The organism is Candidatus Tectomicrobia bacterium, from assembly GCA_016192135.1.
GTDB lineage: Bacteria > UBA8248 > UBA8248 > UBA8248 > UBA8248 > 2-12-FULL-69-37.
Window position 1 is genome coordinate 1 of sequence record JACPUR010000015.1, and the last position, 54,669, is coordinate 54,669.

At 70.4% G+C, this 54,669-nt stretch carries 55 protein-coding genes and 1 pseudogene (1 of these 56 only partly in view); 23 read left to right on the forward strand and 33 right to left on the reverse strand.

Features of this window, described 5'->3' with window-relative positions; all coding sequences use genetic code 11:
- From HYZ11_05710 to HYZ11_05720, 3 genes are all read right to left on the reverse strand, one after another.
- Positions 1–138: hypothetical protein (locus HYZ11_05710; protein ID MBI3127079.1), on the reverse strand; the 138-nt coding region annotated here is incomplete at its 3' end.
- A 205-nt stretch (positions 139–343) separates the two neighbouring features.
- Entirely contained in the window at positions 344–1,852 is a 1,509-nt protein-coding gene (tcuA, locus tag HYZ11_05715) for an FAD-dependent tricarballylate dehydrogenase TcuA (GenBank protein ID MBI3127080.1), read from the reverse strand.
- Positions 1,853–1,966: 114 nt separating this feature from the next.
- Positions 1,967–3,079, reverse strand: coding sequence for a cation:proton antiporter (locus HYZ11_05720; protein ID MBI3127081.1), 1,113 nt, complete (start codon positions 3,077–3,079; stop codon positions 1,967–1,969).
- 446 nt (positions 3,080–3,525) lie between these two features.
- Between HYZ11_05720 and HYZ11_05725 the strand changes: the two genes are divergently transcribed.
- A complete protein-coding gene (locus tag HYZ11_05725) occupies positions 3,526–4,305 on the forward strand; it encodes a glucose 1-dehydrogenase (GenBank protein MBI3127082.1) in 780 nt (259 codons plus the stop codon).
- Between the two features lie 10 nt (positions 4,306–4,315).
- On the opposite strand, the gene HYZ11_05730 is transcribed toward HYZ11_05725, so the two are convergent.
- Positions 4,316–4,597 carry a hypothetical protein gene (locus HYZ11_05730; protein MBI3127083.1) on the reverse strand — a complete coding sequence of 94 codons (282 nt, stop codon included), beginning with the start codon at positions 4,595–4,597 and terminating at the stop codon, positions 4,316–4,318.
- Positions 4,598–4,709: 112 nt separating this feature from the next.
- Here HYZ11_05730 and HYZ11_05735 point away from each other — a divergent pair, with 112 nt between their 5' ends.
- Positions 4,710–5,972: an ATP-grasp domain-containing protein gene (locus HYZ11_05735; protein ID MBI3127084.1), complete on the forward strand. Its 1,263-nt coding sequence runs from the start codon at positions 4,710–4,712 to the stop codon at positions 5,970–5,972.
- Positions 5,973–6,197: 225 nt separating this feature from the next.
- Here the strand turns inward: HYZ11_05735 and HYZ11_05740 are convergent, their stop codons facing one another.
- The 3 genes from HYZ11_05740 to HYZ11_05750 form a co-directional block, all read right to left on the reverse strand.
- Positions 6,198–6,746 (reverse strand): NifU family protein, encoded by a 549-nt coding sequence (locus tag HYZ11_05740; protein ID MBI3127085.1) that lies wholly within the window; start codon positions 6,744–6,746, stop codon positions 6,198–6,200.
- Between the two features lie 105 nt (positions 6,747–6,851).
- Positions 6,852–7,682 (reverse strand): hypothetical protein, encoded by an 831-nt coding sequence (locus tag HYZ11_05745; GenBank protein ID MBI3127086.1) that lies wholly within the window; start codon positions 7,680–7,682, stop codon positions 6,852–6,854.
- Positions 7,679–8,131 carry a DUF3568 family protein gene (locus HYZ11_05750; GenBank protein MBI3127087.1) on the reverse strand — a complete coding sequence of 151 codons (453 nt, stop codon included), beginning with the start codon at positions 8,129–8,131 and terminating at the stop codon, positions 7,679–7,681. The genes HYZ11_05745 and HYZ11_05750 overlap by 4 nt, the downstream gene beginning before the upstream one ends.
- A 464-nt stretch (positions 8,132–8,595) precedes the next feature.
- Here HYZ11_05750 and HYZ11_05755 point away from each other — a divergent pair, with 464 nt between their 5' ends.
- Positions 8,596–9,090, forward strand: coding sequence for a cyclic nucleotide-binding domain-containing protein (locus HYZ11_05755; GenBank protein MBI3127088.1), 495 nt, complete (start codon positions 8,596–8,598; stop codon positions 9,088–9,090).
- Between the two features lie 134 nt (positions 9,091–9,224).
- Here HYZ11_05755 and HYZ11_05760 read toward each other — a convergent pair whose 3' ends face one another.
- The 13 genes from HYZ11_05760 to HYZ11_05820 all read right to left on the reverse strand — a co-directional run bounded on the left by HYZ11_05760 (position 9,225) and on the right by HYZ11_05820 (position 23,117).
- On the reverse strand, positions 9,225–9,809 hold the full coding sequence (locus HYZ11_05760) for a hypothetical protein (protein MBI3127089.1): 585 nt from the start codon (positions 9,807–9,809) through the stop codon (positions 9,225–9,227).
- Between the two features lie 11 nt (positions 9,810–9,820).
- Positions 9,821–10,879, reverse strand: a complete 1,059-nt coding sequence (locus tag HYZ11_05765) for a zinc-binding dehydrogenase (protein MBI3127090.1) — start codon at positions 10,877–10,879, stop codon at positions 9,821–9,823.
- Positions 10,876–12,000 (reverse strand): hypothetical protein, encoded by a 1,125-nt coding sequence (locus tag HYZ11_05770; protein MBI3127091.1) that lies wholly within the window; start codon positions 11,998–12,000, stop codon positions 10,876–10,878. The genes HYZ11_05765 and HYZ11_05770 overlap by 4 nt, the downstream gene beginning before the upstream one ends.
- Positions 12,001–12,036: 36 nt before the next feature.
- Positions 12,037–12,894 (reverse strand): cupin domain-containing protein, encoded by an 858-nt coding sequence (locus HYZ11_05775; GenBank protein MBI3127092.1) that lies wholly within the window; start codon positions 12,892–12,894, stop codon positions 12,037–12,039.
- A 120-nt stretch (positions 12,895–13,014) separates the two neighbouring features.
- Complete coding sequence (locus tag HYZ11_05780) at positions 13,015–13,875, reverse strand: cupin domain-containing protein (GenBank protein ID MBI3127093.1); 861 nt, start codon at positions 13,873–13,875, stop codon at positions 13,015–13,017.
- Positions 13,876–13,965: 90 nt separating this feature from the next.
- Positions 13,966–14,766 carry a cupin domain-containing protein gene (locus HYZ11_05785; GenBank protein ID MBI3127094.1) on the reverse strand — a complete coding sequence of 267 codons (801 nt, stop codon included), beginning with the start codon at positions 14,764–14,766 and terminating at the stop codon, positions 13,966–13,968.
- Positions 14,767–14,810: 44 nt separating this feature from the next.
- Entirely contained in the window at positions 14,811–15,839 is a 1,029-nt protein-coding gene (locus tag HYZ11_05790; protein MBI3127095.1) for an alcohol dehydrogenase catalytic domain-containing protein, read from the reverse strand.
- A gap of 141 nt (positions 15,840–15,980) precedes the next feature.
- Positions 15,981–17,159 (reverse strand): acyl-CoA dehydrogenase family protein, encoded by a 1,179-nt coding sequence (locus HYZ11_05795; GenBank protein ID MBI3127096.1) that lies wholly within the window; start codon positions 17,157–17,159, stop codon positions 15,981–15,983.
- A 43-nt stretch (positions 17,160–17,202) separates the two neighbouring features.
- Positions 17,203–18,435 (reverse strand): acyl-CoA/acyl-ACP dehydrogenase, encoded by a 1,233-nt coding sequence (locus HYZ11_05800; protein MBI3127097.1) that lies wholly within the window; start codon positions 18,433–18,435, stop codon positions 17,203–17,205.
- Positions 18,436–18,510: 75 nt separating this feature from the next.
- Entirely contained in the window at positions 18,511–19,299 is a 789-nt protein-coding gene (locus tag HYZ11_05805) for a GntR family transcriptional regulator (protein ID MBI3127098.1), read from the reverse strand.
- 298 nt (positions 19,300–19,597) lie between these two features.
- Entirely contained in the window at positions 19,598–20,821 is a 1,224-nt protein-coding gene (locus HYZ11_05810; protein ID MBI3127099.1) for a pyruvate carboxyltransferase, read from the reverse strand.
- 79 nt (positions 20,822–20,900) lie between these two features.
- Positions 20,901–22,220: an aminopeptidase P family protein gene (locus HYZ11_05815; GenBank protein ID MBI3127100.1), complete on the reverse strand. Its 1,320-nt coding sequence runs from the start codon at positions 22,218–22,220 to the stop codon at positions 20,901–20,903.
- Between the two features lie 105 nt (positions 22,221–22,325).
- A complete protein-coding gene (locus HYZ11_05820; GenBank protein MBI3127101.1) occupies positions 22,326–23,117 on the reverse strand; it encodes a FadR family transcriptional regulator in 792 nt (263 codons plus the stop codon).
- A 287-nt stretch (positions 23,118–23,404) separates the two neighbouring features.
- Between HYZ11_05820 and HYZ11_05825 the strand changes: the two genes are divergently transcribed.
- Positions 23,405–25,720: a molybdopterin guanine dinucleotide-containing S/N-oxide reductase gene (locus tag HYZ11_05825; GenBank protein ID MBI3127102.1), complete on the forward strand. Its 2,316-nt coding sequence runs from the start codon at positions 23,405–23,407 to the stop codon at positions 25,718–25,720.
- 192 nt (positions 25,721–25,912) lie between these two features.
- Here the strand turns inward: HYZ11_05825 and HYZ11_05830 are convergent, their stop codons facing one another.
- From HYZ11_05830 to HYZ11_05840, 3 genes are all read right to left on the reverse strand, one after another.
- Complete coding sequence (locus HYZ11_05830) at positions 25,913–26,281, reverse strand: DUF5615 family PIN-like protein (GenBank protein MBI3127103.1); 369 nt, start codon at positions 26,279–26,281, stop codon at positions 25,913–25,915.
- Complete coding sequence (locus HYZ11_05835; GenBank protein ID MBI3127104.1) at positions 26,278–26,508, reverse strand: DUF433 domain-containing protein; 231 nt, start codon at positions 26,506–26,508, stop codon at positions 26,278–26,280. The genes HYZ11_05830 and HYZ11_05835 overlap by 4 nt, the downstream gene beginning before the upstream one ends.
- 169 nt (positions 26,509–26,677) lie before the next feature.
- Positions 26,678–27,607, reverse strand: a complete 930-nt coding sequence (locus HYZ11_05840; GenBank protein MBI3127105.1) for a hypothetical protein — start codon at positions 27,605–27,607, stop codon at positions 26,678–26,680.
- 331 nt (positions 27,608–27,938) lie between these two features.
- Between HYZ11_05840 and HYZ11_05845 the strand changes: the two genes are divergently transcribed.
- From HYZ11_05845 to HYZ11_05880, 8 genes are all read left to right on the forward strand, one after another.
- On the forward strand, positions 27,939–28,772 hold the full coding sequence (locus HYZ11_05845) for a sugar phosphate isomerase/epimerase (protein ID MBI3127106.1): 834 nt from the start codon (positions 27,939–27,941) through the stop codon (positions 28,770–28,772).
- Positions 28,769–29,821 carry a phosphotransferase gene (locus tag HYZ11_05850; GenBank protein MBI3127107.1) on the forward strand — a complete coding sequence of 351 codons (1,053 nt, stop codon included), beginning with the start codon at positions 28,769–28,771 and terminating at the stop codon, positions 29,819–29,821. Before HYZ11_05845 ends, HYZ11_05850 begins: the two co-directional genes overlap by 4 nt.
- Positions 29,818–30,411: a GNAT family N-acetyltransferase gene (locus tag HYZ11_05855; GenBank protein MBI3127108.1), complete on the forward strand. Its 594-nt coding sequence runs from the start codon at positions 29,818–29,820 to the stop codon at positions 30,409–30,411. The genes HYZ11_05850 and HYZ11_05855 overlap by 4 nt, the downstream gene beginning before the upstream one ends.
- Before the next feature lie 71 nt (positions 30,412–30,482).
- Positions 30,483–31,538, forward strand: a complete 1,056-nt coding sequence (locus HYZ11_05860; GenBank protein ID MBI3127109.1) for a GNAT family N-acetyltransferase — start codon at positions 30,483–30,485, stop codon at positions 31,536–31,538.
- Positions 31,535–32,938 (forward strand): glycosyltransferase, encoded by a 1,404-nt coding sequence (locus HYZ11_05865; GenBank protein ID MBI3127110.1) that lies wholly within the window; start codon positions 31,535–31,537, stop codon positions 32,936–32,938. Before HYZ11_05860 ends, HYZ11_05865 begins: the two co-directional genes overlap by 4 nt.
- Positions 32,935–33,621, forward strand: coding sequence for a PIG-L family deacetylase (locus HYZ11_05870; GenBank protein ID MBI3127111.1), 687 nt, complete (start codon positions 32,935–32,937; stop codon positions 33,619–33,621). The genes HYZ11_05865 and HYZ11_05870 overlap by 4 nt, the downstream gene beginning before the upstream one ends.
- Before the next feature lie 5 nt (positions 33,622–33,626).
- Positions 33,627–34,751: a beta-N-acetylhexosaminidase gene (gene nagZ, locus HYZ11_05875; GenBank protein MBI3127112.1), complete on the forward strand. Its 1,125-nt coding sequence runs from the start codon at positions 33,627–33,629 to the stop codon at positions 34,749–34,751.
- Between the two features lie 225 nt (positions 34,752–34,976).
- The gene (locus HYZ11_05880) at positions 34,977–35,363 is read left to right on the forward strand and encodes a response regulator (protein ID MBI3127113.1); all 387 of its coding nucleotides are present in this window, start codon (positions 34,977–34,979) and stop codon (positions 35,361–35,363) included.
- On the opposite strand, the gene ychF is transcribed toward HYZ11_05880, so the two are convergent.
- Positions 35,364–36,431, reverse strand: a complete 1,068-nt coding sequence (ychF, locus tag HYZ11_05885; protein MBI3127114.1) for a redox-regulated ATPase YchF — start codon at positions 36,429–36,431, stop codon at positions 35,364–35,366.
- Between the two features lie 100 nt (positions 36,432–36,531).
- The gene (locus HYZ11_05890; protein ID MBI3127115.1) at positions 36,532–37,314 is read right to left on the reverse strand and encodes a gamma-glutamyl-gamma-aminobutyrate hydrolase family protein; all 783 of its coding nucleotides are present in this window, start codon (positions 37,312–37,314) and stop codon (positions 36,532–36,534) included.
- 176 nt (positions 37,315–37,490) lie between these two features.
- Here HYZ11_05890 and HYZ11_05895 point away from each other — a divergent pair, with 176 nt between their 5' ends.
- Entirely contained in the window at positions 37,491–37,778 is a 288-nt protein-coding gene (locus HYZ11_05895) for a hypothetical protein (GenBank protein MBI3127116.1), read from the forward strand.
- 367 nt (positions 37,779–38,145) lie between these two features.
- Here the strand turns inward: HYZ11_05895 and arfB are convergent, their stop codons facing one another.
- The 6 genes and pseudogenes from arfB to HYZ11_05925 all read right to left on the reverse strand — a co-directional run bounded on the left by arfB (position 38,146) and on the right by HYZ11_05925 (position 42,510).
- Positions 38,146–38,601 (reverse strand): aminoacyl-tRNA hydrolase, encoded by a 456-nt coding sequence (gene arfB / locus HYZ11_05900; GenBank protein MBI3127117.1) that lies wholly within the window; start codon positions 38,599–38,601, stop codon positions 38,146–38,148.
- A pseudogene (locus HYZ11_05905) lies at positions 38,588–39,149 on the reverse strand (hypothetical protein). The gene arfB and the pseudogene HYZ11_05905 overlap by 14 nt, the downstream one beginning before the upstream one ends.
- A gap of 270 nt (positions 39,150–39,419) precedes the next feature.
- Positions 39,420–40,589 (reverse strand): CoA transferase, encoded by a 1,170-nt coding sequence (locus HYZ11_05910; protein ID MBI3127118.1) that lies wholly within the window; start codon positions 40,587–40,589, stop codon positions 39,420–39,422.
- 24 nt (positions 40,590–40,613) lie between these two features.
- Positions 40,614–41,489 (reverse strand): hypothetical protein, encoded by an 876-nt coding sequence (locus HYZ11_05915; protein MBI3127119.1) that lies wholly within the window; start codon positions 41,487–41,489, stop codon positions 40,614–40,616.
- Between the two features lie 194 nt (positions 41,490–41,683).
- A complete protein-coding gene (locus HYZ11_05920) occupies positions 41,684–41,866 on the reverse strand; it encodes a hypothetical protein (GenBank protein MBI3127120.1) in 183 nt (60 codons plus the stop codon).
- Entirely contained in the window at positions 41,863–42,510 is a 648-nt protein-coding gene (locus tag HYZ11_05925; protein MBI3127121.1) for a hypothetical protein, read from the reverse strand. The genes HYZ11_05920 and HYZ11_05925 overlap by 4 nt, the downstream gene beginning before the upstream one ends.
- A 161-nt stretch (positions 42,511–42,671) precedes the next feature.
- On the opposite strand from HYZ11_05925, the gene HYZ11_05930 reads away from it, so the two are divergent.
- Genes HYZ11_05930 through HYZ11_05945 form a run of 4 tightly spaced genes read left to right on the forward strand, consistent with a single transcriptional unit; the run spans position 42,672 to position 48,114 of the window.
- The gene (locus HYZ11_05930; protein ID MBI3127122.1) at positions 42,672–44,111 is read left to right on the forward strand and encodes an L-seryl-tRNA(Sec) selenium transferase; all 1,440 of its coding nucleotides are present in this window, start codon (positions 42,672–42,674) and stop codon (positions 44,109–44,111) included.
- A gap of 56 nt (positions 44,112–44,167) precedes the next feature.
- A complete protein-coding gene (locus HYZ11_05935; protein ID MBI3127123.1) occupies positions 44,168–44,998 on the forward strand; it encodes an alpha/beta fold hydrolase in 831 nt (276 codons plus the stop codon).
- Complete coding sequence (selB, locus tag HYZ11_05940; protein ID MBI3127124.1) at positions 44,995–46,899, forward strand: selenocysteine-specific translation elongation factor; 1,905 nt, start codon at positions 44,995–44,997, stop codon at positions 46,897–46,899. Before HYZ11_05935 ends, selB begins: the two co-directional genes overlap by 4 nt.
- 24 nt (positions 46,900–46,923) lie before the next feature.
- The gene (locus HYZ11_05945; GenBank protein ID MBI3127125.1) at positions 46,924–48,114 is read left to right on the forward strand and encodes an aminotransferase class V-fold PLP-dependent enzyme; all 1,191 of its coding nucleotides are present in this window, start codon (positions 46,924–46,926) and stop codon (positions 48,112–48,114) included.
- An 82-nt stretch (positions 48,115–48,196) separates the two neighbouring features.
- Here the strand turns inward: HYZ11_05945 and HYZ11_05950 are convergent, their stop codons facing one another.
- Complete coding sequence (locus HYZ11_05950) at positions 48,197–48,937, reverse strand: hypothetical protein (GenBank protein MBI3127126.1); 741 nt, start codon at positions 48,935–48,937, stop codon at positions 48,197–48,199.
- A gap of 316 nt (positions 48,938–49,253) precedes the next feature.
- Between HYZ11_05950 and HYZ11_05955 the strand changes: the two genes are divergently transcribed.
- The 3 genes from HYZ11_05955 (at position 49,254) to HYZ11_05965 (ending at position 51,979) form a co-directional block, all read left to right on the forward strand.
- The gene (locus tag HYZ11_05955; protein ID MBI3127127.1) at positions 49,254–50,114 is read left to right on the forward strand and encodes a cytochrome c; all 861 of its coding nucleotides are present in this window, start codon (positions 49,254–49,256) and stop codon (positions 50,112–50,114) included.
- A 206-nt stretch (positions 50,115–50,320) separates the two neighbouring features.
- Positions 50,321–51,133, forward strand: a complete 813-nt coding sequence (locus HYZ11_05960; protein ID MBI3127128.1) for a heme-dependent peroxidase — start codon at positions 50,321–50,323, stop codon at positions 51,131–51,133.
- Between the two features lie 6 nt (positions 51,134–51,139).
- Complete coding sequence (locus HYZ11_05965) at positions 51,140–51,979, forward strand: SDR family oxidoreductase (GenBank protein ID MBI3127129.1); 840 nt, start codon at positions 51,140–51,142, stop codon at positions 51,977–51,979.
- 7 nt (positions 51,980–51,986) lie between these two features.
- On the opposite strand, the gene HYZ11_05970 is transcribed toward HYZ11_05965, so the two are convergent.
- Positions 51,987–52,679, reverse strand: a complete 693-nt coding sequence (locus HYZ11_05970; protein ID MBI3127130.1) for an SCO family protein — start codon at positions 52,677–52,679, stop codon at positions 51,987–51,989.
- Between the two features lie 194 nt (positions 52,680–52,873).
- Between HYZ11_05970 and HYZ11_05975 the strand changes: the two genes are divergently transcribed.
- The 3 genes from HYZ11_05975 to HYZ11_05985 all read left to right on the forward strand — a co-directional run.
- Positions 52,874–53,845 carry a YeeE/YedE family protein gene (locus HYZ11_05975; protein MBI3127131.1) on the forward strand — a complete coding sequence of 324 codons (972 nt, stop codon included), beginning with the start codon at positions 52,874–52,876 and terminating at the stop codon, positions 53,843–53,845.
- Positions 53,846–53,847: 2 nt separating this feature from the next.
- Positions 53,848–54,072, forward strand: a complete 225-nt coding sequence (locus HYZ11_05980) for a sulfurtransferase TusA family protein (protein MBI3127132.1) — start codon at positions 53,848–53,850, stop codon at positions 54,070–54,072.
- A gap of 86 nt (positions 54,073–54,158) precedes the next feature.
- Positions 54,159–54,669: the 5' portion of an amidohydrolase family protein gene (locus tag HYZ11_05985; GenBank protein ID MBI3127133.1), read on the forward strand. Its footprint extends 929 nt past the window's final position; the window shows 511 of its 1,440 coding nt (coding positions 1–511); its start codon is at positions 54,159–54,161; the stop codon falls past the right edge of the window.

Consider the following 54,669-nt stretch of genomic DNA (forward strand, 5'->3'; position numbering starts at 1 on the left):
AATGTTGGTGACGAAGCGGTGGGGGAGGCCGCGCGCCTCCAGGGCGCCGAGGAGCTCCCGCGCGCCGGGCAGCACCTCCTCCCCGGCGTAGAGCACGCCCTCGAGGTCCATGACCACGGCTTTCAGGTCGCGGAACATGGCGTTCACCCCCCCAAGCCCCCCCTTGCCAAGGGGGGGCTTGGGGGGGTGCAGGCGCGGACATTCCCGAGACGCTCGATCATCCGCCACCCCGCAAGGCTAGACCCCCCGCGCGACTTGAGCCGGGCGATCTCGCCGGGCCCCCTCGCGGAGGACCGTTTCGGCGGGCTCGCCCGCCCGAGGGGCAGGGCGCCCCCCTCCCCGCTCATCCGGCCCGGAGCTTGGCCGCGCGCCGGGCCGCCGACGCCCCGGCCAGCCGGCCGTAGACCGCCCCAAGGGTGAGGCCCGCCCCGCCCGGGTAGTTGAAGTAGTAGACGCCCCCCACCAGCTCGCCCGCCGCGAAGAGGCCCGGGATGACCGCGTTCTCGGTGTTCAGCACCTCGGCCTTGGTGTTCACGCGCACGCCGCCGAAGGTGAAGGTGATCCCGGTCGTGACGCCGTAGGCGACGTAAGGGGGCGCGTCGAGGGGCAGCGCCCAGTTCGACTTCGGGGGGTCGATGCCCACGGTGCACTTGCCGTCCTTGATCGTCGGGTCGTACTCGACGTCCTTCCGGATCGAGGCGTTGTACTCCTTCACCGTCTTGACGAAGCCCCCGACGTCGATCTCCATCCCCTCGGCGAGCTTCTCCAGGGTGCCCGCCTCGACCTTCGTCACCTCGCGGATGCGGTACTCGGCGCGGAGCATGTGGACGACCTTCTGGTCGAACACCTGCCAGGCCGTGCGCCGCGGCTGCTTGAGGACGACGTGCCCGTACTTCGCGTAGGTGTAGTTGCGGAAGTCGGCCCCCTCGTCCAGGAAGCGCCTGCCCTCGACGTTCACCAGGATGCCGAAGGGGTAGGAGTGCTTCTGGTAGGACTCGCCCACGGTCAGGCTCCCGTACGGGGGCGAGTTGAGGTCCCACTGGACGGCGTGGCAGCCGCTCCAGTGGCCGTAGGACTGCGCGCCGATCTCGAGCGCCATGCGGATGCCGTCGCCCGTGTTGTAGGGCGTGCCCCGGACCCGGGCCAGCTCCCAGCCGGGGCCGAGGTAGCGGCAGCGCATCTCGGCGTTCGCCTCGAAGCCGCCCGAGGCCAGCACCACCGAGGGGGCGTGGACCTCGTAGGGCCCCTCCGGGCCCCGCGCCTCGGCGCCCGTGACGGCGCCGCTCTGGTGGTCGGTGAGCAGCCTCGCCGCCTTCGTCTCGAAGCGGATCTCGATGTCTGTCTTCTTCACGGCGTCGAGGAGCGAGTCGATGAGGCCCCGGCCCCCGCCCACGATCTCGAGGACCAGGCCGCCCCAGAAGCGCAGCTTGCCGCCGACCTTGAAGGCCTGCCGCCCGGCGGCGGGGACGAGCCGGAGGCCCTTCGTCCGCATCCACTTCAGGGTCGGGAGGGATTCGCCGATGAGGGTCGAGGCCAGGTCGCCGTCGGTCTCGTACTCGGTCAGGCGGGCCAGGTCGTCGAAAAACTGCTCGCTCGTGTAGGCCGGGATCTCGTACGTGGCCTTCTCCTCGTCGGAGAGATCCGGCACGAGTTCATAGATGTCCTCGACGCCCTTGAAGGCGAAGCGGAAGAGCCCGCCCGAGAACGCCGAGTTCCCGCCCCGCCACGCCTCGGGCGCCTTCTCCAGCACCAGCACCCTGGCGCCCCCGTCGTGGGCCGAGAGCGCCGCGCACAGCGCCGCGTTCCCGCAGCCGACCACCACCACGTCGAACCGCTCGCTTGCCTTGGCCATGCCTCGAGACCCCCTTGCTCCCGTGAAACCGGCCTCCTGTCCGTCCACGAACGGTGATCCGGCCCATCGTAGCACGATTCATTTTCCCGGCCCCGCGGCCCTCCGCCTCCCGGCTCACCGGTCCACTTCCGCCTGCACCTCCTGGAGGAGGTACATGGAGAGGACGATGCTGGCCACCACCCCCATCAGGATGACGGAGTAGAGCTTCTGGTCGAGGAAGCCCTCCTGCAGGCCCACGCTCGCGGCGATGATCCCGAAGGTGAGCTGGTAGTTCAGCAGGACGCCCGCGAAGTGGCCGTTCAGGCTCGTGAGCAGCCGGGTGGCCACCCGGGCGGCCAGGTATTTCAGCCCGTACACCACCGCGAACAGAAGGGCGGCGACCCCCGCCACTTTAAGATCGATGACGCGGAGGTTCATCTGCGCGCCCGCGTGGAGGAAGAAGATCGGCGCCAGCAGGCTGAAGACGATTCCGCGGAGCTTCACCTCGAGCTCCTCGTGGTCCACGGCCAGCTCGCCCAGCACCAGCCCCACCGTGAAGGCGACGATGGCGGGATGGATGCCGGCGTGCCCCGACAGGAACCCGAGGCCCAGGAGGACCATCAGGAGGAAGCGCATCTCGAACTCGACCGCGTTCCCCCGGTAGCGCCGCAGGACCCACCGGCTCAGGCGGGGAAGCCCGATGAGGGTCGGGATGACGAACGCCAGGAAGACGGCCGTCCCCCACCCCACGTTCCCCAGGGTGGCCGCGAGGAGGACCATGCTCAGCACGTCCACCACCGAGGCCGCCCCCATCAAGGTGGCGCCGCTCTGCTGGCCGAGAAGGTTCCGGTCCTTGAGGGACTGGTAGGTCAAGGCCAGCGAAGTCGTGGAGAGCCCCACCCCCATGAGCAGCGAAACCTTGGGGGGCAGGGAGAGCAGATAGTGGCAGACCGCGAAGAGCCCGGCGACGGGGACCAGGAGGGAGGCCATGCCGATGCCCACGCTCGCCTTCCAGGTGGCGCGGATTCGGTTGACGTCCACCTCGAAGCCCGCCATGAACATCAGCGCGAGGATGCCGAAATGCGCCAGGAAGTTGAACCATTCGACGGCGATCAGCCCCTGGACGAAGAAGCCGAGCAGCATCCCCGCGAAGATCTCGGTCACGGCGCCGGAGATGCGGAACTCCAGCGCCAGCACCCCCGCCGCGATGAGGACAACGGCCACCGAGAGCGACGGATCCAGGCTCAATGGGAGCGCCTTCTCGTCGGGACAATGAAGCCGGCCCGGGACGGATGAGCCGGATTGGCAAACGGTCGTTCATCCTAGCATTTTCGCGCCGCCCCCGCCCCCGGGGCTCCGCGTTGGTGGTGTCCTGATTCGGCCGTACTCTTGTCATTCCGAGCGCAGCGAGGAATCTGCTTTTGCTGGAGAAGCAGATTCCTCGGTCGCTCCGCTCCCTCGGAATGACAAGGCAGGCCCGCTGCAAAGTAGGACACCACCTCCGCGTCGGGTGGTGGCCTGTCTGCTGTTGTCATTCCGAACCCGGCATTCCCTCTCCCTCTGGGAGAGGGCCGGGGTGAGGGGATATTGGCGGCGGAGGCCTCTCACGCAAACTGGTTCAGTATCCCGCGTTGACCCGCCCCCGGCCGGGGGGGAGAATCCCCCCGCGTCTTTCCCCAGCGAGGAGGCATCCCATGCCGCATCCCCTGTTCGACCTCTCCGGCCGCAAGGCGCTCGTCACCGGCGCGGGGCGGGGCATCGGGCGCACCCTGGCGGTGGGCCTCGCCCAGGCCGGGGCGGACGTGGCCCTGGCCGACATCGACCTCTCCCAGGCCGGGGAGGCCAAGGCCCAGATCGAGGCCCTCGGCCGCCGCTGCGCCCTCATCCGGGCGGACGTGACCGACATGGCCTCGGCCGAGCGCATGGTGGCCGAGGCGGCGGACGCCCTGGGCGGGCTGACCATCCTGGTGAACAACGCGGGCACGAACGTGCGCAAGACGCTGGACGAGGTGACCGAGGCCGACTGGGACAAGGTCCTCGACCTCAACCTCAAGAGCTACTTCTTCATCACCCGGCGGGCGGGGCAGGAGATGCGGAAGGCGGGGGGCGGAAAGGTGATCAACCTCGCCTCGCTCATGGGCTGGAGCGTCTTCCGCAGCCCGCGCGGCCAGACCTACGGGCCCTACGCCTCGAGCAAGGGGGGGGTCATCTCCCTCACCCGCTCCTTCGCGGTCGAGTGGGGGAAGGCCAACATCCAGGTGAACGCCATCTGCCCCACCTTCATCGAGACCCCCCTGACCCAGGTGCTGAAGGAGGACAAGGCCGTCTACGACGCCATCTGCCTGCGCACCCCGATGGGCCGCTTCGGCCGGATGGAGGAGCTGGTGGGGCCGTGCATCTTCCTGGCCTCGGCCGCGAGCGACCTGGTGACGGGGATTTCTCTGCTCGTGGACGGGGGCTGGCACGCGGGGTAGGCCCCGCCGCTCACCTCCCCGGCCGCGCCTCGGGGTTGGGGTTCCCGACGGTGCCGGGCAGGCAGCTCAGCTGGACGTAGCCCCCGGCCGGGCTGAGAAAGGTGTAGGGGAGGGTGGTGGGGCTGTAGCCGCGCTCCTGGGCGTAGCGGCCGCGCGACTCGCGGCACTCCTGCAGGGACTCGAAGCCGTCCACCACGCTCCAGCGGAGCTCGATCCCCGCCCCCGAGCTCTCCCACAGCACCCACGCGAAGGCGACGGCGGCGGCCGCGCGGACCCTTCTCCTGCCGGACATGGCTCCCTCCTCCTCCCGCCCCCCCGCTCGCGGCGGCATGCCCATGCAGGATCATCCCCCCGGGATTAAAATGGAATGAGGTGCTGCCCTGAGCCGGACCGCGGGTGAATCCATGAAGCGCGCGCTTCTCCTGATGACGACGGCCACCTACCGGGCCAAGGCCTTCCTGGAGGCGGCCCGGGCGGCCGGGGTGCGGGTGGCGGTCGGCACCGACCGCCCCGACGTGCTGGGGGACCTCAACCCGGGGGGCTCGCTCACCCTGGACTTCCTGAAGCCGGAGCGGGAGGCGGGGGCCATCGCGGCCTTCGCGGAGCGCTACCCCCTCGACGCCATCGTGCCCGTCGACGAGGACACCACCATCCTGGGCGCCCTGGCGGCGGAGCGGCTCGGGCTCCCCTATCACCCGCCCGGGGCCGCCCGCGCCGCCCGGAGCAAGTACCAGCTCCGCCAGGTGCTCTCGGAGGAGGGCATCCCGGCGCCGGGCTTCCGCCTCCTGGCCGCCGAGGAGGACCCGGCCAGGCTCGCCCGGACGGTCCGCTACCCCTGCGTCTTGAAGCCCACCTTCCTCTCGGCGAGCCGGGGGGTGATCCGCGCCAATGACGAAAGAGAGTTCGAGGCGGCCTTCCGGCGGGTCGCGGCCATCCTGCGGGAGCCGGGCACGGCCGGGCGCGGGGGGGCGGAGGCGGGGATGATCCTGGCCGAGGACTACATCCCCGGGATCGAGGTGGCGCTCGAGGGCCTGATGATCCGGGGCGAGCTCCACGCCCTCGCCCTCTTCGACAAGCCCGACCCGATGGAGGGGCCCTTCTTCGAGGAGACGATCTACGTCACGCCCTCGCGCCTGCCGCGCGCCAAGCAGGAGGAGATCGCCCGCCAGGCCGGGCGGGCCGCGCGGGCGCTGGGCCTCCGCGAGGGGCCGGTGCACGCCGAGTTCCGGCTGAACGAGGGCGGCGTCTGGCCGCTCGACATCGCCGGGCGCTCCATCGGGGGGAGGTGCTCGGAGGCCCTGAGCTTCGGGGACGGGCTCCCGCTCGAGACGCTCATCCTCTGCCAGGCGCTGGGCGTGGCGCCGCCCTCCCTGGAGCGGGAGGGGGAGGCCTCGGGCGTCATGATGATCCCCATCCCGGCGGCGGGGGTGCTGCGGGGGGTGGAGGGGAAGGAGGAGGCCCTGGCGGTGCCGGGGGTGCGGGGGGTGGAGATCGCCATCCACGCGGGCGGGCGGGTGGTGCCCCTCCCCGAGGGGGAGAAGTACCTGGGCTTCATCTTCGCCAAGGGGAAGACGCCCGAGGAGGCCGAGGCGGCCCTGCGCCGGGCCCACGCCCGGCTGAAATTCCGGATCGACCCAGAGGATAAGGAACCCGAGGCAGAAACGTAGGGGCGTTCGATGGAACGCCCCTCCTCATGTATGCCCCGGCGAGGAGCATCCAGGAACAATCACGAGGACTCCGGGAATGCCCGCCCGCATGTAGGGGCGGTTCGCGAACCGCCCCTACACCGCAAATGACGCCGCGGCCTCGCCCCCGGACCACATCCGAAGCCGCCCCAAAATGTAGGGGCGTCCCATGGAACGCCCCTACGGAGATTCGGTGCCGCGACCGCGCTATTTCTTGCTGGGCGCGTAGTAGGGATTGGCGCCCGAGGCGTGGTCGGTGGTGTCCACCACCTCGATGTCGGGGTCGAGCTGCTGGAGCCGGGCCTGGACGCCCGACTTGAGCGTCACGTCCGCCATGCCGCAGCCCGCGCAGCCCCCGCCCATCTGGACGAAGACCTTCTTGTCCTCCACGTCGAGCACGGTGATGTGGCCGCCGTGCATGGCCACCGCGGGGTTGATCTCGGTGTCGATGATCTCCTGGATCTGGGTGGCGAGGAGGTTGTCCCCCTCCTTGCGCTCCCGGGTGACCTTGAAGCCGCTGGAAGGGCCTTCCTCGATGTAATCGATGAGGGCGGCCTCGGCCCGGGCCAGGTGCTCGGGGGTGGAATAGACGCCCACGAGCGGGGAGTCGATCCTGGCGAAGTTGGCCGCGTCCTCTTCCTTCACGAGATCGAGCTTGTAGCCCCCCTCGAAGGTGACGAGGATCCCCGCGAAGCCGCTCCCGTGGGCTTCCATGATCTCCTTGACCTTGCTCGCGGCCTTTTCCGTGATTTTCATCGCATGACTCCTTGCGCCGGCGCCCGGCGGGAAACTCGGACCGAATTGCTCATCTACCATACCACGCCGGGCCCGCCGGCAAAAGGGCCTGGGGCAGGGGCCTCTTTACCGCCCGCGCCCCCGCCCGGCGCCCCGGGCGCCCCCGGCCTCCCGGCCGAAGGCGTTCCCCTGGCCGGGACCCGCGGGAGTGCCCTCCCCCGTCACGATGCCGGCGCCCTCGCCCGGGCGCCCGGAGCCGCCGACGATGCCCTCGTTCTTCTTCCCGTGCTCCCGGCCGGCGCCCGGCGCGCCGCCCTGGCCGCCCGCGTTGACGACCCCCTTCCCCTCCACGGAGGGGGGGGCGGCCCCGGCCGGGGCCGTCGCCATCCCGTGGTTGGCGGCCTTCATGCCGCTGACCACGGATCCGAGATTGGCCCCCGTGGCGCGCGCGATCTGCCCCCATCCCATCCCCTGGCTCCGCATGGCGAGCACGCCCTGCATCTGGGTCGTGGCGCCCTGGCTGTTCGTGACGCTCCCGCCGGTCAAGGCCGCCTGAAGCTGGGACGGGGTGGGCTGGGTGACGCCCGCCTGGGCGAGCTGGTTCTTGGCGAGGGCGAGCGAGATGAACACGTTCCCGTAGCCCATCTTGCCCGTGGTGGGGGCGATCGTGACCGCCTTCGCCGCGGGCGGCTGGCCCGGCACCGTCTCGGTCAGGGTGACGGGCGTCCCATTGCGCAGGGAGGCCACGACGGCGCCCGAGTCCTTGCCCAGGAAGGGCTCGAAGTCCCCCGAGAGCTTCTGGAAGACGCGGCCCTCCCCCTTGGACGCCGCGAGGGAGTCCATGCGTGAAGCCTCCCCGCCCAGGGCCGGATTCTCCTGCCCCCGCGCCTGCGGAGCCCCGAGGAGCGAAGCCGCGAGCATCAGGCACAGCGCACCGGAAACCGTTTTCCCTTTCATGAGTTGTTCCTCTTTGCGGCGGCGTTCGAAATCAGCTTCTCCGTCTGGATGATGATTTCAGTCGCGGTCGCCCGGTCCTTGAAGAAGAACCCGCCCTCGGTCACCACGACCCGGATGCGCGTCGTGGAAGAGGTCACGCGCTCCAGCTGGATGTCGATCTCCCGATCGCTCCCCGAGGCGACGATCTGCCGCCCGCTGTCGATGGGCTTCTGCTCCTTGACCTCGAAACCCATCTGCGCGAGCGTCGAGAGGGCCGCCCGCTCCACCCGCGGCAGAGGGACGGCGAAGGTCCGGTAGGCGATGCCGTTCATGCTGTAGGAAACCGCCGTCCCCGTGGTCACGCCGGCGCCGACCCCCAGGAGGGTGAGGCCCACGCCCCCGTCGCACCCCCCCAGCACGGAAAGGCCGAGCACCCCCGCGAGCCCCACGAGCATCCCCTTGGTGCGCATGACCCCCCACCTTTCCCGGATGGATTGCCCAACGCGGATTGGAGGACAACCCGTCCATTGAAAGAAGGCGGCGGCTTCGGGCTTGCCTGAATCGGCGGCGTTAGATGAGCTTGGCGGGCCGTCCCCCGGCGCTCCGCGAACGCAAGGGAGCCGGCTGTCATAATGATCTCATGTTTCCGGCCGAACCGGCAGTAACAGATTTCACTTGCCTTTCCATTGCCTAAGAAAAATCTCAACGTGCGACGCACGGAGGTCCCAAACTTTCGTGAGTAATTTCACACTTGGGGGGCCTTTAGGGGGATTTCCCTATTTCGTCAGGGAATCGCCTTCCATATAGTAACCTTAGGTGTCACAAACGTTTCAGAGCAAGGCATCCAGCCTCCGCCCGGAGCGCGATTGCCATGCTGAACACGCAGCTTCGCCGCGAGCATCCCGCCTTCGCCCAGCCGCCAGGGGAGCCCCGCATGACATCGACGCCGACCCAGGCCGGGGCGGGCGCCTCCCTGACCCGGGAGGGGAATCTCTCGGCGGAGGATCTCCTCTGGAAGCTCAAGAAGGGCTATCCCTTCTTCGCCGATCTCTCGCACGACGAGATCGTCCATCTGCTGCGCTACTGCGAGCGGCGCCTGTGCCCGGCCGGCAGCGTGATCTTCCGCCGGGGCAGCCCCGGCGAGGACTTCTTCCTCATCCTGTCGGGAGAGGTGACCATCCAGGCCGGGGACTACGAGTACGCGCGCCTCGGGGTGGGGGAGTGCTTCGGCGAGATGGGCGTGGTGGAGGAAGCTCCGCGCAGCGCCACCGCCCGGGCCGCCACCCGCACGCTCGTGCTGCGCATCGACCCGCGCGTCCTCGCGGGGCAGGAGCCCATCCTCAGCTACAAGCTCCTGGCCAAGGTGGCGCGGCTTCTCTCGGCGCGGCTGCGCCGCGCCAACGAGAAGATCTGGCGGACCCTGCCGTAGGGGATCTCTCTCCAGATTCTTCACGGCCAAGGTTGTCATTCCGAGCGCCAGCGAGGAATCTGCTTCTGCACCTGAAAAGCAGATTCCTCAGTCGCTGCGCTCCTTCGGAATGACAGAGCGATTCTCCTCTCTCCCTACCCCTCCAGCCTCTCCCCGGCCCAGGCCGCGAACTCGGCCGGGGTCATGGCCCGCACCCCGCGCGCGGCGAGCCGCTCCCGGCGGCCCTTCTGGATGAAGTGGCGGGTGTCCAGGGTGAGGAAGACGTCGTTCCCGAGGGAGCGGTGCAGCGCCAGGATGCGCGCGTCCCGCCGCTGGCCGGGCGTCAGCTCCCCGGGGCGGGTGTGCGGGAAGAGGACGGCCGCCATCTCTTCCTCCAGCCCGGCCGGCGCCCCGGCCGCCTCGCCCCCGCCGTGCAGCGACCGGGCCTTCCCCGCGTACATCGCCCGGCCCTTGCCGCCCAGGTGGGCCTCCGCCTCCGCCGTCACCTCGGGCGGCACGTAGAGCACGACCTTCCCCTCCTCGGCCCAGCGCTCGACCCGGTTCATCGCGGGGATGGAGCCCCGCGCGTTCAGGGCGCTCGTGTCGAGGGTCAGGCGGGGCGGGCGGCCCTCGGGCCAATCCCCGGGAGGTGCGCCCCGCCCGAACACGCTCGCCTCGTTGTGGGAGGGCGCGGCGCCCCCGGCTCTCTCCCCGCGCGCGCCGGAGGCTCCGGAAGTCATGGCGCGGCCCCTCAGGGCTCGACGACCACCTTGAGGGCGCCGCCCGAGCGGTCCTGGAAGGTGGCAAGGGCCGTCTGGAAATCGCTCAGCGGGAAGCGGTGGGTCACGAGCTCCCGGAGCCGGAGCGCCCCCGCCTGGACGAGGGCCAGCACCTCGGGCAGGCAGTTGGGGGCGGCGCGCGAGCCCACCACCTCGATCTCGTCCAGCACGAAGCGCTTGAGGGGGAGGGGGACGTCCTCGGCCGGGAGGCCTCCGATGACCACCCGCCCGCCCTTCTTCACCATCTCGACCGCCTGGCGGACGGCCCGGGCCGTGCCCGCGCACTCGAGCACCACGTCGGGCCCCACGCCCCCCGTCGCCTCCTTCACATAGGCCAGGGGATCCGCCTTCTCGTAATCCACCGTCTCGAAGCCCAGCTCCCGGGCCTTCGCCAGCCTGTGCCCGCGCCCCACCACGATCACCCGCCCCGCCCCCAGCGCCCGGGCGCACTGGCAGGCGATGGAGCCCACCGCCCCCGGGCCGATGACCACGGCGGTGTCCCCGGCCCCGACGCCCCCACGCTTGGCGATGTGGAGGGCGATGCCCGCCGTGTCCATCAGGGAGGCCTCGCCCAGGTCGAAGTCCGGCGGGAGCTTCACCAGGGAGCGGGCGTGGGCGCGGATGTACTGGGCGTAGGCCCCGTGCACGGTGAAGCCGTACTGGCGGTGGCCGGCCGCCGTGTTCCCGTAGTTCAGGCAGAGGTTGTAGCGCCCCCGCATGCAGTTGCGGCAGTGGCCGCAGCCCACGGCGGAGCTCCCGGCCACCTTGTCCCCGGGGGAGAAGCCCGCGCCGGGGCCAACTTCCTCCACCACCCCGGCCCACTCGTGGCCGATGATGAAGGGCCACCGGGGGGGCCACATCGGGAAGAACTTGCCCGAGATGATCCCGATGTCGGTGCCGCAGATGGCCACCGCCCCCACCCGGCAGAGGGCCTCCTGGGGGCCCGCCTCCGGCACGGGCACCCCCGCCTCGAAGGAATAGCGGTTCGGCTCGTGGAGGACGACGGCCTGCATGGTGCGGGGGGTGGTCATCTCATCCCCATCTCCGCCATCACTCTCGCGATTTCCGCCAAGGTCCGGGCGCGGAAGCCGTCCTCCTTGATCCTCCGGGCGTTGGCGAGGGCCTCGCCCAAGACGGCCTCCGCTGTCTTCCGGTCCCCGGCCTCCGCCCGGGCTTCCGCGACTGCGATCAAGGCATCTCCGCGCATCCAGTCAGTCTCAATCTCCCGGGCAGTTTTGAGGGCTTCACTCATTCTTCCGTCTCTCGCCTGGACCCCTGCGATGGCGGCCATATGACGCACAGGCCGCGCCCAAGCGCGCGAGAAGTCTTCCTTAATCTCCTGGACGGCCTTGATGGCTTGGGCCAAAGCGGCCTCCGCCCCCTCCCGGTCGCCGGCTTTCGCGAGGCCTTCCGCGATACTGCCGAGGATCATGGCGCGCAGGCTATCACGCTTGGCCCCCCGAGCGGTTTCATAGGCCTCGCGCAAAACGGCTTCCGCGCCCGTTCGATCCCCCGCTTTTGATCGAGCAACCGAAATTCGAGCCAGGACACGGGCGCGGGTGGTTTCGGTTTTAATTTCCCGAGCGCTCGCAAGGGCCTTGCTCAAAACGCCCTCCGCCGCCTTGCGATCCCCGCTCTTTGCCTGGATTTCAGCGATTGCAGCCAGGGTCACGGGTTGATAGGAGGAACCCTTGATTTCCCGAACGGTCTCGAGAGCTTCGCTCATTCTCCCGGCCAAAGCCTGGGCTTCCGCGATTCGGCTCAGGGCCATATATCGGTGACCCTCACTCGTGATGCCCCGCGCGGTGCCGAGAGCCTCGCTCATTCTGCCGGCTTTCGCCTGGGCTCCGGCGACGGAGAACAAGACATAGGCGCGCCAGCCCTCATCCTTGATTCTCCGGAGGGTCTCAAGGGCCTCGCCCATTTTTCCCACCCTTGCCTGGGTCCCCCCAATATTGCCCAGGGCATGGTCGCGCGAATTATCCTCCTTGATTCCCCCGGCAATCTGGAGGGCTTCCCCCAGCAGGACCTCTGCGGTGGGAAGAGGGGCCGCCTGGGCCGGGGGCGCATGCCATAGCCATCCGGCCGCGAAGACCAAACCCCACATCAACGGTGAAATCGCCAAGACGTTCCGCCGCCGGAATCCGCGCATCTCCCTCCCCTCCTTGGGGCCGGAGGACGGCGCCCCCTACGCCGTTCTCGCCTTGATATCCGCCTCGGTCACCTCGCCCGTGTAGACGTAGCCCGTGGCCTCGACGCTCCCCGCGCCGATGTAGATGCCGATGGCCTCGATGGGCTCGGTCCGGCTCAGGTTGTGCATGAAGTGCTCGACGCCCTTGGGGATGTAGTGGAAGTGGCCGCCCCGCACCTCGGCGCGGTCCGGCCCCGCGCCGGCCAGGCCGTGGCCGCGGATGACGTAGTAGATCTCCTCGCAGTTGTCGTGGCGGTGCTTCTTGTGGACGGCGCCCGGCATGAACTTGGCCCAGAAGAGGGTGGTGGGGCTGCCGTTGTGGCTCCCGATGGGGAGGCGGAAGTCGGTGATGGACCAGCCGTCCTTCGCGTTCATCTGGGCGGGCTTCACGTCGTCGTGGTGGACGAGGATGCCCTGGCTGAACTTCGCCTTGCGGGGCATCTTGAGGTCGGCCTCGGTCACGCCGCCCCGGAACTGGTAGCCCGTGTCCTCGACGCTCTTCGCCCCGTCGTAGAAGCCGATGACGAGGGCCTCCTTGTCCTTGGTCTCGTTGTAGAAGAAGTGCTCCGAGCCCTTGGGCATCAGGCGGCAGTGGCCCGCCCGCACCTCGCAGCGCTCGCTCCCCTGCCCCACCACCCCGTGGCCCGAGAGGTAGACGGCGATCTCGTTGCAGCGGGTGTGGAGGTGCTTGGCGTGGGTGGAGCCGGGCCGGAAGATGGAGTGGAAGACGGTGGTGGAGCTGCCGTTCTTCCCCGAAATCGGCAGGCGGAACTCGGAGATGGCCCAGCCCTCCTTCTCCTCCATCTTCTCGGGCCGGACGTCGTCGACGTGAATCAAGGGGTACTTCAGGGCCATGGGGGATACCTCGGATGAAAAGGGGAACCTCCCTCTCCCTATGGGAGAGGGCCGGGGTGAGAGACACGCGGCCGGCCTTCCCCTCACCCTACCCTCTCCCAAGGGGAGAGGGGAAAACATCTAGGCCGTTCTTTGCTTCAAATCCTCCTCCGTCACCGGGGCGATGTACTCGAAGCCGCTCTCGTCGAGGCCCCCCACCCCGATGTAGAAGCCCGGCGCGATGAGGACCCCGGTCTTGCTCAGGTTGGCGAGCCAGTGCTCCTCGCCCGGCCGGATGTAGTGGAAGTGGCCCGCGTGGAGCTCCACCCGGTGCCGGCCCACCCCCGCCAGACCATGACCCTGGAGGATGTAGCAGACCTCCTCGCAGTTGTGGTGCTTGTGCTTCATGTGGACGGTCTTGGGCCCGAAGTAGCCCTGCATCCAGGTGGTGGTGGCGCCGTGCTCCCGGCTGATGGGCTGGTTGAAGTAGTCCTGGGTCCAGCCCTGCTCGCGCGAGGTCTTGTAGACGGGCACGAGATCGTCGTGGATGAGGTGGTACTTGCGGTCCCCGGGGGCGGTGCGCGGGGCCTTCAGGTCCTCCCCGGTCACGTCCCCGGTGTAGACGTAGCCCGTGGCCTCGAGGCTCGGCGCCCGGTCGTAGATGCCGTAGACCTCGATGGGCTCGGTCCGGCTGAGGTTCACCAGCCAGTGCTCCACCCCCCGGGGGATGTAGTGGTAGTGGCCCGGGAAGACCTCCACCCGGTCCGGCCCCGCACCCGCGAGCCCGTGGCCCCGGAGGACGCAGTACATCTCGTCGCAGTTCTCGTGGCGGTGCTTCTTGTGGACGGCGCCGGGCATGAAGAGGCCGCGGAAGAGGGTGGAGGAGCACCCGATGCGGCCGTCCATGATGACGCGGAAGTCCGAGATCTCCCAGCCCTGCCGGGGGTCCATCCGCAGGGGCTCTACGTCGTCCACGTGCACGAAGGGAAAATCGGGGCGCATGGGGCTCCTCGGCCGCGAGAGGGAAGAGGGAATTCCGCTTTCCCGGGGGATCATGCGATCAGCTGGGCCGGCGGGCAAGCGCGCCGCGGGCTACCGCGCTTGCTCAACCGGCCATTCCGCCGCCTCCGGCGTCCCGGCGCCGAACACCACCCCCGCGCATTCGAGGGCCCCCTCCGCGCCGGGGTTCGAGAGCCCGAACTCCGTCCCGCGCGGGACGTACTGGTAGTGCCCCGCCCGGGCCTGGGCCTTCTCCCCCGCGGCGTGCACCTCCCCGGCGCCCCGGGTGAGGGTGCAGATGAGCTCGCCCCCCAGGCGGAGGCCCTCCGGCAGGGCCGCCCCCGGCGGGAGCGCCAGGTGGAACAGGAGGCTCCGCGCCCCGCACCAGCTCCCCAGCAGGGGGCGGAGGAGGCCGCCTCCCCGGATCGGCAGGGGCGCCACCTCGTCCAGGTGGACGGTGGGGTAGACCCGCGCCCCCTCCTCGGGGGGCATGGAGCGGAAGTCCTCCTCCGACGCGGCCCCGAGCGTGACCGTGCCCGTCTCCCCCATCGAGGGGGCGCCGTCGAAGAAGGCGGTCAGCACCACGGGCTCGTCCGGGCTCGCGTTCCGGAGCCAGTGGACCCCGCCCCGGGGGATGCGGCGGGCGTGGCCGCCCCGCACCTCGCGGCCGTCCGGGCCGAAGCGCCCCCGGCCGCTCACGAAGAAGACGAGCTCGTCGCAGTTCTCGTGGCGGTGCATGGGGCGGGTGAGGCCGGGGAAGTAGCGCGCGAAGAAGCAGGCGTGGGGCGAGCCCTGGCGGCCGCTGATGGGCACGCGCACGCCGGAGGGCGCCGGAACGCCCCGGGACTCGAAGGGGAGGTCGTCCACGTGGACCAGCGCGGGCCGCTGCGCCATCGAATTCTCCAGAATTCCTTCGGGCGGGCGCGGGGGGCCCGGCCCTACTTCCCCACCTCGATCACGGCGCGGAGCGTGCCGCCGTCCCCGCCCTTCTCGATGAACTCGAAGCCCCGCTGGATGTCCCGGAGGGGGAAGCGGTGGGTGACGAGGGGTTCCAGGTCGATGCGGCCCGAGGCCACGAGGCGGACGGCGCGCTCGAAGTCCTCGGCCAGGCCGGCGCGCGAGCCGATGACGGTGATGTCCTTGAAGTAGTAGTCCTGGCCCGGGATGCCGTCCACGGCCTTGGGCCCGATGCCGAACTGGAGGATGACGCCTCCCGGCCGCACCATGCCGTAGGCCTGGCGCATGGTCTCGGCGGCCCCGGCGGTCTCGATGACCACCTCGGCGCCCAGGCCGTCGGTCAGGTCCTTCACCGCCTGGACGGGGTCTCCCGCCCCGGCCCGCACGAGGTGGTCCGCCCCCAGCTTCTTCGCCATGTCGAGCTTCCACTGGCTGCGGGTGACGGCGATGATGGAGCCCGCCCCCGCGGCCCGGGCGAGCTGGATGTGGAGGAGGCCCGTGCTCCCGGCGCCCAGGACGGCCACCCGCCCGCCCGGGATGTAGGGGGCCTTCCGCTGGCTGTAGACCACGGTGTAGAGCCCGACGAAGTTGGTGGCCGCCGCGAAGCTCACCTTGTCGGGGAAGGGGAAGGCGTCGGTCTCCTTGACCGAGACGTACTCGGCGAAGGTGCCGGCCACCTCGCGCCCCCGGAGCCCGCCCCGGAGGCAGAGGTTGGTGAAGCCCCGCACGCAGTAGTGGCAGCTCCCGCAGGTGGTGACGGGGTTGATCACCACCCGGTCGCCCCGCTTCAGGCGGGTGACGGCCTTCCCCAGCTCCTCGACCGTGCCGGTGCACTCGTGGCCGGGGATGAGGGGGAGCCGGGCCGCCATCTTGCCCTGCCAGATGGAGATGTCGGTGCCGCAGATGGCCGTGGTGGCCACCCGCACGAGGACGTGATCGGGGGGGAGGCCGGGGTCCTCCTTGGGGACCACCGTCATCTTCTTCGGCGACTCGAGCCAGGCGGCCTGCATGCGTGCGCTCCGCGGGGATGAGAGGGAAAAAGCCGGGAGGCGCCCAGGCGCCTCCCCGGCAGGCCGATAATAACCTCGAATGGTCCGAAACCCAAGGCGGGGAGGCCGGTTTCGGAGCCGGCCGCTCCGCCCCGGAAACGGCTACAAATACGGCATCGAGCGGATGTGCTGCGCCTCGTTGGTGCCGGCCGAGTGCAGGAAGCTCGTCACGTCGCGCAGGTACTTCTCCATCGGGGACTCGGTCATGTAGCCCATCCCGCCCCACACCTCCATGCAGCGCTTGGCGATGCGGAAGCAGGCCTCCGAGGCGTGGACCTTGGCCATGTAGCCCAGCTTGGGGTCGTAACCCTCGTCCCTCATGGCCTCCCAGGCGGCGTAGTGGAGGGTCTGCCGCGCGGAGACGTAGTCGATGTAGCAGTCGGCCAGGGCGAAGCCGATCGCCTGGTGCTGGATGATGGGCTTGCCGCACTGGACGCGGTTCTTGGCGTACTCGACGGCGTCCTCGTAGGCCGCCCGGGCGGGGCCCAGGGCGGTCGCCGCGGACTCGATGACCGAGCCCCGGGCGAAGGAGCCGGCGCGGGCCTTGGCCCCGCCGCCCACTTCGGTGACGCGGTCCCCGTCCGGGACGCGGCAGTTCTCGAAGATCAATTCCGCGTTCTGGGAGAGCCGCTGGCCCATCTTGTCGTGGACCTGGCCGATGCTGAACCCCGGCGTGCCGGGGGTGACCATGAAGTAGGTCATGCCCTTCTGGGCGGAGACCTTGGCGTCCGTCCGCGTCACGAGCACGTAGAGCTTGGCGACGCCTCCGTTGCTGATGAAGTGCTTCATCCCGTTGAGCACCCAGCCGCCGCCGTCCCGGGCCGCCCGCAGCCGGACCCCGTGCTCCGCCTCGGCGGAGGGGATGAAGTTCTCCGAGCCCGTGCCGGGCTCGGTCATGCCCACCGCCATGTGGAAGCGGTGGTCCTCGAGGAAGGCGGGGAGGAAGCGGGCGCGCTGCTCCTCGTTCCACACCCGGTCCAGGAAATGGCTGATCTTCCACGTCTGGTCGAAGGTGACCGCCACGCCCAGGTCGCCCCAGGCGATCTCCTCGCCCACGATGCACAGGTCCAGGATGCTGGCCCCGGCGCCCCCGCTCTTCTCGGGGAGGGCGAGGGTTCGCAGCCCGAGCTTGCTGCCCTTCTCCAGGATGTCCCAGGGGAAGCGCTTGTGGGGGTCCTGGATCCGCTCCCGCTCCCTGGCGACGGGGCGGATCTCCCTCTCGGCGAACTCGTGCGCGAGCTGCCGGAGCGAAAGCTGCGTTTCCGTCAGGCTGAAATCCATCGTCTCTCCTCTTCCGGCCGGTCCGGCCCCGGGGGGCGGCCGCCTACTGGTACATCTCCGCCGGGAGGTCGTACAGGAGCCGCGCCGCCCGGAGCAGCAGCACGTCGTTCACCCCGTCCGAGTGCAGGAAGCTCGCCGCGTCCCGGAAGTACTTCTCCATCGGGGCGTCCTTCATGTAGCCGTAGGCGCCGAAGATCTCCAGCGCCTCCTTGGCCACGTCGAAGGCCATCTCGGCGGCGAAGACCTTGGCCATGGGGGGCATGGAGAAATCGGTCTCCTCCTCGGGGTCGTCGATGTTCAGGGCGGCCCGGTAGAGGTAGGCCCGGGCGGCGTCCAGGCGCATCTTCATCGAGGCGAGCTTGTGGTGGGTGAGCTGGTGGTGGATCATGAGCTTCCCGCCGATGAAGCGCTGCTTGGCGTGCTCGACGGCCGCCTCGTAGGCCGCCCGCGCGGTGCCGAGCACCGTCGCGCCCGCCTGGATGTTGCTCCCCTCCTCGGCCAGGAACTTGAGGACGCCGGGCATCCCGTCGCCGCGCTTCCCCACCAGGTTGCTCGCCGGGATGGTGCAGTCGTCGAAGTTCACCGTGCTGTTCCACACCAGCCGCTGGCCCATCTTGTTCTCCGTCTTGCCGATGGAGAAGCCGGGGGAGCTGCTCGGCACGAGGAAGACGCTGAAGCGGTGGTAGAAGTCGGCCTCGGGGTCCGTCATGGCGAACACAAGGTAGAGCTTGGAGAGGCCGGCGTTCGAGATGAACACCTTCGAGCCGTTGAGCAGCCAGTTGCCGTTCTCGAAGCGCGCGCGGGTCTGGATGGTCTCCTTGCGCTCCATGGGGAGCATGTAGTTCGACCCGCCCGAGGGCTCGGTGATGCAGATGGAGAGGACGCACTCGGGGTCGTCGCGGAACATGGGGATGAACCGCTTCTTCTGCTCCTCGTTGCAGAGCTTCACGATGGCGCCCGAGATCTTCCAGATCTGGTCGAGGCAGACGGCGAAGCCGAGGTCCCCCGTCGCCATCTCCTCGCCCATCACGCACCGGGTGATGATGTCGGCCTCGACGCCGCCGTCCTCCTCGCCCAGCGCCAGGGTGCGCAGGCCAAGCTTGTCGGCCTTGCGGAGGAGCTCCCAGGAGAAGCCCTTCTTCGGGTCGGGCTCGCGGTCGAGCTCCGCCCGGACCGGGACGATCTCCTCCTTCACGAACTTGCGGACGGTGTCGCGGAGCATGATCTGCTGCTCGGTGAGCCGGAAGTGCTGGACCAGACCGTTGTGTGTGCTCATGAGTGCGGCCTTTCATCCGATGGGCGCTCGCCCGATGGACCCACGCGCGGAGGGCTTCCCCCCCCGCGCCTCATTTCATCGATTTCCGGCCATGCATCCCCCGGGCCGGGGGGCGGTTCCATCCGCCTTTCCGCCCGCTCCGCCGCGGATCGAGGCCGCGATGACATCCTTCCGGCGCCGCATGAGGCGGCCGAGCGCCTCGCGCACCCGCCCCGCCTCCCCTCCCTCCGCGGCCTCCAGGAGGAGGGCGTTCTCCGCGAGAAAGGAATCCATCTCGCCCTTGTAGTCCCGCAGCGCCAGCCGCAGGCGCATGAGCCGGGGGTTCAGCGCGTCGTAGGCCGCGAGGAGGATGGTGTTGCCCGACGCCTCGGCCAGGAGGCGGTGGAAGGCCATGTCCCGGTCCGAGAACGCCCAGACGTCCCGGGCCCGGCGGGCGGCGCGCATCTCCTCCATCAGCTTTCTCATGCGGGGGACGAGCCACTCCCGGCGCTCCACCGCCCGCTCCACGGCGTGGGAGGCGAGCAGCAGCCGCACCTCGTAGAGCTCCTCCGCCTCCGAGGCGGCGATCCCGGCCACGAACGCCCCCCGCCGGGGCAGGATCTCCACCAGGCCCTCGGCCTGGAGGATGCGGTAGGCCTCCCGGAGGGGCGTCTTGCTCACCCCGAAGGCGGCGGCGAGGCGGTCCTCGACCAGCCGGACGCCCGCGGTCAGCTCCCCCTGGGCGATGCCCTGCCGCAGGGCCCTGGCCACCTGCTCGGCCAGGCCGTGGGAGGCGCCCAGGCGCGCGACGGCGCTCGCCGGGGCGGCGGAGGCCGGGGCGGACCCTCTGTGTTCATCCGTCCTGGCCGGCCGGGGCGGTTTCATGCGGAGGCTTCCTTGAGATGAATTGCCTGTCTCTTGCCGCGATATAGTCGACTAAATTTTGCGCCCCTGTCAACCCCGGGGGGGCAAATTGCCCCTTCGAATTCAAGAATTTGCGGATGCTGTCTTAAAATACCTGATTTTCTTATATCTAGCCGAAAAGAAAGATTCGTGAGCGCCGTGGGATCCGAGATAGCAAGCGCGCCAAAAAGCGGGAGCGCCCCAGGGGGCGCTCCCGCGAATACCTTGCCCGTCTTTCTGTAGGGGCGGGTCCCAGACCCGCCCCTAGAGACGAAATCCGCTACTTCTTCACCCCCGCCAGCTCCTTGAACTCGTCGAGCGAGAGGAGGCGCTTCTCCTTGAGGGACTTCTCCTTCACGTCCATCAGGAGGGCCATCTTCTCCTCCTCGGTCGCCTTGATGCCCAGCCTGTCGAGGAACCAGTTGACGGAGTCGATGCCGCTCCCCTTGCCGATGACCGGGTTGGGCTCCCTCTGGCCCACGAGGCCCGCGCGGAAGGGCACGAGCTCCGTGGGGAACTGCTTCTCGCAGTTGCGGAGCCAGCTCACGATGATGCCGCTCTCGATGTCGTAGAGGTTCTCCCCCACCACGCAGCGGTTGGGCGCCATCTGGATCTTCGCGAGCTTCTGGACGAGCCGGGAGACCTCGGTGAACTTCTGCGTCTTGAGGCCCATGTCCACGCCGTACATGGTCTTCATGGCGAGGACGCGCTCCTCGTAGGCGCAGTTGCCGGCCCGCTCGCCGATGCCGCTCACCGAGGTGTGGGCCACCTGGCAGCCCGCCGCCATGGCCATGAGGGTGTTGGCCACGCCCATGCCGTAGTCGTCGTGGAAGTGGGGCTCGAAGGGCTCGGTGGGGAAGGCCTCCCGCATCTTGCGGATGAGGAAGGGCACGGTGTGCGGGGCGAGGACGCCGAAGGTGTCCACGATGGCGAGGGCGTCCATGTGGCCCTCGGTCGCGACCTTCTTGAGGAGGCCGAGCACCCAGTCGAGCGGCGCCCGGGAGAAGTCGATGGGGAAGAAGACGGTGTAGAGGCCGTTCTCCTTCGCCACCAGGGTCGCCTTGACCGAGGTGTCGATGGCCTTGGCGAGCTCCCACTTGTAGGCGCGCTCGATCATGTGGGTGGAGCTCGGCACCTCCATGACCACGCCCTTCACGCCCGTGTCGGCCGAGCGCTTCACGTCGTCCGCCATGCAGCGGGCGAAGCTGAAGACCTGGGTCTTCGAGCCCTCGAGCCGCTTCACGATCTCGCGGATGGCCTGCTCGTCGGACTTCGAGACGACGGGCATGCCGGCCTCGATGCGGTGCACGCCCACCTCGGCCAGCGCCTCGGCGATGCGGATCTTGTCGTCCTTGTTGAAGACGATGCCCGCCTGCTGCTCCCCGTCCCGGAGGCTCACGTCGTGCAGCTTGGGCGAGGAGTCGAACTTGATGCCGGCCCGGACCTCCTTCTCGAAGTTCCAGGGGCTGGTGAACCACATGTCTGTGTTCCAGGGCTCTGCCATGATCCTTGCTCCTTTGCCGATCGGGGAAGAGCTGCCCCCCGGCGGGGCTAGGCGGCGTGCCCCGCCGGGGGCGAAACATCTAGCCGTTGCGGGCCTCGCCGCGCGACTTGTTCGAGAAGTCGTAGTAGGGCGAGTCCTTGATGCACTCGTCGTAGTGCTCCATGCCGGTGAAGATGATCGGGCCGTCGGGGCCGACGAGGACGTTCTCCTCCAGGCGCACCGTCTGCGGCAGGCCCGGGTGCCCGGCGAAGGTCTCGATGGCGAAGTACATGTTCTCCTTGATCTCGACCGGGTAGTCCAGGCTGTAGGCGCGGCTGATCCACATGCCCTCGTAGAGGTCGAGGCCGATCGAGTGGGCGAACTGCTGGAGCGTCACGGTGCCGTACTTGTCGTCGGCGTACACGGGGAACTTGGACGCCACGTCCTTCGTGGTCTTGCCGGGCTTGAGCTCGGCGAGGCCCGCGTACATCGAGTCGTACACCTCGCGGTAGAGCTCCCGCTCGCGCTTCGTCCAGTCGCCCGCGCACTTGAAGCAGCGCACGTAGTCCACGAAGTAGCCGCCGGGCCCGATGGCGTTGATGTCCACGATCATGAGGTCCCCGGCGCGGACCATCTTATCGGTGTGCCAGCGGCGGTAGGGGCTGGTGTTGCCGCCCGAGGCCACGATGATGTCGTACACGAAGTCGAAGCCCTCGCGGTAGAGCAGATCGTTCACCGCCGCGGTGATGTCGCATTCGCGCACGCCGGGCTTCAGCCACTCGTTCTTGATCATCCACATGCAGGTGTCGCCGATGGTCGAGCTGATCTTGAGGCACTCGATCTCCTCGGGCGTCTTGATGACGCGGGCCTCGCTCATGGCGCCCCAGGCGTTCACCAGGTTCACGCCCTTCTCGGTGAAGGCGTTGAAGGCCTGGATGTCCATGATGTCGATGCCGATGCGGCCCTTCTGGTAGTCGACCTTGTGCTCCTTGAGCACGTCGATGACGGAGTCCGCCATGCGGTTCACCATCATCTGCTCGGCCGTCTCGGACCACTTCCAGGTGATGGCGGGGCGGATGTTGCCCTCGAGCCAGGGGGCGTCGATGCGGGCGCACTCGAGGTCCGAGCCGGCCGTCTCGAAGAGCACCGGGGTCTTGGCGCCGCGGCAGAGCACCGCGTAGCGGATGAAGATGTTGTTCTTCCAGTTGCCCTGGAAGACCGAGCAGGTGTAGCGGACGTTCTCGCCCTTGAACATGATGATCGCGTCGAGGTTGTGCTTCTCCATCATCGCCTTCGCGCGGTCGAGCCGGTCCCTGCGCATCTTGTCGAAGTCCACGCGCCGCTGCCAGTCGCTGCCCGTCTGGCTGTACACGCGGCGGGGCGACTGGTAATGCTCCTTCTGCAAGAAATCGAGCGGCATTCCCTGCTTGCTGAGCTGCGCCATCGCGAGATTCCTCCTGGTTGAATGGATCCCCCGCCCCGGCTTCCCTCCCGCGGGAGGCGGCCGGCGCGGAACGTTTTTGCGTCACACCGCCTTCGCCGCCTTCTTGAGCGCGCCCTCCCTTTTCGCCTTGCCGTTGCGGCCGCCGCGCCCGGGCCCTTCCGGGCGGGCGGAGGCCAGCGCCCCGCGCAGGTGCGCCTCCTCGGCCTCCATGTGCTCGCGCATCGCTCGCCGCGCCCCCTCGGCGTCCCCGGCCTCCACGGCCGCGAGGAGCGCCTCGTGCTTCGCGAAGGCCTCCCGCGGCTGGCCCGGCACCCCGATGATGCGACGCTGGCTCTTCTCGATGAGGCCCGCGATGGCCTCCCACACCGTGAGGAGGACGGCGTTGCCCGCCGCCTCGCACAGCGCGCGGTGGAAGGCCATGCCCGAGCGCACCACCTCCTCGGGCGCCCCCAGGCCGCGCTCCATCTCCCCGGTGAGCCCCCGGAGGCGCTCCAGGTCCAGTGCGCTCCGGCGGCGGGCGGCGAGGCGGGCCATCTGCTCCTCGAGCCCCTGGCGCACCTCCCACAGCTCGAGCAGGGTCTCCTCCCGCACGTCGAGCAGGAAGGCCAGGCTGTCGCGGATGGAGGCGAGGTAAGGGTCGAGGCTCAGGTTGCGGAGGAAGGCGCCCTGGCCGCTGCGGACCTCGATGAGCCCCATGCTGTCCAGGGTGCGGAGCGCCTCGCGCACCGAGGGGCGCCCGATGCCCAGCGCGACGGCCAGCTCGCGCTCGGAGGGGAGCTTGTCGCCCGGGGAGAGCTTCTTCGTGCGGACGAGTTTCTGGATCTGGGCGACGACGTCCTCGTAGAGGCGGGTCTTCTTGACCGGGCGGAGCAAACCGAGGGTCTCCCTGCGCGGCGGGGCGCGGTCGCGGACGTCGGTGCCGGATGGAAGGCCGAGGCCCACCTCTGGTCAGGTGGTCGGACCGATACTAGAAAGAGCCCTCCCGCCTGTCAAACCCGAAACCTGAATTTCGGAGGGCGCATTCTAAAACCTCATAAATGAGGGACTTCCAGCCCCGCGCGGGGCGCGGGGGTGGGAGGGAGGCCCGCCGCGGCGCTTCTGCTATAATCCCGGCCTCGCCGAAGCCGCGATTTCGTTGCCTTTTTTGCGTGGAGCCCCGGATGACCCACGACGAGAAGCTCCTCCCCCACTCCTCCCACTGGGGCGCCTTCCGCGCCCGGGTGCTGGGCGGCCGGCTGATCGGCGTCGAGCCCTTCGAGAAGGACAAGAACCCCTCGCCGCTGCTCGGCTCCATCCCCGGGGCCCTCTACCACGAGACCCGCATCCCCCAGCCCATGGTGCGGGCCGGCTGGCTCGAGCGCGGCCCCGAGAGCCGGGAGAGGCGCGGCGAGGAGGCCTTCGTCCCCGTCTCCTGGGAGGTGGCCCTCGACCTCGTGGCGGACGAGCTGAAGCGGGTGAAGGAGGCGCACGGCAACGCCTCCATCTTCGGAGGTTCCTACGGCTGGGGCAGCGCGGGCCGATTCCACCAGGCCAAGGTCCAGCTCCACCGCTTCCTGAACACCATCGGCGGCTTCACCGCCCAGGTGCACACCTATTCCATCGCCGCGGGCTACGCCATCCTCCCCTACGCCTTCGGCGACCACGCCGCCTGCCAGGGCCCCCTGACCTCCTGGGACTCCATCGCCCGGCACGCCCGGCTCGTGGTGATGTTCGGGGGGCTCCCCCTGAAGAACGTCCAGGTCTGCCACGGCGGGCCCGTCGAGCACGCCACCCTCCACTGGCTGGGCCGGGCCAGGGAGGCGGGGGTCGAGTTCGTGAACGTGAGCCCCCTGCGGGAGGACGCGCCGGACCTCCTCGGGGCCGAATGGATCGCCCCCCGGCCCAACACCGACACCGCCCTCATGCTGGGGCTCGCCCACACCCTCCGGGCCGAGGGGCTGCACGACCGCGGGTTCCTCGCCCGCTGCTGCGCGGGCTACGAGAAGTTCGAGCGCTACCTCCTGGGCCTGGACGACGGCCGGCCCAAGGACGCCGGGTGGGCGGCCCGCATCTGCGAGGTGGAGGCCGAGGCCATCCGCCGCCTCGCCCGCCGCATGGCGGCCGGGCGCACCCTCGTCATGGTCACCTGGTCCCTCCAGCGGGCGGACCACGGGGAGCAGCCCTTCTGGGCGGCGGTCGCCCTCGCGGCCATGCTGGGGCAGATCGGCCTCCCCGGCGGGGGGCTCGGCTTCGGCTACGGCTCGATGGGCGGGATGGGCAACCCCAAGCTGGAGGTGGGCGGCCCCTCCATGAGCCCGGGGCGGAACCCCACGGGGAGCTTCATCCCCGTCGCCCGCATCGCCGACATGCTGCTCCACCCGGGCGGGCGCTACACCTTCGACTGCGGGGAGCGGACCTACCCCGACATCCAGCTCGTCTACTGGTGCGGCGGGAACCCCTTCCACCACCACCAGGACCTGAACCGCCTGGTGCAAGCCTGGAAGCGGCCCGGCACCGTCGTCGTCCACGAGCCCTGGTGGACCCCCGCCGCCCGCCACGCCGACATCGTGCTCCCCGCCACCACCACCCTGGAGCGCAACGACATCGGCGCCTGCGCGAACGACCGCTTCCTCATCGCCATGCACCAGGCGGTCGAGCCAGTGGGCGGGGCGCGGGACGACTTCGGCATCCTCTCCGATCTCGCCGCGCGCCTGGGCACCCGGGAAGCCTTCACCGAGGGGCGGACCGAGATGGAGTGGGTGCGCCATCTCTACGAGGAGACGGGGAAGAAAGCCTCCGCGAAGGGCGTCTCCCTGCCGGACTTCGACGCCTTCTGGCGCGAGGGCTGGGCCGAGATCCCCGAGCCCGAGGAGCCGAACATCCTCTACGGCAGGTTCCGCGAGGACCCGGAGGCGAACCCCCTCAAGACCCCCTCGGGCAGGATCGAGCTCTTCTCCGAGGCCATCGCGCGCGCGGGCCTCCCGGACTGCCCTCCGCATCCGGCCTGGATCGAGCCGGCCGAGTGGCTGGGGGGCGAGGCGGCGAGGCGCTATCCCCTCCACCTCGTCTCGAACCAACCCAAGACCCGGCTCCACAGCCAGATGGACGACAGCGGGATCAGCCGCGAGGCCAAAGTGAATGGCCGCGAGCCGGCCTGGCTCCACCCGGCCGAGGCCGGGGCGCGGGGGCTCAGGGAGGGCGACATCATCCGCGTCTTCAACGGGCGCGGCGCCACCCTCGCCGGGCTGCGCCTGAGCGAGGGGGTGCGCCGGGGGGTGCTGCTCCTGCCGACTGGGGCCTGGTACGACCCCGCCGAGCCGGGCCGCCCCGGCGCCCTCGACAAGCACGGCAACCCCAACGTCTTGACCCTCGACAAGGGGAGCTCCGGCCTGGGCCAGGGCCCCATCTCCCACACGGCTTTGGTCGAGGTGGAGCGCTACGAGGGCGATCTCCCCCCCGTCACCGCCTTCCGCCCCCCGGCGGTGGTGGAGGGATGAGGGCAGCAGGTCCTGTACTCTTGGGCTTCTTCCCGAACAACTGACAAGGTGGCTTTGATAAGATTCGTTAGACGGAAACTCACGGCTCCATGAGAATCAAGCTGGACGAGAATTTGTCCCGGCGTCCAACGCCGTGGGTGAGAGGCGCGGTCCGTCGCGTCCTTCTCAACCCAATGGTTAGCCACCGACCCCCTACTGAACGAGAGGAAGAATCCGCGCCCGGAGACGAGACTCGTCGATAGTGATCAAGGCACCCCGCTCCAGGAGCTCTTGATGCTCGCGTAAAGCCGCCACGACAATGCCGCTAAGATGATCGGGCGTTACATCCTGCGTCCGCACCTGAATGACACTAGGGCCAGCCGCCCGGGCGGTAGCCAGAATGATTCCGAAGTCTAGATCGTTGGTGAAGACAACGCAGCCGTTGTCACGCGCCCAGCCTAGGACTACCGGATCAAGCGCACTGCCCTCACCCACACCCGACCAGTGAACGGCGGGAAAACCGCTACGCTCAAGGATAGGCACCCACGACGGGGAAAGGTTCATGTCTACAAGGATTTTCACGGGCGACCGAGCTGGACCTCGATCTCTTCTGCACGCCAGGCCGCGTAGGCGAGGGCCTCAGCGATGTCGGGTTCCTCAAGGTAGGGATAAAGCCTGAGGATCTCTTCCTTGGAATGGCCGGCAGCCATGAGGCCAACGATCGTTCCCACGGTAACCCGAAGGCCTCGGATGCAGGGTTTCCCCCCCATCACCTGTGGGTCGGCGGTGATCCTCGTAAGGTCCTTCATCTCGTCACCTCCGGCGGAAACAGAAACATTATAGCCGGAAATGCCCTTGCCGGCTAACGCTGGCGATCAGCGGCGCCGAGCGAAGCGAGGGAACTCGCGGCGGAGCTCGCACGCGAGAACGCGCTCGTGTTCAGCGGCAGCGCAAAGCGCCTTCCGGTGGATACGCTGGTTAGGCACCCTCCACTCCTCTCAGAGGACCCGGCCCACCAACCAGGCGCTTCCCTCTCGCCGCCCCTCGACTGAGGCCGTCAGGCGTGGCCGCTGAAGTCCCTGCGTGATAGACATCGAAGAATAGGTCGATGTTATGCTCACCACCATCACAGAGCAGCGACACGCGGTCGATGATGTGCTGATCAGGACCCGCTACGCCGAGGCTGCCTCGGCGCTTAAAGCTATAGGGATGGCCTTGGGGGCAACGCAGTTCTGCGCAGTATTGAATGTAGTCCCCTGGAATCGGATTCGTCGGATCGAAACCGAATGAACCTGCGGCGCCGGGAAGAGTATCCATTTGAGGCGCTGAACCGAGGCGTTCATGACCCGCAAAGAGTGACACAGTGCGGTTGACCACATCATGGAGGAGCTCGAGGGCCTTCAGCGCGTCCTCGCGAGGCTTCGCGCCCGAGCCATGCGCATAACGGTTCCTAAGCTCAGCCAGATCTAAGACCGCTTTGCGCGCCTCGGGAGTAAGAAGACCGGCCTTCGTCAGGAAGCGCGCTATTGCGCTCAGCTCGAAGCGATCGATCTCAGGTATAGCCTCCTCGGGCAGATCGAGAGCCTCGTCGTCCTTCCGAACAGCGAGACCCTCACCCAAGACGTCCTTGACAATCCGCTCCGACGCGATGCCGCACATCGCGACGCAGGAGTAGAAGTGTCCGTGACGATACAGCTCGCGAGCCTCAAGGAGTAGTGGTACATGAGGACCGGAAGTCGGCTCAAGGTCAGGCAACTCGCTCCATCGCCGCAGGGTCTCGTCGGGATCGAGAACAAGGTGCTTCGCCAGCTTCTCCTTGATGCCGTCGAGATCGCGACGTTTCGCGAGTAGCCTCCTGAGAACGCCTGGCAGGAGGTCTGCGAAGGCCCCCCCTTCGGCTTCTGTCATCACGTGTCACCGATGATTGTGTGCATAACAACAATTAGCCGACCCGGAGTTCCGTTTCCCAGCGGTATCACACGCCGCGGGATTTCTTGCCGAAGGCGCGTTGACCCCTATGTATTCTATTGCTCGTTGCCTGTCCAACGGCATATCACGGCATCTCAATTCGACAGCCAGCCCGGGCTGAAAATTCCCGTGCCCGCACTTTGCCCCCGTCCTCCCCCTCCCGCGCGCTCCCCACCACGATGAGCCACAGCCCCCCCCGCGTTGCCCCTCCCTCTGGCCGGGCCTATAATCCCCGCTGGATCCTCGGCCCGGCTCCGGTGAAAGGCCCCGCTTGGACTCGACTTTCAGCCTCTCCGCCCATCTTTTCGCCTACGAGGCCCTCTCCGGGGACCACCTGCGCGAGGCCGCCGGGGCGGGCTTCCGCCGGGTGGAGCTCTGGGCCATGACGCCCCACTTCGACGCGGGCGACCCGGCCGCGCTCGCGCGCCTGAAGGGCTGGCTCCGGGAGCTCTCCCTCGAGGCCGCGAGCTTCCACGCCCCTTTCTACGCCGATCTGTCCGAGGCCCGGGCCGGGCGCTTCCTCTCCCTGGCCCACCCCGACCGGGCCGCGCGCGAGGACGCCCTCGCCCGCACCGAGCGGGCCATGCGCGCCCTCGCGGAGACGGGGGCGAGGGTGGCCGTCCTCCATCCCTCCGGCGCGGCCGGGGACGCGGAGGAGAACCTCCGGGCGAGCCTGGAGCGCCTCCTCCCCCTGGCCGAGACGCTGGGCCTCACCCTGGCGCTCGAGAACATCCCGGCCCCGCTGGGCCGGCCGGAGGCGCTGGCGGGCTTCCTCGGGCGGATGGATCACCCCCGGCTCAGGGCCTGCATCGACGCGGGCCACGCCCGCATCACGGAGGGCGGGGGGGCGGCCGGCGCCTACGCGCGCCTCGCCCCCTGGTGCGCGGCCACTCACATCCACGACAACGACGGCCGGCGGGACGAGCATCTCGTCCCCGGCGAGGGCGCGGTGGACTGGGGCGCCTTCGCGGGGGCCCTCGAGGCGGCCGGGTACGGTGGAGCGCTCACCTTCGAGATCAAGCGCCGCGAGGAGCCCTACCGGGATACTCTTTCACGCCTGAAGGAGGCCGCCCGGCGGCTCGCGCCCCAGAGGGAGCCGCGATGACCGCGCCCCCGGCCGCCACCCTGGAGGCGGACCGCGCCCTCGGCCGCCTCCGCGCGATGGCCCGGGAGCGCTTCGGGGCGGCGGCGGAGGCCGCCATGCTCGCCGGGGACGCCTCGGACCGGCGGTACGCGCGCCTCCTCCACCCCGGCGCGGCGCCCGGGAGCTCGATCGGGATGATCCTCTCTTCCCCCTTCGAGCCGGACGAGCTGCCCTTCCTCGAGGCGCGGGCGCACTTCGCGGCCCTGGGCCAGCCCGTGCCCGAGCTCTACGCGATGGACCCGGCGGCGGGCCTCATCCTCCTCGAGGACGGGGGCGCCCGCTCCCTCGAGGACCTATGGAACGCCTCGGGTTGGGAGGCCGCCCGCCCCTTCTACGAGAGGGCGGTGGACCTGCTGATTTCGCTTCAAGAGGGGAAGCGCGAGGCCCCGGGGCCGGCGCTCGGGCGGGCCTTCGACCCGCCCTTCTTCTCGCGGGAGCTCCACCACACCCGCCGCTGGGCCTTCGAGGGGCTGCTGGGCGTGGAGGCGCCGGAGGAGGCCTTAGCCCCCCACTTCGACGCCCTCTCCGAGGCGCTCTGCCGCCAGCCCTTCCGCCTCGCCCACCGCGACTACCACAGCCGCAACCTCATGGCCGGGGAGGACGGGCGGCTCATGGTGCTCGACTTCCAGGACGCCCGGCGGGGGCCCGCCCTCTACGACCTGGCCTCCCTCGTCTTCGACAGCTACGCCGGGCTTCCGGAGGCGGCGCGCGCCCATCTGGCGGCGCGCTTCCATGCGGGGGCCCCGGCCGCCCGGGAGATCGGGGGCGAGGGCGCCTTCCAGGCCGCGCTGGCCCGGGCCGGGCTCCAGCGGAACCTGAAGGCCATCGGCACCTTCGCCTTCCAGCGCGTCGAGCGCGGGAACGCCTTCTACCTCCCCTTCATCCCCCCCACCGTCCGCTCGGTGCGGCGGCACCTCTCGCTCCTGCCGGAGCGGGCGGCCTTGGGGCGCCTGCTCGCGCCCTTCCTGGACGCCCTGGAGCGCTCCTCCTCCGGGAGGGGCGGGACGTGAACGGCGCCCTCTCCGAGTTCTTCTACAAGCGGACAGAGCTCTGCCTGTACGACTTCCCCTATCCGGGGGAAATTCCCCCCTCGGAGGCGCGCATCGAGGTGGAGCACAAGGTGCTCGATATCTCCTCCCCCGACCGCGAGATCATCTGCGAGATCCAGGGGGCGGCCCTCCCGATGGAGCGCTACGCCCGGGGGGAGAAGTGCTTCGTGGCCCTGCACCGGGGGCGCCCGGTGAGCTACATCTGGGGCGCGGCGGGGCCGGTGGGGGTGGAGGAGATCGCGATGGCGGTGAAGCCGGCCCCGGGGGAGGCCTACCTGTACGACGCCTTCACCCTGGAGGGCTGGCGCGGGCGGAACCTGTATCCCTCGGTCCTCCGCCGCGCCCTCGAGGACGGGAAGGCGGAGGGCCTCAAGCGGATGATGATCTTCGTCGAGGCGGGCAACGCGGCCTCCCGGCGCGGGGTGGCGAAGGCGGGGTTCGTTTTGTTCCAGACGCTCGTCTGCCACCGGATGCTCCACCTGTTCCACTGGCCCACGCTCCTCCCGCCCGAGGCGGGACATGCGCCGGCGGCGTTCGTGACGCGCATCTAAGCCGCCGCGTTGACCGGCCGCCGCCGGATTCCTACTATTTTCGCTCCCGCCGGAATGGCGGATGAGATGAGGTGACGATGGCTTCCTGCTGCCCGACAGCTCCTCCCGGCGCCCGCCGGTCCGGCCCCGGCCGCCTCGAGGTCCGCGCCCACGCTTCACCGGAGGCCTTCACCCGGCTGACCGGGGAGTGGCGCGCCCTGCTCGCCGGGGGCCCGAGCCACCCCTTCTACGACCCCGCCTGGCACCTGTGCTGGTGGAAGCACCTCGGCTCGGGGACGCTCCACGTCTGCGAGGTGCGCCGCCCGGACGGGGGCCTCGCGGCGGCCGCGCCCTTCGTGGTGAACGGGGACGGGCTTTTGCGCCTCACGGGCGGCGAGGACCTCTCGGACTACCTCGACATCGCGGCGGCCCCGGGCGCCCACGCCGAGGCGTGGGCCGCCCTGCTCGCCCACCTGCGCGGCCCGGAGGCGCCGGAGTGGAAGGAGCTCCTGGTGCGCGGGCTGCCCGCGGCCTCCCCCACCCTCAAGGCCCTGACCGCGCCGGACGCCCCGGGCCGGGGCCGCGCCGAACAGGAGGAGGTCTGCCCCGTCGTCCCCCTGCCGGGGAGCTGGGAGGACTACGTGGGCATGCTCGACGCCCGCGACGAGCGGGAGCTGCGCCGGAAGCTCCGCCGCGCCCACATGCAGCCCCTGGAGTTCCGCCGCACCCTCTCGGAGGACCAGCTCGAGGCGGACCTCGACGAGTTCATCCGCCTCCACGCCCTGAGCCACCCCGAGAAGAGCGGCTTCTGGAACGAGGCGCGGGGAGCCTTCTTCCGCGAGATGGCGCACGAGATGCTCCGCCTCGGGTGGCTCGACCTGAGCTTCCTCTCCGTGGAGGGCCATACGGCCGCCGCCAACTTCTCCCTCGACTACGACGACCGCATCTACCTCTACAACTCGGGCTACGACCCGAACGAGCGCCAGCTCAGCGCGGGCCTGGTGCTCCTCGCCCACAACATCGAGGAGGCCATCAACGCCGGGCGCGCGGCCTTCGACATGCTGCGCGGGGACGAGCCCTACAAGTACACCTTCGGCGCGCTGGATCAGCCCATCTTCCGCGTCCGCCTCTCCCGGGACGCCGGATGACGCGCCGCCCCCCGCTCCGCGCCGCCCTGCTCTCGATGCACACCGACCCCCTCGCCCCCCTGGGCGGCGACGTGACCGGGGGGATGAACGTCTACGTGCGCGAGATCGCCCGCGCGCTGCCCGCCCTCGGGGTGGAAGCCGACGTCTTCACCCGGGCGCAGGACGCGGCGTCCCCCGCCGTGGAGGCGATCGCCCCGGGCGCCCGGCTCGTCCGCCTCCCCGCCGGCCCGCGCCGCCCCCTCCACAAGAACCTCCTGCTCCCCCACGCCCGGGCCTTCGCGGCGGCGGCCGCGGCCTTCGCCGGGAAGGAAGGCGGGGAATACGGCCTCCTCTCCTGCCACTACTGGCTCTCGGGAGCGGCGGGCGAATACCTGGCGCGCGAGTGGCGCGTTCCCCTCGCGCTGCGCTTCCACACCCTGGCCCGGCAGAAGAACGCCCGGCTCGCCGCCGGGGAGGAGAAGGAGACGCCCGCCCGCGCCCGCGCCGAAGCCAGGCTCGCCCGGCGGGCGGACCTGATCCTCGTCTCCTCGGGCGACGAGGCCCGCTTCCTCCAGGCGCGGCTCGGGGCGCCGGAGGAGCGCATCCGCATCGTCCCCTGCGGGGTGGACACGGCGCTCTTCTCCCCCGTCCCGCGCGCGCGGGCGAGGGCGCGCCTCGGGCTGCCGGACGGGACGCGGATCATCCTGAGCGTGGGGCGGGTCGAGCCCGTGAAGGGGCTGGACCGGCTGCCAGAAGCGCTGGCCCTCCTCCGCCGCGAGCGGCCCGATCTTCCCCTGCTCGCCCTCCACGTGGGCGGGGAGCTCAAGCCCGGCCGGAAAGGGCGGGGAGCGGCCGGGCTCCGCCCGGAGGACTTCGCCTCCTCCCGCCAGCGGGCCGAGGCTGGGCGCGTGCTCGCGCGCGCCCGGGCGCTCGGGGTGGAGGGGAGCCTGCGCTTCCTCGGGGCGAGGCCCCAGGCGGAGCTGCCGCTCTTCTATTCGGCGGCGGACGCCCTGGCCGTCCCCTCGCGGCTGGAGTCCTTCGGCCTGGTGGCCCTCGAGGCGGCGGCGTGCGGGCTCCCGGCGGCGGCCTTCCGGGCGGGGGGAATCCCCCAGGCCATCGCCCACCGGCGGACGGGCCTCCTCGTCCCGGAGGGAGATGCCGGGGCCTTCGCCCGGGCGCTTCTGCGGCTCCTGGAGGATGAGGCGCTCCGGGAGGGGATGGGGCGCGAGGCGCGGCGCCGGGCGCGGGGGTTCGGGTGGGAGGAGATCGCCCGGCGGGAGGCGCGGGCCTGGAGCGGGCTGCTCCGCCGCGCGGGGAATGGCGGAAAGGGGAGCGCGCGGGGGGAGCGGCGGCGGCCGCTCGCCGCCCGGCGCGCCCCATTGGCGAAACAGGGGGCGGAACAGGGGAAGGAGGGCACGTGAGCCGGTCGGAGTTCGAGAACGTCCTGGTGATCATCGCGCACCCGGACGACGCCGAGCTGGGGGCGGGCGGGAGCATCGCCCGCTGGGTGCGGGACGGCGCGGTGGCGCGCGTCATCGTATGCACGAACGGGGACAAGGGGACGAAGGAGGGCCTGAGCCCCCTCAAGCTGGCCCAGATCCGGGAGGCGGAGCAGCTCGCGGCGTCCCGGGCGCTCGGGGTGAAGGAGACGATCTTCCTGCGCCACCGGGACGGGGAGCTCGAGGACGACCGGGCCTTCCGCAACCAGATCGCGTTTCTCATCCGGCACTTCAAGCCGGACACCATCGTGACCCACGATCCCTGGCGGCCCCACTACCAGCACCCGGACCACCAGGCGGTGGGCCACGCCGTCTTCAAGGGCGTCGTCTACGCGCGGGACGACAACTTCCTGCCCGAGCTGGGCCTGGCGGGCATCCGCGCCCACCACACGAACGCCCTCCTCTACACCAACGCCTTCACCCCCAATTTCTTCGTGGACATCGAAGGGGTCTTCGAGCAGAAGATCAAGGCCATCGGCTGCCACAGGTGCCAGATCCCGAACCTGCCCGCCACCGCGCGGCGCGTCCGCCAGCGGTGCGAGGAGACGGGCCGGCTGGCCGGGATGCGGCTGGCCGAGGCCTTCACCATCACGCGGATGCGCTGACCGCCATGCCGAACGCGACCTCCCGGGAGAGGGCCGGGCAGCACCTCATCGGCGGCTTCCCGGGGACGGCCCCACCGCCCCCGCTGCTGGAGCGGATCGCGGCGGGGCGGCTCGGCGGCGTCATCCTCTTCAAGCGGAACATCGAGAGCGCGGGCCAGCTCCTCGAGCTGACCCACGCCCTCCAGCGGGCGGCGGCGGGGGCGCCCCTGGGGCTCCCGCTCCTCGTGGCCATCGACCAGGAAGGGGGGCGGGTGAGCCGCCTCTCGGGAGACTTCACCCTCCTCCCCCCGGCGCGGAACCTCGGCCGGCTGGGCGACGCGGCCCTGGCGCGGGAGGCGGCGCGGGCCGTGGGGCGGGAGCTGCGGGCCGCGGGGGTGAACCTGAATTTCGCGCCGGTGCTCGACCTCCTGACCAACCCCGGGTGCGCCGTCATCGGGGACCGCGCCTTCGGGGACGACCCCGAAACGGTCTCGGCGCTGGGCGCGGCCTTCATCGCGGGGCTGCAGGAAGCCGGGGTGGCGGCCTGCGCGAAGCATTTCCCCGGCATCGGGAGCATGGCGCCCGACCCGCACGAGACGCTGCCCTCCTCCCCCCTCGGCCTGGACGACCTGCGCGGGCGGGAGCTCATCCCCTTCCGGCGGGCTTTCGCGCCCGGGGCGGACGCGGCGTCCGCGATGGCGGCCCACGCCCTCTTCCCCCGGATCGACGCGGAGCGCCCGGCCAGCCTCTCCCCGCGCTTCCTGCGGGATCTTCTGCGGGGCGAGATGGGCTATGGGGGGCTCATCGTGACGGACGACCTGGAGATGGGGGCGATCCCGGATCCGGTCGCCGCCGCCTGGGAAAGCCTCCTCGCCGGGGCGGACCTGGCCCTCATCTGCCACAACGAGGAGATGCAGGAACGCGCCTGGGGCCGGATCGAGGAGGGCCTCCGGAGGGAGGAGATCGCGCCGGAGGCGCAGCGGAGCTCCCTCCGCCGCATCGAGGCGGCCAAGGCACGCTACGCGCCCCCGGCACGGGATTTCGTGCGGCCGGGCGACCTCGCCCGCCGCCACCGCGAGCGGGAGGCGGTGGTGGGCTGCGCCGCCCACCGCGCGGTCCGCGAAAAAGTGACCCAGATCACATTTGGCTGAGTCCGATTTTTCCCGAGGGATTTTTTTCGCCGCCCCCCGGTCGGCGAAATTCGCCGAATTCGAAGGCGCCAACAATGTGAACAGACCGTCAAATGGTGTAGAATCCATGCGGATGGGCCGCGCCTGTGCCCCCGCGACTTCGACCTTCAACGCTGAAAAAGTAAACGGGCCAGCCGATGTGGCCTGATTTTCAGACTCGGACCTCTTCTTCCCGGTAGCCCGGCCGTGGCCAAGATTCTCATCGCCGACGACGACGCGACCCTGCGGGACATGCTCCGCACCGCCTTCGAGCGGACCGGCCACGAGGTTTCCTTCTCGGAGAGCGCGGACGAGACGATCGGCTTGGTCCGGGAGGGCTTGTTCGATCTCTTGGTCCTGGACATCTCGCTGCCGGGGAAGTCCGGGCCCGAGATTCTCTCCCAGCTCAAGCTGGAGAACGCCCTCATCCCCCCCACCATGATCCTGAGCTCGAAGGTATCGCACGATCTGGTGCACGAGTGCCTGGAGGCGGGGGCGAAGGACTTCGTCATCAAGCCCTTCAACATGCCCGTGCTGATCCAGCGGGCCGCCAGGCTCATCGAGAAGAACTGGAAGCCCCCCGTCCGGCGCTGATCAGACGTTGAAGCGGATGTTGAGGATGTCGCCGTCCTTGACGGCGTAGTCCTTCCCCTCGAGGCGGAGCGCGCCCTTTTCGCGGGCCGCCGCGATCGAACCCGCCTTCATGAAGTCCTCGTAGGAGACGACCTCGGCCCGGATGAAGCCGCGCTCGAGATCGGAGTGGATGCTGCCCGCGGCCCTGAGAGCGGCGTCCCCGCGGCGGATGGGCCAGGAGCGCACCTCGTCCTCCCCCACGGTCAGGAAGCAGATGAGGCCCAGGAGCGCGAAGGAGGCCCTCACCACCCGGTCGCGCGCCGGGCGCTCGAGGCCGTAGCCCGAGAGGAAGTCCGCCTTCTCGGCCTCGGGGAGCTGGGCGAGCTCCTCCTCGAGCCGCGCGCACAGCACGACGGCGCCCTCCTCCGCCACCCCCAGCGCGGAGGCGGGCTTCGCGATGTCCTCCTCTCCCGCGTTCACGGCCACGAGCAGGGGCTTGCCGGAGAGGAAGCCGAAGCCGCGCAGGCGGTGGGCCTCGTCCTCCGTGAGGTCCACCGAGGAGACGGGCCGTCCCTCGTCCAGGGCGGCCTGGACGCGCTTGAGCGCCGCCAGCTCGGCCGCCTCGGCGGGGTCCTTCTTGAGGGCCACGCTCCGCTCGAGGCGCTCGAGCCGCCGCTCCGCCACGGCCATGTCGCGCAGGACGAGGTCGAGCCGGACATCCGCCAGGTCCCGCGCCGGGTCCACGCTCCCCTTGGGGTGAGGGACGCCGGGATCGCCGAAGGCGCGCACCACGAGGAGCAGGGCGTCCGCGCCCTGCAGGGAGGCCGGGATGGCGTCCGCGCCGCGCTTGGCGCCCCCGCCCTCCTCGGAGCCCAGGCCGGGCACGTCGGCGAAGTCGACCGTGGCGTAGGTTTTCTTCTTGGGCTTGAAGATGGCGGCGAGGGCGTCCACCCGCGGGTCCGTCACCTGGGCCACGCCCACGTGAAGCTGCCCGCCGCCGTAGGCGCCGGTGCGGGCCGCTCCGCCGGTCAGCGCGTTGAAGAGGGTGGTCTTTCCGCTCGCGGGCAGGCCGATGATGCCGATTTTCAACGGAGGCGCCTCCTCCGGACCGGACCCATCGGGTCCGCCGGAAAGGCGCGAGTGTAGGAAGGCGGGGAAGCAGGGTCAAGCCGGCCGCGGCCGGCCGGCGCTAGAGGCTCTCGCTCTGGTACGCCCCGGCCTCGAGGGCGTAGTCCCTCGCCTCGTCCAGCAGGCGGGCGAAGAGGTGCTCGGCCGAGACGCTGTCCCCCAGGCCGTAGGCCGACATGGACTCCGGGTGCCATTGCACGCCCATCACGAAGCGGCACGAGGCGCACTCGATGGCCTCGATGACGCCGTCCGCGCTGCGGGCCGTGACGCGCATCCCGGGGCCGACTTCCTTCACGCTCTGGTGGTGGTGGCTGTTCACCAGGTGCGGCCCCCCGCCCAGGGTCTCCTCCAGGAAGGAGGGGAGGATCTCGATCGGATGGAAGGTGTAGGTGGCCCCCCTCCCGGGCCGGTGCGGCAGCGCGCCCCGGACCTCGGCGGAGATGTCCTGCACGAGGGTGCCGCCGGTGGCCACGTTGATCACCTGCATCCCGCCGCAGATGCCCAGGATGGGCATGTCGCAGCTGAGCGCCCCGCGGCAGACGGCCAGCTCGAACTCCTCGCGCTTGGGGTTGAGCGGGCCGCAGTGCGGCAGGCGCTTCTCGCCATAGGTTTCCGGGCGGATGTCGTGCCCGCCGCCCGAGATGATGAGCGCGTCGATGCCGTCGAGGAAGGCCAGGGCGTCGGCCTCCTCCGTCACCGCGGGAAGCAGCAGCGGAACTCCTCCCGACTTCAGCACCGCCTGGATGTAGGCATCCATCAGATAGTGCCGATCCCTCATGCGGGGCTCGTCGGGGAACTCGCGCTGGTTGATGTCGCAGGTGATGCCGATTCGGGGGCGGGACATATCCACCTCCCAAGGAGGGCGGAAAATGAAGCAAAGAATCACAAAGCCATACCGATAGTAGTCCCTAACCGGCCACGGCGCCAGTGGGGAATATCACTGCAATGTTTCAAGATCATCAACGGAGGCGCCTGGACCTGTCTTCACCGGAGCCGTATAGTTCCGGCGGAGGTGAATCCGTGAAACGCCTGGTGCTGACCCGCCTCGTCCTCCCCATCCTCCTGGTGTGCGCGGCCCTGGCCGCTCCCTTCGTTTGGCTGCCGGAGGTCCCCGCCCCGGCGTCTCAGAATGCTCCGGCCGGGAATCCGCGCCGTCCGGGCGCTTTCCAGGGCGCGATGACCCTGGGCTTCGCCCTCATCCTCGTCTCGGTGACCGCGGGAGGCGCCATGCTCTACCGCATCACCCGCGACCAGACGGCGAGCTGGCGGCGGCGCTTCGCCCCCAGGCGGCGGGGCGCCAAGGCCTAGCTCGGGCCCCGCTCCTTTCTCACTCATCGGCCTCCGGATTTTTTTCTTTAGCGCCCGCGGGCGCCTGAGCCTCGCCCGCCCCGGGCCGGCCTCTTTCCCCAGCGCCCCCCTTTCGCGCAGGTGATTTCCCACCTTGCCGCGAATCCGCCCGGCGGCGATATTTGCGCCGGACATTTTAGCGGACATTCAAACCGGCTGTCCTGACAGCCTGTCCCATCAAGGGAGCAGGAATCATGAAGCTCTTTTTGGGAATCAGTGGAATGGCATTCCTCGTTTATCTCGTGATGGCGACTCGGAACGAGATGACGAAAATTCTCCCCGGCTGGAACATACGAAGCTGGGACTGAAGGCAGGGCCCGCTGGGGCCTCACTCCTCCCGCACCCGCCCCCGGCCCCGCTTGACGGCCGAGCGTTCCTTCTTCCCGCGCAGGCGGCGCTCCTTGGAGGCGGCGGTCGCCCGGGTCTTCCTGCGGGGCTTGGGCGGCGCGGCGACCCTCCGGATCATCTCCGCGAGCTTCTCGAGGCAGTCCCGCGCGTTGCGCTCCCGGCTGCGGAAGCGCTGGGACTGGAGGACGAGGTCCCCCTCCTTCGTCACCCGCCCCCCGTAGCGCGCGAGAAAGCGCTCGCGCACCTCCCCCGGCAGGCTGGGCGACTCCGTCACCCGCCAGCGGAGCACAGCTTTCGTCTCCACCTTGTTCACGTTCTGGCCGCCCGGGCCCCCGCTCCGGGCGTAGGTGATCTCGAACTCCGAGAGGGGGATGGAGAGGCGGGGGGAGACGGAGAGGCGCTTGGCGTCGGTAAGGACTCGATCAGGAGTTGGCATCTGGAGAATTCAGGGCGAGGCGGGCGGGATGATTCTCATCCTGGAGCCATTGTACGGGATTATGGCGGACATATTCACGGGCGCGCGCCAACTCCCGTTCATCCCGGACAACTCTCTCGTAATAATTCCGCTGCCAGAGGGGAATACCAGGGGATTTTCGGAAGATATTGATTCGGCGAGTTGCGGAGGATTTGAACCCGGCGATGAATGAACCCAACGACTTGGGCGCCCGGTGGGGTGGATTTTGTAGGGGCGCACGGCCGTGCGCCCCTACAGGAGCAAGGCGCAGGATGACGATCCCGTGCAAATGATTCGGCATGACAATGAAAGGATCCAATTCCATCTCTTGGCGGATGAATGCTGAGCGCGTCCACTCTTCACCAACAATCCGGCCAATTTCGTTCAGCCGCATTTTCTTATTCGTGACCTCTCCGAAAATGCACTCCCTTCCCTGGGTGCACACTGTGACGAAACACCCCCGGTCCCGAATAATCGTACCCCTTCAGCCGGATTGAGCGGCGGCGATGACGGTCCGGATGAAAGGGCATGATCTCCCCACGGCGCAAGGGTTTGCCCTGGTAGGGGCGCACGGCCGTGCGCCCCTACATAGCGGCATCTTACGGCAAGGCGGCCAAATTTCGCGCGCTTCCACGAACCAGCGCGAAATTGGACGAAATTGCGGTAGCGGACTTTCTGCTCTCACGGCCCATATTGGGGGATCGCCGCCGGGATGGGCCCGGGGGCGGGAGAGGAGGGCTTGGTCCTGAACCGTAACGCTTAGTAACGGGAATTGAATGGAAAAAGCCGTTTTTTTTGGATCAGACGGCCCCTTCCTCCCGCATCCGGGCGATCTCGGCGGGCGAGTAGCCCAGCAGGGCGAGGACCTCCTCCGTGTGCTCGCCCAGGCGGGGGGCGGGGCGGGAGAAGTCGGGCAGCTCACCCCCGAAGGCGAGGGGGGAGGCGGGCAGGAGCGCGGGCCCGGCCGCGGGGTGATGGACCTCGGCGAAGGCCTCCGGGAAGCGCTCCTTCGCCTGGGCTACGTCGTTGATGGCGTTGACGGGGACGCCGCGCGGGATGAGGAAGTCCTCCCACTCGGCGGTGGTGCGCGCGAGGAGGATGCCCTCGAGGATCTCGCGCAGGGCGGGGCCGTTCGCGGCGCGGTCCTTGTTCTCGCGGAAGCGGGGGTCGTCCGCGAGGTCCGCCCGGCCCAGGGCCTGGCAGAGGACGCGGAAGCGGTTGGTGTTCGAGATGGCGACGAAGATTAGGCCGTCCTTCGTCCGGTAGCCCGAGAAGGGGGAGACGACGGGGTGGGAGAGGCCCTCGGGGCCGGGGACCTCGCCGGTGAAGCTGTGGCGGGCGATTGGATTTTCCATGAGGTTGACGGCGGCGCCCAGCATGGAGGCGTCCACCCGGCAGCCCTCCCCGGTGCGCTCGCGGCGCCAGAGCGCCCCGAGGACGCCCGAGAGGAGGAAGAGGCCCGTCGCGATGTCCACGGCCGAGACGCCCATCCGGACCGGGGGGCCTCCGGCCGGGCCGGTGACGCTGATGAGGCCCCCCGCCGCCTGGAGCAGGCTGTCGAAGGCGGGGCGCCGGGCGTGGGGGCCCGTCTGGCCGAAGCCCGAGACGGCGCCGTAGACGAGGCGGGGGTTCTCGGCGCGCAGGGCCTCCCAGCCCGCCCCGAGGCGGTCCATGACGCCGGGCGCCAGGTTCTCGATCACCACGTCGGCCCAGCGGGCGAGGCGCTTGAAGGCGGCGAGGCCGGAGGGGTGCTTGAGGTTCAGGGTGAGGGAGCGCTTGCCGCGGTTCAGGCTCATGAAGTAGCTGCTCTCGCCCGCGCGGAAGGGGCCGATGGCGCGGCTGTCCTCCCCGCCGGGGCGCTCGGCCTTGATCACGTCGGCGCCGAAGCCGGCGAGATAGAGCGAGACGATGGGGCCCGCGTTGAACTGGCTGGCGTCGACGACCTTAAGGCCTTCGAGGAGGCGGGCCATCGGCGGTGCGGGGGGAGCCTGGGATCAGCGGCGCTTGCGCGGGACGGAGCGGGCGGCCTTCTTGCGGACGAGGGCCTTGGGCTTCGGCCGGGCCGCCTTCTTGGCCGCTTTCCCCCTGGCCCCCCGCGGGGCGCTCTTGGCCTTGGCAGGCTTCCTGCGGAGAGGGGCTTTGGCCTTCGCCGGCTTGCGGGCCGCCTTCTTCGCGGCTTTCTTGGCGGCCTTCTTGGGAGCCGCTTTCTTCTTGGGCGCGGGCTTGGCGGAAGCCTTGGAGGACGCCGCCTTCCTGGGGGCCGCGGCCGGGACGGCGGGTTTTCCGTCCGCCGGCTTGGCGGCCGGGGCGGAGGGCTTCGCGGGGGCGAGGGCGGGCCGCGCCGCTCCCTTGCGCGCCGGGGGAGCGGGCGGGGGCGGGGGCGGCAGGAAGCGGGGCTTGCGCCGGCCGGTGACCATCCGGAAGCCGTAGCCGACGACCGTCTCGCCCGTCTCGCGCACTTCCATCTCCTGGAGGACCAGCTCGACGGGGGTGCCGGGGACGAGGAGGTCCCGGAAGCCGTCCCAGTCCACCAGGGCGGAGTTAATCTTGATGCCTTCCTCCAGCATGATGACGGCCGAGGCGCGCTCCTGCCCCTCGTGGGAGCGGGTAACGGTGGCCGAGAGGAGCTTGCCGCGCCCGCTCAGGAGCACCTCGCTCGTGCTGCGGGGGCAGAAGGGGTTGTCGCAGGTGGCCTTGGCCCCCGTCTTGGGAAAGAAGAACTCCTCGCACTCCTTGCACTGGGAGCCGATGAGCCGGGGCCTCTCCCGGGAGCTCGTCGGGATGGTGAAAACGTCCCGCATGAAGGGCACGACGTTCGCCTTCGACCCCGGAACGAAGACATCCGACTTCTTCTGGAGTTCGGTCGTCATAGGTGGTCCCGGCGGCGGGAGGAAGATACCGTATAAGAAAAGCGAAAGGCATTGCCAATCAGACCGCGATATCCACCAATTCCTTCATTTTCCGGCGATTTCGATACTGGGGGCGAAACCTAGCAAGGGCGGGAGGAGGGTGTCAAGGAGGACTCGTCCGGCCCCTCCGGCGGAAAGCGGCCAAAAAGCGCCGCTCAGCGGTTCCCGAGCGAGTGGAGCCGGTCGCGCAGCATGTCCAGGCGCCGGCGGTTGGCGTCGCAGCGGAAGGAGACGCCCTCGAGCTTCCCCACCATCTGCTTGGTGGCCCGCACGGTGGAGTCGCGCTCCTCGCGCAGGATGCGGTTCACTTCCTTGAGCAGGGCCAGCAGCTCTTTCACGGCGAAGCCTCCTCCGTCATGGAACCCCACAACTGTTCCCGCACGATGCCCGCGAAGATCTCGAGCCCCTTCCGCGTGCCCGGCTGGATGATCACCGCCAGCTCGTCCGCGCCGGGCGGGGACGCCGGCAAGACGCCGTGCCGCTCGCCCAGGAAGGCGCGCACGTACTGCTCGAACTGCCCGCCCGAGAAGCGGGGATACGCCTTCTCCAGCTCGCGCAGCGGAAAGCTCGCGCGCAGGCGCCCATTCTCCAGCAAAACGCTCAGGCAGGCGAACTCGCGGCCCCAGCCCCGGCGGTGGACGTACTCGACGCGCCCCGCGTCCAGCACGCGCTCCTGCAGCTCCGGCACGGCGCCCCGGAGCGCCTCGCGGAGCTCGTCGAGCAGCCCCGCGCCCTCCCGGACCGGGCCTCCCGCCCGTTCCCCCGCCGGCGCGGCGGGGGGACCGCCGGGGACGTCCTCCAGGAGCGCCTGGAGGCGGTCCAACCCCTCGATGATCCGGTCCAGGCGCCGCCTCACCCCGTACAGGGCGAAGGGCAGCGCGAGCCAGGCCAGCGCCACGAAAATGCCCAAGGAGACGAGCAGGATGAAGACCGGGCTGGAGAGGATGCCCGCCAGGACCGCCTGCACGCTCTCCCATCCCATCGTCCGCGCCTCTCCTCCGGTCCGCCCATCTATAGCAGAGGGCCGCGCCCCGGACAACGGTTCGCCCGCGGGGGCGCCCCTCCGGTGGGGCGCCCGGTTGACCGCCCCGAAGGGGGGCTCTTATAGTTTCAGCTTGTTCCGACCCGCGACCCGGAGCCCAGATGACCCCCCCCGCGAATCCAGCCGAATCCGGCCCGCTCCTCCGGCATCTGCCCTCGGTGGATGAGCTCGTCGGCGAGCTGCGCCGGGAGGGGGGCGAGGGGCCCTCCGACGCGGCCCTGGCCGATGCGGCCCGCAGGGCCATCGAGGACCGCCGCCGCCGCCTGCGCGGGGAAAAGCCCTCCGGGAGCGCCAACGACGGCGGCGAGGGGCTGCGCGAGTCCCTCCGCCGGGAGATTCTCCGGGAGGCTCAGGCCCTCCTCCGGGCGGACCGGCGCCCGCGCCTGGGCCCCCTCATCAACGCGACCGGCATCCCGCTCCACACCAACCTGGGCCGCGCCCCCCTGAGCGAGGCCGCCTGCGAGGCGCTCCTCGCCGTCGCCCGGAACTACTCCAACCTGGAGTTCGACCTCGAGAGCGGGAGCCGCGGCCGGCGCGGCGACGCGGTGGAGGACCTCCTGCGCCGGCTCACGGGGGCGGAGGGCGCGGTGGTGGTGAACAACAACGCCGCCGCCGTCATGTTCGCGCTGCGCCTCATGGCCGAGGGGCGCGAGGCGATCGTCTCGCGCGGGGAGCTCATCGAGATCGGCGGCTCCTTCCGCATCCCGGACATCATGGCCCAGAGCGGCGCCCGGCTCGTCGAGGTGGGGACGACCAACAAGACCCGCATCGAGGACTACGCCCGGGCCATCGGCCCCCAGACCGCGCTTCTCTTCAAGGCCCACACGAGCAACTTCCGCATCGTGGGCTTCACCGAGGAGGTGCCGCGCGAACGGCTGTCCGCCCTGGGCCGGGAGCGGGGCGTCCCGGTGCTGGAGGACCTGGGGAGCGGCTGCCTGGTGCCCGTCCCGGGGCTTCCGGAAGAGCCCATGGTGGCGGCCTCGATCGAGGCGGGGGTGGAGGTCGTCACCTTCTCGGGCGACAAGCTCCTGGGCGGCCCCCAGGCGGGAATCGCCGTGGGCAGGGCCGAATGGATCGATCAGATGAGGAAGCACCCGATGATGCGCATCCTCCGCCCCGGCAAGCTCACCCTCGCCGCCCTGGAGGCCACGCTGCGCGCCTGCCTCGACCCCGGGGCGGCGCTCCGCGAGCTGCCCGCCCTGCGGCTGCTGGCCGAGGCGCCGGAGAGCGTCGGCCGGCGCGCGCGGGCATTGATGGAGGCGGCGGGCCCGGAGGCGTGCCGGAGGCTGAACGCCCGGGAGGCCGAGACCGAGGGGATGGTGGGCGGGGGGGCGATGCCCACGGCTTCGCTCCCGAGCCGGGCGGTGGCGCTCGCCCCCGAGGGCCTCTCGGCGGACGCGGTGGAGGAGCGCCTGCGCCGCGGCGACCCGCCCGTCGTCGCGCGCATCCAGGGGGACCGCGTCCTGCTCGACCTGCGGTGCGTGCGGGAGGACGAAGTCCCCCTCCTGGCCCGGGCCCTCCGGGCCCTGGCCGGGGCCTGACCGGACGAAGCCCCAAGCCCTTCCCTTTCGCGAGCCATCGGCGAGGAGAGCGACACATGCCCGTTGTGCGGTCCGGCGGCGTGGACATCGACTACGAGGTCGTGAACCCCGGCGGCAAGGGGATCCCCGTCTTCCTCATCAGCGGGCTCGGCGGGGCGCGAGCGGCCTGGGCGGCCCAGGCCGCGGATTTCAGCCAGGGGCGCCCGCTCGTCCTCCACGACCACCGCGGCACCGGCAAGAGCGGAAAGCCCAAGGGGGCCTACAGCGTCCGCCTCATGGCGGAGGACGTGCTCGCCGTCATGGACGCGCTCCGGATCCCCAGGGCCCACCTCGTCGGCAGCTCGACCGGGGGCGCGATCAACCAGGCGCTCTGCATCGATCACCCGGACCGGGTGCAGAGCGCGGCCATCGTGAGCTCCTGGCCCCGGAGCGACGCCTTCTTCAAGCGCCAGTTCGCGATGCGCAAGAAGGTGCTGCTCGAACTGGGCTGGGAGGCCTACACCAAGCTCTCGGCCGTCACCCTGAACAGCCCGAAGTTCCTCAACGACCACCTCGAGGAGTTCGAGAAGAAAGAGGCGGAGGCCATCCGCGCGGCGCCGCCCGCCGAGGTCATGGCCGAGCGGATCGACTGCATCATGGCCCACGACGAGTGGGACCGCCTGGGGCGGATCAAGGCGCCCGTGCTCGTCCTCGTGGCCCGGGACGACGCCACCACGCCGCTCTACTACTCGGAGCAGCTCGCCCGGCTCATCCCGGGGGCGGAGCTCCGCGTGTTCGAGGAGGGCGGGCACCTCCTCTACGTCCCCAAGGCGCGGGAGTTCAACGCCTGCGTCCTCGACTTCATCCGGCGCCACGAGCCCAGGATGTCCGCCAGCGGCGGCTCATGAAGCACATCGTCATCGGCACGGCCGGCCACATCGACCACGGCAAGACCTCCCTGGTGCGGGCGCTGACCGGGATCGACACCGACCGGCTGAAGGAAGAGAAAGAACGCGGCATCACCATCGAGCTGGGCTTCGCCCACCTCGACCTCGAGGGCGAGCGCTTCGGCATCGTGGACGTGCCGGGCCACGAGCGCTTCGTCAAGAACATGCTGGCCGGAGCCGCCGGGATCGACCTCGTCATGCTCATCGTGGCGGCGGACGAGGGGGTGATGCCCCAGACCCGGGAGCACTTGGCCATCTGCCGCCTCCTCGGCGTCAAGGCGGGCCTCATCGCCCTGACCAAGCGCGACCTCGTGGACCCGGAGTGGATCGAGCTGGTCGAGCAGGACCTGCGCGAGTTCGTGCGGGGCACCTTCCTGGAGGGCCAGCCCGTCGTCCCCGTCTCCTCCGCGACCGGCGAGGGGCTGGACGAGCTGCGGGCCGCCCTGCGGGAGGTCGCCGCCTCCGCCGCAGAGAAGAGCGGCCAGGGGCTCTTCCGGCTGCCCATCGACCGGGTCTTCACCATCCGGGGCTTCGGCGTGGTGGTGACGGGCACCCTCTTCAGCGGGACCGTCCGGGTCGGGGAGCGGGTGGAGGTCTTCCCCCGTGGCTTCGAGGCGCGGGTGCGGGGCCTCGAGGTCCACGGCGCCCAGGTCCAGGAGGCCTCGGCGGGGCTGCGCACGGCGGTGAACCTGCAGGGCGTGGAGCGCGCGCAGATTCTCCGGGGAGACGTGCTCGGCCGCCCGGGCGAGCTCAAGCCGACCTACATGATCGACGTCCACCTCCAGCACCTGGCCGACGCCCCCCGGCCCCTCAAGACGCGGGGGCGGGTGCGCTTCCACGCGGGGACGGCCGAGGCGATGGGCCGCGTCGCCCTCATCGGGAAGGACGCCCTCGAGCCCGGCGAGAGCGGCTTCGCCCAGCTCCGCCTGGAGGAGCCGGTGGCGCTCCTCCCGAGGGACCGCTTCGTCATCCGCAGCTACTCCCCGGTCGTCACCATCGGGGGGGGCGAGGTGCTCGACGTCGCGCCCCGCAAGCACCGCCGCCTCCGGGCCTCCTCCCAGGAGCTGCTGGAGGGGCTCCGGGCGGGGGACGAGAGCGAGCGCCTGCGCATCCTCCTCGCCGAGGCGGGGGCGGCCGGGGCCGACGTGAAGGGACTGACCGGCCGCCTCACCCTGACGCCCCAGGAGATCCGCGAGGGCATCCGGGCCCAGGCCAAGGCGGGCCGGCTGCGCATCGTGGAGCCGGAGTCGGGGCTGGCCCTGACGGCGGAGCACTTCCAGGGCGTCCAGGGGGCCGTGGAGGGCTTCCTGGCCGCCTACCACAAGGCGAACCCCCTGCGGCCGGGCGCCCCGCGCGAGGAGGTGCGGGGCAAGGCCGGGGGCGCCACCGAGCGGGTGTTCGACGCCGCCCTGGCGGCGCTGATCTCGGGCGGGAAAGTGAAGGAGGAAAACGCCCTCCTCCGCCTCGCCTCCCACAAGGTGCAGCTCGGGGAGGAGCTGGGGAAGCTCAAGGAGAAGATCGCCGGGGTCTTCCACGCGGCCGGCTTCCAGCCTCCCGCGCTGGAGGACGCCATGGCCGCCGCGGGCGCCCCGGCCGCGGCGGGCCGGCAGGCGCTCCAGGTGCTGGTGAACGAGGGGACGCTCGTGCGGATGAAGGACGCCGTCGTCTACCACCGGGCGCGGCTCGACGAGGCGCAGGCCCGGCTCGAGGAGCGCCTGCGCGAGAAGGGGGAGATCACGGCGGCCGAGTTCCGCGATCTCCTGGGCATCACGCGGAAGCACGCCATCCCGCTGCTCGAATACTTCGACACGGCGCGCGTCACCCTGCGGGTGGGCGACAAGCGGGTGCTGCGCCAGCGCTGACCGCTGCATGAGGGCGAGGATCACATGAAGCTCACACCGGACGTGATTCGCAGGATGCGGGCCCAGATGCCCGCCCTGCGGCGGCAGATCTACGTCAACTGGGGCGGGAGCGGGCCCTCCCCGCTCCCGGTGCTCCGGGAGGTGGACCGCGTCCTCAAGCGGGAGGCGGCCCTGGGGCCCTTCCACCCCAAGGTGCGCGAGGAGGGGCGCGCCCTCTTCGCCGCGCTGCGGAAGGAGGTGGCCGAGCTCATGGCCGCCGGCGAGGACGAGATCGCCTTCGCCGACAACACCACCTCGGGGGTGAACCTTGCGGCGGCGGGGATCGAATGGCGGCTCGGGGACGAGGTCATCGTGAGCGACCTCGAGCACCCCGGCGGCTACCTGCCCTGGCTCGTCTGGCGCGACCGGCGGCGGGTGAAGGTGCGCCTCCTGCCCACGGGGGCGAGCGACAAGGAGCTGCTCGGGCGGCTGGACTCCCTGCTGCGGCCCCAGACGCGGGCGGTCTGCATGAGCCACGTCGCCTGGCTCACGGGCCGGCGGCTGCCCCTCAAGGAGATCGCCCTGCGCTGCCGCAAGGTGGGCGCCCTGCTGGTGGTGGACGGCGCCCAGTCGGTGGGCCAGATGCCGGTGGACGCGCCCGCCCTCGGGGCGGACGTCTACACGCTGTCGGGCCAGAAGTGGCTCATGGGGCCGCAGGGCACGGGGGCGGTCTTCGTGAAGAAAGGCCTCCAGCGCCGCATCCGGGAAGCCGCGGCGGGCTACCGCTCGGCCAAGGAGAAGGCCCTCCCGACCCTCACCTATCTCCCCCACGAGAGCGCCGCCCGCTTCGAGGTGGCCACGGTGAGTCCCGCTCTCTTCGCGGGGCTGCGCGCGGCCGTGGCCCGCTGCCTCCAGGCCGGCCCCGCCGCCATCGAAGCCCGCGTGGCCTCCCTCGCGGGGAGGCTGCTCGAGATCCTCCGCTCGGACGAGGGGGTGGAGGTGCTCTCCCCGGCCGGGCCGGCGCAGTCGGGCCTCGTGAGCTTCCGGGTGCGGGGGGTGAAGGCGGAGGAGGCGGTGAACGCCCTCCTCGGGCGGCACAAGGTGGTGCTCCGCTCGGTGGACGCGGACCCTCCGGCCATCCGGGCCTCCATCCACTATCTCAACACCGAGGCGGAGGCCGAGCGCATCGGCGGGGCCGTTCTCAAGCTGGCGCGGAGGAGGAAGCGGAAGCGCTAGGCGGGGCCATCCAGACGATGCGGGGAAAAAAACCGGGCGGCGGAGGCAACCCGCCGCCCGGCGCGTTCCGCGCGCGAAACGGTTACTTGAGGCTGACGTTCACCGTGGTGGCGGCGCCGCCCTTGACCTCGACCTTCTGGGATTTCATGCCCAGCTTCTCGTGCCAGATCTCGAGGGTGTAGGTGCCGGCCGGGACGTTCTTGATCTCGAACTTGCCGCCGTCCTCGGTGATGTCCGCGTAGGGGTTCTCGGCCACGAAGGCGTAGCCCGTCATCCAGTCGTGCACGTCGCAGCTGATTTTCACCACGCCGGGCTTCGCGAAGTGGCGCTTGGCGAGGGAGAGCTTCTTCCGGAACTTGGGCTGGGCGATGTTGGCCACCGGGTTGCCCGTCTTCTCGGGATAGGTGTGGATGTTGTGGAGGATGTTGTCGCTGTTGAGGACCGTCAGGTCGTCGTTCACCTTGGTCAGCACCACGCGGGGATGATAGACGCAGCCCTTCTGGTCGACCTGGGCCTTCTTCATCTCGGCCCACTTCTTCCCGGTCTTCACGTCCTTCAGGGAAACCACGGCGTTCACCACGCCCCCGCCCTTCACGACCAGGCTCTCGTCCTTGATCGGGGCCTTGCCGCAGACCTCCTTGTCCTTGTTGACGCTGAGGGTCTTGCCCTCGGGCGCCGACCCCTCGAACTTGATGGCGCCCGTGATGCTGCCCCCGCTCTTCACGTCGCCTTCCTTGTACTCCGCCGCCCGGGCCGGGCCGGCGAGAGCGAGGGTCACGATCCCGGCGGCCATCAGATGAAGCGCTGCGTGCCTGCTCTGCATGTTCGTCCTCTCCTGACCAGCAAGGGAAAAAGAAAAGATGGGACGCGCTGCGGCCTGCGTATCCGCTGAGGGGACTCCCTCCCGAGCCGATGGGGGCCCATGTCCCCCGTCCGGGTGGGGAAATGAAATGGAAGCGCCCCCTGGGAGCGCTTTCTTGCATAATTAGAGCACCCTCCCGAGGGAAGTTCAAGCGCCGGGCGGGCCAAGGCGAAACGAGGGTGATATCCACGCCCGGGCACGCCCCGCCTGGCGCTCAGGGGCCGATCCCTGGTAAGAAAAAAACCCGCCGCCGGAGGTGATTGTGAGGTTCCCCCGCATGCGAAGCGCCCTCCCCGTTTTCCTGCCCGCCCTGGGCCTGGGGTGCGTTCTGGCACTGGCGCCCGCCCGTCCCGCCCCGGCACACCACACCAACGTAATCCAGTACGTCTTCCAGCGGGTGGGCACGGCCCAGGCCGGCCCCTACGAGGTCGTCCTCACCGCCAGCCGCCCCAAGGCCCCGGCCGGCACGGCGCTCACCCCGGAGGAAGAACACAAGCTCTTGGGGAAGGCCACCCACCGCTTCCAGGCCGAGGTCCTGTCGGCCTCGCCCGTCCCTCCTCTCCGGGTCCGCCTCGGGTTCGCCGGGGAGGAGTGGTCCCGGGAGTTCGCGCTGGAGCGCCAGCCGGGCGCCGACCCCGTCTTCGCCGCCAACGTGGCGCTGGGCCCGAAGGGGAAGTACGCCGTGGAGGCCGTCCTCGAGGAGGCGGCGTCCGCCGGCCGGAGCTACCGGGCCTCCTTCTCCTTCGACTTCAGCTACGAGGGCCTGAAGGAGGTCATGCGGGCCCTGCGGCAGAGCATGGACCGCCTGGGGCGCGAAACCCTGACGCTGGGCCTGGACGGGGAGATCGTCCCCCCCGCCAAGCACGCCGAGATCCGGAAGCTGGCGGCGCGCTTCCGGGAGATGGCGCCCCTGGCCGTGGACTTCCGGCAGGGGGCCCGTCAGGAGCTTTACGCAGCCGAGGGCGGGAAGCTCGCGGCCGCCGCCCAGAAGGTCGAGGCCGCCGCCGCAAAGGGGGATTTCACCGCCCTCGCCGCCCGCCTCGCGGAGGCCCGGGCCGCCTGCGAGAGCTGCCACCGGATATTCCAGGAAGCCGACGCGGCCGGGAAGGCGCCTCAATCCCCCCCGAAGGGGCCCTGAGCGACTCTCTTCACGCCCCGAGCGCATCCGTAGGGGCGAGGCATGCCTCGCCCCTACAGGTGAAGGTGAGGACGCTCATCCCCCGCCGGGCCGCCGTTTGCCTCGGCGGCGGGCCTTGGGGTATTCCTCTGCATACCGGCTTCCGCCGCCCGAAAGCCTCCTCCCGGGGAGAAAGCGGCCACGTGAGCGACCAAGACAGCGTCAAGGTGCCCGAGACCCTCGAGGGCTGGGCCGTCCTCCACCACATCTTCCGGGTGCGCTGGGCCGCCGTGAACCGGCTCCCGCCGGAGGAGCGCCACCTGGTGCTCTCCGAGGCGGCCGCCCACCTGGAGGGCATCGCCAGGCCCGCCGAGGGCGAGAGCGCCGCGTTCAGCCTCCTGGGCCACAAGGGGGACCTCCTCGTCCTCCACTTCCGCCGCACCCTGGACGCGCTCAACGAGGCCGAGCTCGGCCTGCGCCGCCTCCGGCTCATGGAGTACCTCGAGGAGGCCACCTCCTATCTGTCGTTTCTCGAGCTCGGGCTCTACGAGATGACGGTGAAGCTCGACGCCGAGCTGCGGGGGGCGGGCCTGAAGCCCGACTCCAAGGAGTGGAAGGAGGCGTGGAAGGACCGGATGGACAAGGAGGCCCAGCGCATGCGCGAGCGGCTCTACATGCCCATCCCCAAGGACCGCTACCTCTGCTTCTACCCGATGAACAAGCACCGGGGCGAGCACAAGAACTGGTACGCCGTCCCCATGGAGGAGCGGCAGCGGATGATGCGCGACCACGGCCTCGTGGGGCGCAAGTACGCGGGCCGGGTGCAGCAGATCATCACCGGGAGCATCGGCTTCGACGACTGGGAGTGGGGCGTCTACCTCTTCGCGCGCGATCCCCTCGTGTTCAAGAAGCTCGTGTACGAGATGCGCTTCGACGAGGCGAGCGTCTGGTACGGCGAGTTCGGCCCCTTCTACGCCGGGATCCGCATCCACCCGCGGGAGATCCACCAGCTCTTCGCGGGCCGCGTCCCGGCCCTCTAGCCCCGGATGGCGCGCGTCCTCATCGCCGGGTGCGGCTACACCGGGGCGGCGCTGGGCCTTCTCCTCTCGAAAGACGGCCACGAGGTCTGGGGCCTCTCCCGGAACCCGGCGAGGCTCCCCGCCCCCATCCGCCCCCTCGCGGCGGACCTGACCGACCCGCGCTCGCTCGGTTCCCTCCCCCCGGGCATCGGCGCCGTGGCCTACGCCGCCGGGGCGGACGGCCGGGAGGAGGAGGCCTACCGGGCGGCCTACGTGACGGGCCCCCGGAACTTGACCGGGGCGCTCCTCGCCCGGGGCCAGCGGCCCGGGCGCTTCCTCTTCACCTCGAGCACCGCCGTCTACGGGCAAAAGAACGGGGAGTGGGTGGACGAGGACTCCCCCGTCTCGGAGGAGCCCTACACCCGCCGCCTGCTCCTGGAGGGGGAGCGCCTCGTGCGCGAGGCCGGGGGAGTGGTGCTGCGCCTGACCGGCATCTACGGCCCGGGGCGCGAGGGCCTCATCCGCAGCCTGCGCGAGGGAAAGGCGGTGAGCCCCGAGGGTCCCGCCCGCTACACCAACCGCATCCACCGCGACGACGCGGCCGGCGCGATGCGCCACCTGATGGCGCTCGAGCGCCCCGCGCCCCTCTACATCGGGGTGGACCACGAGCCCTCGGACCGGGGCGAGGTGCTGCGCTGGCTGGCGAAGGAGATGGGCCTGCCGCCCCCCTGGGTGGGGCCCGCGGTGGAGTACCGGAGCGACCCCGGCAACAAGCGCTGCTCCAACGCGCGCCTCCTCGCCTCGGGCTACCGCTTCCGCTACCCCACCTACCGGGAGGGCTACGCGGCCATCCTGAAGGGAGGGTGAGGGCGGCTCAGCGCCCCAGCAGGTTGCGGATGTCCCGCCGCAGCTTCTGGAGGGATTCCGGCTCCCCGCTCATGTAGTAGCCCCGGATGCGGCGGCCGCGGTCCACGAGCACGAAGCGGGAGCTGTGGCTGATCTCGGCGGGGTGCTTCTCGTCGTGGTGCGCGAAGGCGGCGCGCGGCGCGAGGGCCGCCCACGCCCGGTCCAGCCGGGCGCGCGGCGCCTCCCGCCGGGAACTACGGGTGGCGAAGGCCAGGCGGAAGCCCTCCCGCGCCAGGCGGGCGATCTCCTTCTCCTCCCCGGTCAGGAAATACCAGGTAGCGAGGTCCGCCTTGTGGCGCGCGGCGTACTGGGCGAGGACGGCGGGGGTGTCGTAGGCCGGGTCGGTGGTGATGGAGACGAAGCGCAGCTCCTTCTCCCCGGCGAACTCGGCCTGGAGGCGGGCCATCCCGGCCGTCTGGAGGGGGCAGGTGTCGGTGCAGCGGGTGAAGATGAGGTCCGCCACCCAGACCTTCCCGGCCAGGTCCTTGCTCCCGGCGGGGCGTCCCCGGGCGTCGGTCAGGCTGAACTCGGGCACCTCCCCGTAGGTGGGCAGCGAGGAGAGCTCCCGCTGCGCGAGCCACAGCAGGGCCGCGGCGAGCAGCGCCGCCAGCGAGATCGCGGCGGGCAGGATCAGCTTCCGCTGGGACGGAGCGGGGGGCATGTCCTTCCTTCCGGCGGCCGATCGGGAGGCGGAGCGACGCCCGGAGGATACGGCGGGGGGGCCTTCCCCGTCCAGCGCGGGGGCTTGAGAATGGGCGGTGAGGGGAATTTTTCGCCGGGTGCGGCCGTTTCCAACGGAGGTCCGGCCGGCCTATTGCGCGTGCAAGGAGGCGGCATGGCATGGGAGCGGCAAGCATGAGCGCCTTGATCTTGGGCTTGCCGGTCGGTCTCCTCTTCGGCTTCTCCCTCCAGCGGGGCCGCTTCTGCATGTACACGGCCTTCCGCGATCTCATGTTCGTCCGCGACGCCACCCTCTTCCGCGCCTACGTCCTCGCGCTCCTGATTCAGACCGCCATCATCCACCTGCTGGCCGCGGGGGGGCTGCTGGAGATAGGTACGCTCGGCTTTCCCTGGCTGGCTGCTCTCCTCGGCGGGCTCATCTTCGGGGTGGGGATCAGCCTGGCAGGCGGCTGCTCCTCGGGCACTTGGTACCGGGTGGGGGAGGGAATGATGGGCTCCTGGCTGGCCGCCCTGGGCTACGGAATCAGCGTTGCCGCCGTCTTCTGGGGGCCGCTGCGGCCGTGGGTCGCGCTTCTGTCCGCCTACGAGGCCCCGCAGGGGTGGCGCAGTTTGCCCGGCCTGACGGGGCTCCCGCCGGGCATATTCCTCGCGCTCTTCGTGGCGGCGGGCTCGCTGTGGCTGTGGCGCTCGCCGCGCCCGCGCGTTTTCACCGGCTGGTCGTGGCCGCGCACGGGTTTCACCCTCGGCCTCATCGCAGCCCTGGCATGGGTGGCCTCCGCGGCTACCGGAAGAAAATATGGACTGAGCATCACGGGGCCGACCGGCGCCTGGATGCGCTACATCACGGCGGGGGACGCTCCGAATGGGGATTGGGGGATGTGGATGCTTCTCGGCGTTCCCCTGGGAGCCTTCATCTCGGCCGGCTGGAGCGGGGAATTCAAATGGCGGGCTCCCGACCCCCGCAGGATGGCGATGCAGTTGCTGGGAGGCCTCCTGATGGGGGTGGGGGCCGCGGCGGCGGGAGGCTGCAACATCGGTCACGGGTTGACCGGCCTGGGCGCGCTGTCCACCGCGAGCCTCCTGGTGGTCCTTTCGATCATGGCAGGCATCTGGGCGGGCACCCGGGTGTTCTTCATGAGGAGATAATGATGCCCACGGAGAAAACGCTCGACCTCCGGGGGGATGTCTGCCCCGGTCCCCTCATCCAAGTGCAGGAGGCCGTCAGCCAGGCGGAGCGGGGAGATTCCTTTCTCGTCCTGGTAGACTATCCCCTCGCCGCCGAGAGCATCGCCCGCTGGGCCGAAGGGGAAGGCTATGCCGTCTCTATCGGCCAGCGCCGCGGGGAATGGGAGATCCGGTTCCGCCTTCCTTGAAACCGCGGCGCGGCGGCGGAGTTGATCGAGGTCCTGGGCGCGGGTTTCGTGAGAAAGTGATTTAAAATTCCCTGGAGGACGGCGCCATGGCCGCGAAGCCCGCCCCGCGCCCGCTCGACCGCCTGCTCGCGGGCGGCACCCTCGTCTCGGGCCACGGCCGCCAGGAGGCCTCGATCGGCTTCCGGGACGGCCGCGTCGCCTGGATCGGCCGGCCGGAGGAGGCCCCGCCCGCCGCCGAGGCCCTGGACGTGAGCGGCCGGCTCGTCCTCCCGGGGGCGGTGGACCCCCACGCCCACTTCCGGGCCTTCTCCTCCCACATCGACACCCTGGCCGACACCGCGCGGAGCGCCGCCCACGGAGGCGTCACGACGCTGTGTGGCTACGCCACGGGGGAAGAAGGCGAGTCCATGGCCGCCACCCTGGACCGCGTCCGGGAGGAGGGCGAGGGCGGCTGCCCCATCGACTTCACCCTCCACGCCTGGATCTTCGAGGACTTCGACTACATCCGGGGCATCCCCGAGGCCGTCGCCCGGGGCGTGACCTCCTTCAAGGTGATGATGGGCTACCGCAAGCGGGGCTGGGGCCGCTGCGTCCCGG

What these genes read in the sequence shown, in the direction of transcription:
- tcuA (MBI3127080.1), bottom strand. Translation starts at nt 1,852, where the DNA reads ATGGCCAAGGCAAGCGAGCGGTTCGACGTGGTGGTGGTCGGCTGCGGG.
- HYZ11_05725 (MBI3127082.1), top strand. Translation starts at nt 3,526, where the DNA reads ATGCCGCATCCCCTGTTCGACCTCTCCGGCCGCAAGGCGCTCGTCACC.
- HYZ11_05730 (MBI3127083.1), bottom strand. Translation starts at nt 4,597, where the DNA reads ATGTCCGGCAGGAGAAGGGTCCGCGCGGCCGCCGCCGTCGCCTTCGCG.
- HYZ11_05735 (MBI3127084.1), top strand. Translation starts at nt 4,710, where the DNA reads ATGAAGCGCGCGCTTCTCCTGATGACGACGGCCACCTACCGGGCCAAG.
- HYZ11_05740 (MBI3127085.1), bottom strand. Translation starts at nt 6,746, where the DNA reads ATGAAAATCACGGAAAAGGCCGCGAGCAAGGTCAAGGAGATCATGGAA.
- HYZ11_05745 (MBI3127086.1), bottom strand. Translation starts at nt 7,682, where the DNA reads ATGAAAGGGAAAACGGTTTCCGGTGCGCTGTGCCTGATGCTCGCGGCT.
- HYZ11_05750 (MBI3127087.1), bottom strand. Translation starts at nt 8,131, where the DNA reads ATGCGCACCAAGGGGATGCTCGTGGGGCTCGCGGGGGTGCTCGGCCTT.
- HYZ11_05755 (MBI3127088.1), top strand. Translation starts at nt 8,596, where the DNA reads ATGACATCGACGCCGACCCAGGCCGGGGCGGGCGCCTCCCTGACCCGG.
- HYZ11_05760 (MBI3127089.1), bottom strand. Translation starts at nt 9,809, where the DNA reads ATGACTTCCGGAGCCTCCGGCGCGCGCGGGGAGAGAGCCGGGGGCGCC.
- HYZ11_05765 (MBI3127090.1), bottom strand. Translation starts at nt 10,879, where the DNA reads ATGACCACCCCCCGCACCATGCAGGCCGTCGTCCTCCACGAGCCGAAC.
- HYZ11_05770 (MBI3127091.1), bottom strand. Translation starts at nt 12,000, where the DNA reads ATGCGCGGATTCCGGCGGCGGAACGTCTTGGCGATTTCACCGTTGATG.
- HYZ11_05775 (MBI3127092.1), bottom strand. Translation starts at nt 12,894, where the DNA reads ATGGCCCTGAAGTACCCCTTGATTCACGTCGACGACGTCCGGCCCGAG.
- HYZ11_05780 (MBI3127093.1), bottom strand. Translation starts at nt 13,875, where the DNA reads ATGCGCCCCGATTTTCCCTTCGTGCACGTGGACGACGTAGAGCCCCTG.
- HYZ11_05785 (MBI3127094.1), bottom strand. Translation starts at nt 14,766, where the DNA reads ATGGCGCAGCGGCCCGCGCTGGTCCACGTGGACGACCTCCCCTTCGAG.
- HYZ11_05790 (MBI3127095.1), bottom strand. Translation starts at nt 15,839, where the DNA reads ATGCAGGCCGCCTGGCTCGAGTCGCCGAAGAAGATGACGGTGGTCCCC.
- HYZ11_05795 (MBI3127096.1), bottom strand. Translation starts at nt 17,159, where the DNA reads ATGGATTTCAGCCTGACGGAAACGCAGCTTTCGCTCCGGCAGCTCGCG.
- HYZ11_05800 (MBI3127097.1), bottom strand. Translation starts at nt 18,435, where the DNA reads ATGAGCACACACAACGGTCTGGTCCAGCACTTCCGGCTCACCGAGCAG.
- HYZ11_05805 (MBI3127098.1), bottom strand. Translation starts at nt 19,299, where the DNA reads ATGAAACCGCCCCGGCCGGCCAGGACGGATGAACACAGAGGGTCCGCC.
- HYZ11_05810 (MBI3127099.1), bottom strand. Translation starts at nt 20,821, where the DNA reads ATGGCAGAGCCCTGGAACACAGACATGTGGTTCACCAGCCCCTGGAAC.
- HYZ11_05815 (MBI3127100.1), bottom strand. Translation starts at nt 22,220, where the DNA reads ATGCCGCTCGATTTCTTGCAGAAGGAGCATTACCAGTCGCCCCGCCGC.
- HYZ11_05825 (MBI3127102.1), top strand. Translation starts at nt 23,405, where the DNA reads ATGACCCACGACGAGAAGCTCCTCCCCCACTCCTCCCACTGGGGCGCC.
- HYZ11_05835 (MBI3127104.1), bottom strand. Translation starts at nt 26,508, where the DNA reads ATGAAGGACCTTACGAGGATCACCGCCGACCCACAGGTGATGGGGGGG.
- HYZ11_05840 (MBI3127105.1), bottom strand. Translation starts at nt 27,607, where the DNA reads ATGACAGAAGCCGAAGGGGGGGCCTTCGCAGACCTCCTGCCAGGCGTT.
- HYZ11_05850 (MBI3127107.1), top strand. Translation starts at nt 28,769, where the DNA reads ATGACCGCGCCCCCGGCCGCCACCCTGGAGGCGGACCGCGCCCTCGGC.
- HYZ11_05865 (MBI3127110.1), top strand. Translation starts at nt 31,535, where the DNA reads ATGACGCGCCGCCCCCCGCTCCGCGCCGCCCTGCTCTCGATGCACACC.
- nagZ (MBI3127112.1), top strand. Translation starts at nt 33,627, where the DNA reads ATGCCGAACGCGACCTCCCGGGAGAGGGCCGGGCAGCACCTCATCGGC.
- HYZ11_05890 (MBI3127115.1), bottom strand. Translation starts at nt 37,314, where the DNA reads ATGTCCCGCCCCCGAATCGGCATCACCTGCGACATCAACCAGCGCGAG.
- arfB (MBI3127117.1), bottom strand. Translation starts at nt 38,601, where the DNA reads ATGCCAACTCCTGATCGAGTCCTTACCGACGCCAAGCGCCTCTCCGTC.
- HYZ11_05910 (MBI3127118.1), bottom strand. Translation starts at nt 40,589, where the DNA reads ATGGCCCGCCTCCTCGAAGGCCTTAAGGTCGTCGACGCCAGCCAGTTC.
- HYZ11_05915 (MBI3127119.1), bottom strand. Translation starts at nt 41,489, where the DNA reads ATGACGACCGAACTCCAGAAGAAGTCGGATGTCTTCGTTCCGGGGTCG.
- HYZ11_05925 (MBI3127121.1), bottom strand. Translation starts at nt 42,510, where the DNA reads ATGGGATGGGAGAGCGTGCAGGCGGTCCTGGCGGGCATCCTCTCCAGC.
- HYZ11_05930 (MBI3127122.1), top strand. Translation starts at nt 42,672, where the DNA reads ATGACCCCCCCCGCGAATCCAGCCGAATCCGGCCCGCTCCTCCGGCAT.
- HYZ11_05935 (MBI3127123.1), top strand. Translation starts at nt 44,168, where the DNA reads ATGCCCGTTGTGCGGTCCGGCGGCGTGGACATCGACTACGAGGTCGTG.
- selB (MBI3127124.1), top strand. Translation starts at nt 44,995, where the DNA reads ATGAAGCACATCGTCATCGGCACGGCCGGCCACATCGACCACGGCAAG.
- HYZ11_05945 (MBI3127125.1), top strand. Translation starts at nt 46,924, where the DNA reads ATGAAGCTCACACCGGACGTGATTCGCAGGATGCGGGCCCAGATGCCC.
- HYZ11_05950 (MBI3127126.1), bottom strand. Translation starts at nt 48,937, where the DNA reads ATGCAGAGCAGGCACGCAGCGCTTCATCTGATGGCCGCCGGGATCGTG.
- HYZ11_05955 (MBI3127127.1), top strand. Translation starts at nt 49,254, where the DNA reads ATGCGAAGCGCCCTCCCCGTTTTCCTGCCCGCCCTGGGCCTGGGGTGC.
- HYZ11_05965 (MBI3127129.1), top strand. Translation starts at nt 51,140, where the DNA reads ATGGCGCGCGTCCTCATCGCCGGGTGCGGCTACACCGGGGCGGCGCTG.
- HYZ11_05970 (MBI3127130.1), bottom strand. Translation starts at nt 52,679, where the DNA reads ATGCCCCCCGCTCCGTCCCAGCGGAAGCTGATCCTGCCCGCCGCGATC.
- HYZ11_05975 (MBI3127131.1), top strand. Translation starts at nt 52,874, where the DNA reads ATGAGCGCCTTGATCTTGGGCTTGCCGGTCGGTCTCCTCTTCGGCTTC.
- HYZ11_05980 (MBI3127132.1), top strand. Translation starts at nt 53,848, where the DNA reads ATGCCCACGGAGAAAACGCTCGACCTCCGGGGGGATGTCTGCCCCGGT.